Below are 57,671 nucleotides of genomic sequence, written 5' to 3' on the forward strand. Positions count from 1 at the left end.
TTATCTTTCTTCAACCGGCACATACGTCTGCATGCCAGGCCCGATGTATTCCGCGCGCGGGCGGATCAGGCGGTTGTCTGCGTACTGCTCAAGGATATGCGCCAGCCAGCCGGATGTGCGGGAAACCGCAAAGATCGGCGTGAACAGGTCATGTTCGATGTTCAGGCTGTGGTAGACCGAAGCCGAGTAGAAATCCACGTTCGGCGGAAGGTTTTTCTGGCCTGTGACGATGTCGTCGATTTTCACCGACATGTCGTACCATTTTTCTTCGCCGCGGATCTTCGTCAGTTTCTGGGACATTTCACGCAGATGCTTCGCACGCGGGTCGCCCTTGCGGTAGACGCGGTGGCCGAAGCCCATGATTTTCTCTTTGTTCGCCAATTTTTCGGTGATGACCTTCTCTACGTTGTCGACCGAGCCGATTTCCGTGAGCATCTTCATCACTTGTTCGTTGGCGCCGCCGTGAAGCGGGCCTTTCAATGCGCCGATGGCCGCTGTCACGCCGGAATAGACGTCAGACAGCGTCGCCACTGCGACACGCGCCGTGAACGTCGAAGCGTTCAATTCGTGGTCGGCGTGGAGCACAAGGGCTTTGTTGAAGGCTTCCTCTTCGATCGCTTCCGGCAATTCGCCGGACAGCATGTACAGGAAGTTGGCTGCGAAGCTCAGGTCCGTTTTCGGTGCGACCGGTTCCTGGCCGTTGCGGATGCGGCCGAAGGCCGTCACCAGCGTCGAAATCTTCGCCTGGATTTTGATGGCTTTGTTGTAATTCGCTTCCGGTTCCATCACTTCCGCCTGTTCGTCGAACAAGCCGAGCATGGACACCGCGGTGCGAAGAGCCGCCATCGGGTGGACGTTCTTGATGTCATATGTCTTGAAATGATCCAGCACAGCTTGTGGCACGGCCATGTTGTCCGCCAATTGCTGCTTCAGTTCCGCCAGTTCATCCGCTTTTGGCAGGCGCTGGTGCCAAAGCAGGTAGATCACTTCTTCAAAGCTTGCGTTAACGGCCAAGTCATCGATATCGTAGCCGACGTATGTAAGTGTGTCATCAATGATCGAGCTGATGGCGGATTGGGTTGCTACTACACCTTCTAAACCTTTTGACGATGTCATTTAAATCGCTCCTTCTTCAGTCTAATTCATCATTCCAAAAAAAAATGCAGAATGATGTCTCATCTGCGTGTATGAACTTCTGTTTTTATTTCCTTACTTAGCCATTATAATCAACTTTGTAGAATTTGTGAATGGAAACGCTTATAGAATTTAAATTTCCTTTGAAAAACGATAGAAAAACCCGGGATTATCCTACGATAACCCGGGTATTTTTCATCTTTTTATGGATCAATCGATAAATGAATGGCTTATACATCTTCTGGGTCGGGCTAAAAAGCATGGTGAACCCTACTGCATCAGAGATAAATCCAGGTGTCAGCAGCAAAACACCGCCCACCAGAATGAATGCCGCATTCAATAATTGATCTCCAGGAGCCTGAAAACTGTTCATACCTTCTTGAATGTCTTTTAATGCTTTTATGCCTTGTTTCTTGGCAAGAAAAGCCCCGATTAAACCGGTCAATACAATGATTGCCATCGTAACAAAGAATCCAAGCTTGCCTCCTGCCCAAATCAACAGGGCCAATTCAAGAGACGGTACAATAATTAACGCCAGAAAAATCCACTTCATCATTTTAACCGGCCTCCTTACTGTTTGTTATAACTTAAGAAAGTATAACTTCCAGTTCTTTCTTCATTGTCCAGACTTCTGATTATAGGACACTGGCATGGCCATGGTAAACAATGCCTGATTCCGCATCCATCGTAATATCGTAGCTGTTCTTGATCAGTGAAGTTGCTTCTTTGACACCGACGATGACCGGAATCCCAAGACTCAAGCCGACAACTGCGGCATGGCTTGTCAATCCGCCTTCTTCAGTGATGATTCCCGCGCATTTATTGATGGCTGGCATCATCTCACGGTCTGTGCCGATGGTGACGATGATCTTGCCCTCTACATCGACTGCCAATGCTTCTTCTGCATTTCTGACAACTACCGTTTCACCGAAAGCGACAGTTTTGCCGATTCCCTGGCCTTTTGCAAGGATGTCTCCGATTACGTGCACTTTCATCAGGTTGGTCGTACCCGCTTGGCCAACCGGGACGCCTGCAGTGATGACAACAAGGTCTCCGTGTTTCACATAGCCATGCTTCAAGCTTTCATCCACCGCTTTTTCAAGCAGCTCATCCGTCGACTCCACTGAAGTTCCGACGATTGGTTGAACGCCCCATACCAAAGATAGCTTCCGTGCTGGCCGATCTGAAGAGGTCACCGCAATTATCGGTGCTCCCGGACGATATTTGGAAATCATCTTGGCAGTTGTGCCGCTTTCAGTCGGAGCAATGATGGCTTGAACTTTTAAGTTCAAAGCTGTATAAGCAACAGCTTGGCCAATGGCTTCTGTCATATTCGATTCTTTTTCTTTTCTTCTGGTCGAGACGATCTGCTTGTAGTTCAAAGCAGCTTCCGTCGTTTCTGCGATGCGGTGCATCGTTTCAACCGATTCGATTGGATAGAGGCCGGCTGCCGTTTCACCGGAAAGCATGATCGCATCAGTTCCGTCAAAAATCGCGTTGGCGACGTCACTTGCTTCTGCACGTGTCGGACGCGGGTTGCGCTGCATGGAATCGAGCATCTGTGTAGCGGTAATGACCGGTTTTCCGGCGCTATTGCATTTATCGATCAATGATTTTTGAACCAACGGCACTTCTTCCGCTGGAATTTCCACACCCAAATCTCCACGTGCAACCATTAAGCCATCGGAAACCATGATGATTTCATCAATATTGTCGACGCCTTCCTGGTTTTCGATTTTCGGGATGATTTGGATATGCGAGCCGCCGTTCTTTTCAAGCAGGCCGCGGATTTCCATGACATCCGAACTTCTTCTGACAAAGGAAGCCGCTACAAAGTCGACGTTCTGCTCAATGCCGAATAAAATATCCTGTGCGTCTTTTTCAGTGATTCCCGGCAATTGAACCGAAACCCCTGGTACGTTGACGCCTTTTTTAGTTTTTAGTGTTCCAGCGTTTTCAACGATTGTATGGATAATGCCATTCTCTTTGTCCAGGCTCTCAACACGCAACTCAATCAATCCGTCATCCAACAGAATGATTGATCCCGTATCAACATCTTCGATCAATTGTTCATAAGTGATCGAGAACCGTTCAGCAGTTCCCAATACTTCAGTCATGGAAACTTCGATTTTCTGGCCAGTCACCAATTCAATCGAATCGTTCTCCATTTGATGGGTCCGGATTTCCGGCCCTTTCGTATCCAGCAGGATTCCGACAATCTTATCGGCTTTTTCAGCCGCTTCACGGATGCGTTTGATGCGCAAAGCGTGTTCTTCATGATTACCGTGTGAAAAGTTTAAACGGGCGACGTTCATCCCCGCTTCGATTAAACGTTCTAATAGTTCCGGTGATTCACTTGCCGGTCCAATTGTGCAGACAATTTTTGTTTTTCTCAATAGGCTCACTCCATTTACCGTTTTAAATTGATAGTTCTTTGGATAGGGTATATAAACTCATATCAGCATTGTGCTCAGCAGTGAATGCTTCTGTCATACCATAGTCTACCACCTGATGATTCTTCATGCCAATAGCTCGCCCTCCGACACCCTCAAGCAGAACTTCCACCGCTCGGGCACCAAATAAGCTGCCCAGAACACGGTCTCGCGCTGTCGGTGAACCGCCACGCTGGATATGGCCAAGTACTGAAACACGCGTTTCAATATCCGCTTTTTCTTTGATCAGGTCGGCAAGTTCGTTGCCGCCCATGACCCCTTCAGCCACGATGATGATACTATGGCGCTTTCCGCGGTTGCGGCCTTTTTGCAGACGGTCAATAATGTCATCGATATCATAGGTGTCTTCCGGAATCAGAATGGTTTCTGCTCCACCGGCAAGGCCAGCCCATAATGCCAGATCGCCAGCGTCCCGTCCCATCACTTCCACAATGAATGTCCGCTCATGGCTTGTCGCCGTATCGCGAATTTTATCGATCGCTTCGATGACTGTATTCAATGCCGTATCAAAACCGATGGTGTAATCAGTCCCCGGAATATCGTTGTCGATGGTTCCTGGAACGCCGACACATGGAAACCCTTTTTCCGTCAAAGCCATCGCTCCGCGGTAAGATCCGTCTCCACCGATGACCACCAGTCCTTCAAGACCTTCTCTTTTCATGTTTTCAATCGCCTTTAATTGGCCTTCGTTGGTGCGGAATTCTTCGCAGCGCGCAGAGTAAAGCTTCGTGCCTCCACGCTGGATGATGTCGCCGACATCGCCTGCTTCCAGCGTTTTGATATTGCCTTCGATCAATCCCTGATACCCGGAATAAACGCCAGCCACTTCTACGCCATGAAAAATCCCTTTACGGACAACTGCCCGGACAGCCGCGTTCATGCCCGGTGAATCCCCTCCGCTTGTCAATACTCCAATTTTCTTCATAATACCCCTCCTGCAGTCCATTTACTCTGTTTACCTTACCACGCCAAAGCGCTACTGTCAGTCCTGAATAGACCCTAACTATGTTAAGATTTTGTTGCACACACCAGGGTGGTTTCAATGATTCAGTCCACTCCATTATTTTTTGAAAACAAAAAGAACCGCCGAGGCGGTCCTCCTTCACTCACTGAATACACCGATTGATTTGAATTTCCGGTACCGCTGGTCGATCAGTTCCTGACCGGTCATGCCATTCAATTCCTCGAGAGAGCGTCTGATCGCTACTGAAATGATGGAAGCCTGTCTTTTTGGATCATGGTGGGCACCGCCGCGAACTTCTGGAATCATGTGTTCAATTATTTTCATCTCCAGCAAATCTGGAGCCGTGATCTTCATTGCTTCCGCCGCTGTTTGGGCAAGAGCCGAATCCTTCCATAGAATCGAAGCTGCTCCTTCAGGAGAGATGACAGAGAATGTCGAATTCTCCAGCATCAAGATCTGATTGCCGAGACCCAGCGCCAACGCGCCGCCGCTTCCGCCTTCTCCGATGACGATGGACAGGACAGGAACTTCCAGCCCAGCCATTTCCACGAGATTCCGCGCAATCGCTTCACTTTGGCCGCGCTCTTCGGCTGCTTTACCCGGGTAGGCACCTTTTGTATCAATGAGGCAAATGATCGGGCGCTTGAATTTCTCTGCCTGCTTCATGAGCCGCAATGCTTTTCTGTAACCTTCGGGATGCGGCATGCCGAAATTCCGTCTGACATTTTCTTTCGTATCCTTGCCACGCTGATGGCCAATGATCGTGACCGGCTGGCCATGGAAAGAGCCGATTCCGCTGACAATCGCGGCGTCATCCCCGTATAGGCGATCTCCGTGCAATTCAATGAAATCATTGAAAATCATCGGAATGTAATCGAGCGTTGTCGGCCGCTCCGGGTGGCGGGCTACTTGTACGCGATCCCAAGGCTTCATGTTCTCGTATATTTCTTCTTCAAGTTTGGAGAACCGGTCTTCCAACGACTTGATTTCGGAATTCAAATCCACTTCTGCAGTTGCTGTATATTCTTTCAGCTCTGAAATCTTTGTTCTCAGCTGGATGAGCGGTTCTTCAAAAGGCATCGATTTCTTTCCATTCTTCTTAGCCATTTGCAACAGCCCCTTTCGTATGGAGATGCACAATCGTCGCTAATGTCTTCTGCATGGAAGCACGATGGACGACTGCATCCAATTGGCCATGAGCCAACAGGAATTCCGCTGTCTGGAAGTCTTCCGGTAATTTCTCGCGGACCGTTTGTTCAATGACGCGTCGACCTGCGAAACCGATCAATGCTTTCGGTTCAGCGATATTGATGTCTCCTACTGATGCGAAACTTGCCGACACCCCACCTGTTGTCGGATGTGTCAGGACCGATACGAAAAGCAGGCCTTCATTGCTATGGCGCTTAAGGGCTACGCTGGTTTTCGCCATCTGCATCAAAGACAGGACACCTTCTTGCATACGTGCTCCGCCACTTGCTGTAAAAATGATGAACGGCAATTTGCGGTCAGTAGCCGCCTCAATTGCACGCGTAATCTTCTCCCCCACAACTGATCCCATTGACCCCATCCGGAAATGGGAATCCATCACAGCGAGAACGATATCCTGCCCCTGCAATTTACCGGATCCCGTCAAAACAGCTTCGTTCAAACCGGTTTTTTCGCTGTCTGCTTGAACTTTTTCCGTATAGCCAGGAAAACCGAGCGGATTCTCCGATTTTAAATGGTCATCCATCGACTCGAAGCTTCCCTCATCCAGCAGACTGTCTATGCGCTCATAAGCGGTCATCTTGAAATGATGATCACATTTCGGGCAAACTTTATTGTTTTTCTTCAACTCTTTTGTCAAAGTGATTTCCTTGCAGGAAGGACATTTGGTCATCAATCCCTCCGGAACATCTTTGGCAGATTTCGAAGGAATAGTTGCTTCTTTACTGTCTTTATTGCGTTTAAAAATATCACGAATCATTGCCATTGCGTATTCTCTCCTTTTGCAGCCATTCACTCCAAGCCTTGAACCCATGAATGGCTGTATCTGCGTCTTGTCGTTCAATTGCTGCCAATATATCGTTCATACTGCCAATTTCCTCGGATGAAACGGTCCCGTCGTATGGATTTCCGCTGTATTGCTTCAGCAAGAACCAGATTTTCAATGATAAACGGTTGCCGGACAATACCATCAGTTCCCGGACAAAGTCTTCCCGCAGAAAACTTTCATCTTCAAGACGAAGCCGCAAACTCTCCCAAACTTTCATTTGGCTGGCTGCTTCGTTTCGGCAGATTGCCTGGATGGCCGCGACCTCATGGAGCAGGCGCGTTTCCCAAACATCCTCATGTGACTGATTGTCCTGTAGAACGAAAGTTGACAGGACTTCAACTAATTTTTGGTTTCTGTGGTCAGACAGGAAAGTTCCTTCGCCTCTGCGGGTTTCAATCAACCCTAATAACTCCAAACTGCGCAGCGCTTCCCGTAAAGTCGAGCGGCCGACTTGCATGGTTTCAGCCAGTTCCCTTTCAGATGGAATCCGGTCACCCGGCTTGATTTTTTCCTGCCGAATCATATCACGAATGTCCCGTACTATATCCAAATATCGTTTCGATTGATTCATGACAGTTCCTCAGTTCCCATTTTTTTGAAAGTGGTCTGGCCACTCATATCCTATACCTTACAAAAAAAACAGTGCCACGTAAAGAAAAAACTGCTTTTCTTTTAGAAAAGCAGTCAGGTTTCGATATTTTTGCAGATAATAGCTGTTTTTTGGTTGCGATTTTCGACTACGCCCTGGATTTCAAGGATGGCATGCGGTTCCAGAAGAAGGTTGTATTTGGCATACTCCACCGGAAACAAAGTAATGGAAGCCGGACCTGTTTCATCCATCAACGTCAGAAAGGCCATCGCGTCCCCTTTCTTCGTCCGGATCCGTTTGATGTCTTCCACCATGCCCAGTACCCTCACAGATTCCCGGTCCTTTTTCGTCTTCAGCAGTTTCAGCTCAACGAAGGATTTTTGGCGCTCTTCTTTCTCGCGTTCAATCGGATGCTTGGACAAATAAAACCCAAAGACCTCTTTTTCGAAATCGAGCTTCAGACTTTCAGGCAGCTCTGCTGCTTTTGTGTATTTCGGTTTCATGAAGCTCGATCCCATATCATCAAACAATCCGGGATCTTCATTCGGCTTGACGAGCTCTGCATGCTTGATGGCGCTGTCCAGCGAAGCCAATAAAACTCCCCGGTCATAGCCGAAATCATCAAGCGCTCCTGCTTTGATCAGCGGTTCAAACGATTTCCGGTTAAAATGCAAAGCCGAAATCCTCTCGGCAATATTGAACAGGCTGGTGAACGGACCATCTTCCCGGGCACCCATCAAAGCTTTCACGGTCGTTCCCGGCACGCCTTTTACCGCGTTCAAGCCAATCCGGATCTGGCCATCTTCCACTGAAAACGAATGGCGGCTCCTTTGGACGGAAGGCGGCAGCAGCGGAATTTTCTTTTCTTTTATCTCCTGCAACAGCTGTTTGGTCTTTTCGGCATTGCCTGAGCTATTGGTCAATAGGCCTGTATAGAAGTAGACCGGATAATGGGTCTTCATATAGCTCAACTGATATGAAATGAGGCTGTAAGCGACAGCATGGCTTTTCGGAAAGCCGTAATCGGCAAAACGGACGATCAAATCATAGACTTCCGATGCCTCGGCTTCAGTAAATCCTTTGGCTTTGGCTCCGCGGGTGAAATGCGCCCGTTCTTCATCCAGAATTTCACGTTTCTTCTTGCTGACAGCACGGCGCAACAGATCGGCTTCCCCAAGCGAAAAACCGGCCATCTTCGCCGCAATGTGCATGATCTGCTCCTGGTAGACAATGACGCCATAAGTTTCACTTAAAATCGGCTCGAGAATCGGATGGACATATTTTACAGCTTCCTGTTTATGTTTCCGTCTTGCGTATAAAGGAATGAATTCCATCGGGCCTGGCCGGAACAGCGCGTTGACCGCGACAATGTCCCCAAAGGCTGTTGGTTTGATCTGCTGGAGCGCACGCCGCATGCCGTCGGACTCCAATTGAAAAACCCCGGTGGTATCACCCAAAGCCAACAACTTATAGGTGTCTGCATCCTGGAGCGGAATGCTGCGGTAGTCGACGCGTTTTTTAGTATCCCAATACACCAGACCGCGGATCTGCTCCAGGATCGTCAAATTACGCAACCCCAGAAAGTCCATCTTCAGCAGACCGATCGCTTCCAGTTCCTGCATGGGCCATTGCGTCAAATAAATGCCTTCATGGCCTTTTTCGATCGGTACATGGTCAACTAACGGCGACGGACTTAAAATCACGCCTGCTGCATGGGTGGAGGCATGGCGCGGCAGGCCCTCCAATTTCAAAGCTGTCTTGAACCAGGATTTGCGTTCTTCCCGCTCAATGATCCAATCGTTCAAAGCTGGAGACTCTTTTAAGGCAGAGCGCAGCGTCGTGCCTGGCCGGTTCGGAATCATTTTTGAAATGGCTTCAAGTTCTTCTGCTTCGAAGCCGAAAACACGGGCAGTATCCCGGGCAACTGCTTTGGCTGATAAGGTGCCGAATGTAATAATCTGCGCCGTTCGGACTGCACCGTATTTTTTCGCTACGTAGTCCACCACTTCATGACGTCTGTAATCGGCAAAATCAATGTCGATATCCGGCAGTGTAATCCGCTCCGGATTCAGGAACCGTTCAAACAGCAACCCATGTTCAATCGGATCTACATCCGTGATCTTCAATGAGTAGGCAACCAGCGAACTGGCAGAAGATCCACGGCCCGGACCTGTCAGAATATCCTGGTCTCTCGCATACTTCATGAAATCTGCAACAATCAGGAAATAATCGATAAAGCCCATCGTCCCGATCACCGACAGTTCATAATCCAGTCGTTCCTGGTAGCTTTGTGAATAGCCTGGAACCCGCTCTTCCAACCCTGATTTGCAGAGTTCTGAAATAAAAATTGCTTTATCGGTTTCTGCCGGCAACGGAAACACCGGAAGCAGTTGGCGGTCCATGGGAATCGTCACCTGGCAGCTCTTCAGCATTTGGGCCGTACGCTCCAGCCATTCCGGTTGATCGGCAAACCAGGTTTCGAACTCCTGGCGGCTTGGGACATATGCATGGGTGTGCTCAGGCTTTTTCCTTTCCGGATCATTCATCTTCAGGCCTTGGCCGATTGCGGATGCCACTTCATAGGCAAAGGCATCCTGCTGATGCAGATAACGGCTTTCATGCGATGCGATGATCGGCAGTTCTGCCTGATCACAGAGTTCGGCAAATGCCTGTTCCTGTTCAGATGAAATCCCACCAGGCCGCTCTAAACTTCCGAATGCTGCTGAACCAAACAACTCTTTTATGTATCGGAATACAGGACTGCGATCTGTCAGCAGCCATTCGGGTTTGTTTGGAACCACGCAAATCAAGCCGTTCCGATAGGCTTTCAGCCATTGTTCCGGTATCGCCTCTTTATCTCTTGTCGAAAGGGCGCTGGAAATCTTCAACAGATTCCCGTAGCCGCTATTCGACTGAGCATAGAAAACCACCGGATACTGCTGTTCTTCAAACTCGATAAATGCCGAAAGGCCGATCACCCCATGGATGCCGGCACGGCGGCACGCTTCCCAAAATGGGAGAATGCCATATAGTTTGGTGTTGACGATTGCGGCTGAAGCGGCTCCCTGCTCTTTCAAATACGGGAAAAGTTCGTCAAGGCGCACCGTGCTTTTCAGCAAATCAGCCGATGTGCTTATATGCGGATAAACCATTGACACTCTACTCCCTTCTTAGTTTGCAGCAGCACAGATTTCAGCGAGGCGCTCGATTACCCGGTCAGCTTCCTGCCAGGAATAAGCCGTTGCCCCGGAAGCCATCGGATGGCCACCGCCGCCGAATTCCTTCGCCAATGTATTGATGATTGGGCCTTTCGAACGCAGACGCACACGAATTTCCGTATCTTCTTCTATTAAAATGACCCAGGCTTTCATGCCTTTGACATTACCGAGTGAGCCCACAAGTAAAGAGGTATCGGTCGCCGTAACATCAAATTCCTTTAAAATGTCTTTGGTGATTTTGACGTGGGCAGCGCCATTTTCATCCATTTTGAAATTCTGGTACATGTATCCCTGCAAATGCAATAAGTTACGGTCCATTTCATACATGCCATTATGCAATGCATCGCGGTCGAAATCGTATTTGATGAGTTCGCCGGCAATCGCAAAGGTCTTTTGCGTTGTGCTTGGGAATAGGAAGCGACCGGTGTCACCGATAATTCCTGCATACAATAAACGCGCCGCTTTTGCAGATAAGGTCCATCCCTCGTTTTCCCGGCCATATGTATAGAGATCATAGATCAATTCAGAAGCGGAGCTGGCTGTCGTGTCGACGGATACAATATCACCGTAGACATCGTCATTGGGATGGTGGTCGATTTTGATGAGTTTAGCGCCTCTCTTATAACGCTGATCGTCGATTCGCTCGGTGTTTGCGGTATCGGTCACAATCACCAATGCCCCTTCAAAGTCCTGATCCGTTACGGTATCAGGAAAATCCAGAAAGTCCATCGTGTAATCATGTGCGCCGGCACCCAAAATACGCTTATCCGGATAATTCTGTTCCAATAGATATTTCAATCCCAACTGGGAACCATAAGCATCCGGGTCTGGCCGTACATGACGGTGAATAATGATGGTGCTGTATTGCTTAATTGTGTCGACGATTTGACTGTTCATTTCCGAGTTCCTCCATTTATAAGGAAATCCATTCGCAATTTTGCTCAGTTCTCAGTACAATGATAATGAGTTTTGGAATTCAGGAGGTCCTTATGTTAATATTCGTTGTTTTAATCATTGTATCATTTGTCATTTATTTTTATAACAAAACAAAGCAATTCCGGACACGCAGCGTCTTGCCAATCCGAAAGAAATGGTATGCCGCACGTGCGTCCATGGCTCTAGGAAGTTTTGTCACCTTTTTTGGAATCAACCAGCTGTTCGTTTTCCAATCAACAATTACGTACATCGTTTCAGCCATTTTCATCGTACTCGGCTTGGCGTTGGTATACTACAACTACAAAGCAGCAAGGCATTACCACGTATTCCTTGAAGAAGAAGCAGACTTGAACCCTTAAACGCCTTTCTTTGCACATAAGAATGCTCAAGCAGGAGCTGGACTCGTTTACCGAGTCCGGCTCCTGCCTTTTTAATGTTATCTATTGATTCCGCTTGATTTAGATTAACGATCCAATAGTTGGAAAGTCAGCATCGCCTTGCCAACGATTTCGTTTTCCAAGGAAACGTCCACTTCGACTTTTGCGGATTTTCGGCTTATGTCCAAAATATTGGGCCTGACGAACACCAGTGCATCCAATTGAACCGGTTTCAGGAAATAGATTGCAATATTTTCCAATACACTATCCTTCCGGTTTCTTGTTTTTAAGGCCGCTCCTGCCGCCTCTGTCAGAATCATTGTATATGCGCCATGGGAAATCGATCCATAGGCATTGGTCATTTGAGGCGTGACACGGAACTCCAGGATCAACTTATCGCTTGCCTGCTGGTGAAGCTGACTTTTGATGATATCGTCAATCGTTTCACCCTGTTGCGGCTGCCGTTGTGCGGTTTGTATCGCCTTCAGCACATCCTGCCTGCTGATGACCCCTTTCAGTTTGCCGTGATCATCCGCTACCGGCATTAAGTCGATGCCTTCCCAGATCATGCGGTGCCCCGCCGCCGCGACACTTGTCTGCATAGAGACGGTAATCGGATCTTTGGTCATCGCCTTTTCCACCAATTCAGTAGGCGGATGGCCAATCACATCCCGAGACGTGATGATGCCTACAAGTTTATTGGCTTGATCGACCACAGGGAATCCACCATGCGTCGTTTCTTCATTCAGGTCATGATAGCGGCTGATCGGATCTTTCAGATTCAAATGCGCCGTCACTTCCAATGGAATTAAAATATCTTCAATCAAAAGAATCTCTTTCTTGATCAACTGATCATAAATCGCCCGATTGATCATCGTCGCTACCGTAAAAGTATCGTAGCTCGTCGAAATGACCGGCAACTCAAATTCGTCCGCCAGTTTTTTGACCTGTTCGGACGCTTCAAATCCACCCGTCACCAACACAGCTGCTCCGGCACGAAGCGCGTACTCATGTGCTTTATAGCGGTTGCCGACAATCAGCAGATTGCCCGCCTCTGTATAGCGCATCATATCTTCCAGCTGCATGGCTCCGATAACGAATTTGTTGAGGGATTTATGCAACCCGGCTCTGCCGCCCAATACCTGACCATCGACGATATTGACGATTTCCGCGTAAGTCAGACGTTCGATATTCTCTTTTTTCTTACGTTCAATCCGGATCGTCCCGACACGTTCAATCGTCGACACCAAGCGTTTGGTTTCCGCTTCTTTAATCGCACGGTAAGCAGTACCTTCACTCACCTGCAGATCTTTCGCAATGCGCCGCACCGAAATTTTCTCGCCCACTGCCAAAGTCTCAATATAATCCAATATCTGTTCATGTTTAGTCGCCATGATTTCACCCATTCTTTCTACGTTCCTGTACATTCTAGTGTAGCATAATTACAAGAAATGTGGAGACGGGCGTTCTGGTCCGACAGGCGTAAGACGCTCTGGCGAAGCGGCGTTTCTTCAGCCGCACAGTCAGAGTGGCTTACGTCCCGAGGAACAGCCCGTCGCAACTGGACAATTAAAAATGTGGAGGTGGCCGTTCAGTTCCGACAGGCATAAGGCGAATCGGCGAAGTGGCGCTCTTTGCCGCACAGCCGAGTTGACTTATGTCCCGAGGAATTGGCCACCGCAACTGGACAATACGAAAAGTGGAGACGGGCGTTCTGGTCCGACAGGCGTAAGCCACTTTGGCGAAGCGGCGTTTTTTCAGTCGCACAGCCAGAGTGGCTTACGTCCCGAGGAACAGCCCGTCGCAACTGGACAACTAGAAATGTGGAGACGCACAATAAAACTCACTCTAGAAAACACAAAACCCGAAAAGCCTCGACTCTTCGGGTTTTCTGCCTATTATAATTCGATGCTGCCACCTGGCTGCAGGATGTTCACTTCTGCGCCTTTAATCATTGATTTGAAATGCTCAGGATCCTGCTTGATCGGCGGGAAGGTATTGTAATGGATCGGCACAACCACTTTCGGCTTCAATAATTCCACCGCGTAAGCCGCATCTTCCGGTCCCATTGTGAAAAAGTCGCCGATTGGCACAAATGCCACATCGATATCGTTGCGTTCCCCGATGATCTGCATGTCACCGAAGACTTCAGTGTCACCGGCATGGTAAATCGTTTTGCCTTCCGCTTTAAAGAGGATTCCTGCTGGCATGCCGCCATATACCACTTCGCCTTCTTCAGTCGTATAAGAAGAACTATGGAAAGCTTTTGTGAACTTCACTACACCAAAATCGAATTCATGGGCCCCGCCCAGATTCATACCGGTTGCATTCAATCCCTGGCTGCCCAAATAATTGGCAAGTTCGACCGGAGCCACTACTTGTGCATTATTGCTCTTTGCCAATTCAACCGTGTCACCGACATGGTCGTTATGGGCATGTGTCAATAGAATGGCAGTAGGCTTTTCATCGGCAACTTTTAAATCTGTCAATTCGTTGCCGTTGATGAACGGATCAATGAGAATCGTGTGTTCTCCAGTTTTGATTTTTACAATTGAATGTCCGTGATACGAGATGTGCATGAAATCCCTCCAATGATTTTTTTAACGATCGATGAAGAAAATGAATTATTCCTTCCTATCTCTATAATAGCAAGCTTGAAGAAATCACTGCAGGCAAGAGTTTGGCTGAATACCGTTAGAAATATGCTTCAGCTATGAAATGACGGTGTCAGCGCAATTTCCTTTATCCACTGGAAGTGATGAAGCTTACTAATTCAACTCACATAGCTGTTTTATACCCTGATTTTTGATATGCTACACATGTAGAGGAGGAATACATATGACCAAAATCAAGCAATTACAGAATTATTTGAAGGAACAATCGATTGATGCAGCGTTCATCACAGATCCCTTTAACGTCTTTTACGTGAGCGGTTTCCAGAGCAATCCGCATGAGCGCCTGTTGGGTGTCATGGTTTTCGCTGAAGCTGAGCCGTTCCTGATCTGTCCGAAAATGGAAATGCCGGATGCAAAGAATGCCGGATGGACCGGCGAAATCGTCGGCCATGAAGACACGCAAAATTCCATGGAGATCTTATACAACACTGCCCAGTCCCGCGGAATTGAATTGAGCACCATGGCAATCGAAAAAGCGCATATGACGGTGGACCGTTACGACGCCATCCTATCATTGTTCAGCTCACTGAAAATTGTCCAGTTGGATGATCAGCTGAATGCGATGCGCGTCATCAAGGACGATGCCGAATTGGAGATTTTGCGTGAAGCGGCGGCATTGGCTGATTACGCCATTGAAGTTGCGGCCAAAACAATCAAAGAAGGCATCACGGAAATTGAAGTGATGACGGAAATCGAATTGGCCTTGAAAAAACGCGGCGTCACCCATATGTCGTTCGATACGACCGTGTTGACAGGAGATAAAGCTGCCTCACCGCATGGCAAAACCGGGGACCGCAAATTGCAGAATGGCGATTTGGTTTTATTCGACCTCGGCGTTGTCCATAAGGGCTATTGCTCAGACATCACCCGCACATTGGCGCTCGGCGAACCCGGCGAAGAACAGAAAGCCGTCTACGATATCGTCTTACAGGCTGAAACGGCAGCACTCGAAGCAGTCAAGCCTGGCGTTACGGCAGCTGAACTCGATCAGATTTCACGCAAAGTCATTGCCGATGCAGGATATGGCGAGTACTTCACACACCGCCTGGGTCATGGTCTCGGTATTTCTGTGCATGAGTTCCCTTCAATCCATGGCGCCAATCCGATGAAGATGGAAAAAGGAATGGTCTTCACTTTGGAGCCCGGCATTTATGTTCCTGGAAAAGTCGGCGTCCGCATCGAGGATGACGTAGCAGTAACTGACAACGGCTATGAAGTTTTGACGAAGTTCCCGAAAGAACTTCAGATCATCAACAATTAATAGCAAAAGCGGCATCGGAAAAATCCGATGCCGCTTTTTTGTTTATCAGCCCAATATGTCGTCGACTGATTTGTATTCCAGTCCCTGGTCGACGGCCACTGCCTGATAGGTGACATGGCCGCTTAAGGTATTGACTCCTTTTTTCAAAGCTTCATTGGCAAGGACTGCCTGTGCAAATCCTTTATTGGCAATCTGCACGGCATAAGGCACAGTCACATTCGTCAAACCGATAGTGGATGTCCGCGGAACCGCTCCCGGCATATTCGCTACGGCGTAATGGACAACTCCATGCTTCACGTATGTCGGCTCATCATGCGTCGTGATGCGGTCGCTGGTTTCAAAAATCCCGCCTTGGTCAATCGCGATATCCACTACGACAGAGCCCGGCTTCATGGATTTGATCATGTCTTCCGTCACCAACTTCGGTGCTTTAGCTCCGGGAATTAAAACCGCTCCAATGACCAGATCCGCATTCTTTACAGATTCTGCTATATTCAAGGGATTGGACATCAACGTTTGGACATCCTGCCCGAACTGGTCATCCAATTGGCGCAGCCGATCCGGATTCAAATCCAGAATCGTCACATTGGCACCCATGCCAATTGCCACTTTTGCAGCATTGGTGCCCGCCACTCCAGCTCCGATAATGGTCACATTTCCGCGTCCGACCCCTGGAATTCCACCAAGCAGAACCCCTGCTCCACCGTGTATCTTCTCAAGGAATTGGGCTCCGATCTGTGTCGACATCCGACCGGCCACTTCGCTCATTGGCGTCAGGAGTGGCAAGGAACTATTAGGCAATTGCACAGTTTCGTATGCGATTCCTGTCACTTTCGCATCCAACAGCGCCTGCGTCAATTCCTTTTCAGGAGCTAAATGCAGATAGGTGAACAGGATCAGCCCTTCCCGGAAGTAACGATATTCATCTGCTTCGGGTTCTTTGACCTTCATGACCATTTCCTGCGCCCACGCCTCATCGGCGGACTCAACGATGACTGCTCCAGCAGCACTGAAATCTTCATCTGTAAATCCTGAACCCAGCCCGGCTCCCGATTGTATAAATACCTCATGTCCATAAAGCTTTAAGTTGACCACTCCAGCTGGAGTCATCGCTATTCGGTTTTCGTTGTTTTTCACTTCTGTCGGTATACCAATTCGCATCTCGAAACCCTCCATTTTGTGTTGGTTGGAATCATTTTCTGGGAATTGAAGTTTTCTGAAATTACTATCATTTTAACAGACTGGACCAGTTTCTGCCCTCATTTCATACTTTTCTCCTCTTCTCAGTCTAGTTTGACGGGAGAATAGTCGCCATTAATTAGACAAAAAATTCTTGAAATTAACTTCAATTCAGCAGGAACTTCAAAACTTATAGCGAATGGTTACAGTGAGAGACAAAAGGAGGAATTTAAGATGACATTAAAGTACAGTCAAATTCTTGTTGCAGTAGATGGATCAAAAGAAGCAGAATGGGCATTCAAAAAATCAGTCGGCATTGCCCAACGGAACAACGCAACATTAAACTTGGTAAATGTAATCGATACCCGTTCATTTGCAGCAATCGAAGCTTATGATCGCTCCATTGCTGACCGCGCTCAGAAATTCGCAGAAGATTTATTGGATGAATACAAAAAAGAAGCTTTAGCCGGCGGTGTTGAAAAAGTGAACATCGTAGTCGATTACGGTTCTCCAAAAACGATGATTTCAAGAGATTTAGCTCAAAAAGTGGAAGCTGACCTTATTATCTGTGGTGCTACTGGATTGAATGCTGTTGAACGTTTCTTGATCGGCAGTGTTTCCGAGCACATCGTCCGTTCCGCAAAATGTGATGTGTTGGTGGTACGTACTGAAGAAGCTCAGAACGATGCACCGAAAGAATATTATTCTGAAGACAAATCAGGCAAACCTGAAAATTTCTAAACCAACTAAACAAAAGCCCTTCACATTCGTGAAAGGCTTTTTTACATATCAGGAAGATTTTACTTTAATGACGATTTTTCCACGTGCATGATGGGATTCACTTAGTTCGTGGGCATCTTTCAACCCCTGTTCGGTAAAATCAAAAACATGGCCGATTGAAGGCTTAAATTCACCTGATACATAGAGATTAGCCAGCTTTTGCAATTGTTCACCGCTGGGCTCGAGCCAAAAATCACTGGCCGTCACGCCATGCTCTTCAGCCTTTTCAGCAGAAGGCTGACCGGCAATCGAAATCAATTTCCCGCCTTTTTTCAGGACTTTAAAACTTTTTTCCAGAATTTCTCCACCCATGGTATCCAATACCGCATCAAAATCCTCCAGCAATTCGCTGAATTCCTCTTCCCGGTAATTGATGACCCGGTTGGCTCCGAGAGATTTCACCAGTTCATCATTTTTATCGCTCGCCGTGGTTGCTACATAAGCTCCAATGCTGTTCGCAATCTGTATGGCCATACTGCCGACTCCACCTGCTCCGGCGTGAATCAACACTTTGTCGCCTTTTTTCAATTCTGCAAAGTCAACAAGGCATTGATAAGCAGTCAACCCAGTCAGTGGAATTGCTGCGCCTTCTTCGTAAGACATGCTCTCCGGCATATGGGCAAGCAGGTTTTCTTCAACCGGAACAAATTCAGCATACGTTCCTTGCCGTGTTGTAGCCGGTCTTGTAAAGACCCGGTCTCCTACACTGAAGTTCTTCACCTTGGCGCCGACTTCGGCAATGACCCCTGCTGCATCCCATCCTAAAATAATCGGGAATTCCCATGGCAGCATCTCTTTCAGGTAGCCTTCACGCAATTTCCAGTCGATCGGGTTTATGGAAGTCGCGTGGATTTCAACCAGCACCTGATTTTCATTGATGGTCGGCTTTTCCACTTCCCGTTCTTTCAATTGTTCACTGCCTCCGTAATTATCGATGACTATCGCTTTCATCTGACATCTCCCCTTCCGTTATTATCAAATATACCCTTATCTCCAAATAGTACTCATCAAAAAAACTGGAGATGTCTGGAGAATAAAACAATTTATTCCGTTTCCATTAAGATGGTATTCATTCCATCTTCAGGATCACAGCCTTCCAGCACATAAACCAGTTCCGTTTCAGAAGTTAATAGGATGATTGAATTGCATTGTCTGGTTATTACTTCTCCTGAACCGAATTCGTCTTCTCTGGAATCCTCCACTGATTCAATCTCATTGCCATTGTATGTCAGATCCTGATAGATCGGATCCCCTTCTGTTGTGTAGGTAATCACCCTAACCGCATCCTCTTCTCCACTTACCGTATTTTCATAGAACTGGTATAAGCGATCTCCATTTGTCACATCTCCATGTGTGTTTTCAATAATGTCCGCTTCATCAAAGGATTTCCGGTCGCATGCAACTCCCATCAACAGCAACATCGATACCAGTACTGCCAGGATTTTTTTCATCTCCACACCTCCCGTTGCAGATTAGACGCTTTTGTCGTAGAAAGATTACAGAATGCCCGTTGCTCGGTGCCCTGGTTCTTCAGTCTTGCGGAAGCCAAGTGCTCCCTTTACGGTCCAATATGTTATCATTAATGCTGTTCGCTAAAAGAGGTTCGCAAACTCCCTCTCTAAAAAACTAAGGAGTGTTTCAGATGAAAAATGAAAAAGCAGTTGTCGTCTTCAGTGGCGGCCAAGACAGTACCACTTGCCTGTTTTGGGCAATCAAGAACTTCAAGGAAGTTGCAACCGTAACGTTCGATTATGGCCAGCGCCATTTAGCTGAAATCGAATGTGCCCGGAAAATCGCTGACGAACTTGGCGTTTCCTTCAAAGTATTGGATATGACTTTGATCAATCAATTATCCGCTAACGCTTTAACGCGCGATGACATCGAAGTCACAGCAGAAGAAGGCGAATTGCCTTCCACGTTTGTGCCTGGCAGAAATCATCTGTTTCTGTCTTTTGCGGCCGTTTATGCAGATGCCATCGGTTCGCGGCATTTGATCACCGGTGTCAGCCAAACGGATTTCAGTGGCTATCCCGATTGCCGCGACACCTTTATCCGGTCATTGAATGTTACTTTGAACTTGGCGATGGATAAGCAATTCATCATCCACACGCCGTTGATGTGGCTGGACAAGTCCGATGTTTGGGAGCTTTCTGATACCTTGGATGCCCTCGATTTCGTCCAGGAAAAAACCTTGACTTGCTATAATGGCATTCCGAGTACTGGATGCGGTGAATGTCCCGCCTGCATCTTACGCAATGAAGGACTAGCCCGCTACCAAACGAAAAAAATGGCAGGTGCTGTTAAGTGATGCAGCAATTTTATCCACAAGCCAGCCATGATTACCAATTCGAGCTCAATAAAGACCTGCATTTTTCTGCAGCTCACTTTATTCCAAGCGAGGATGCCGGAAAATGCCGGATGATGCACGGCCACACCTACCATCTCAACATCACCATTGCCGGAAATGAGCTCGATGCGACCGGATTCCTGATTGATTTCAAATTAGTGAAAGAATTGATCCATAAGAAATACGACCATAGTGTCCTGAACGACCATCCGGAGTTCAGGACTAAATTTCCGACCACGGAGCTTCTTGCCCAACAGGTTTGGCTGTCGATCCAAGAAGTATTGAAAACGAGAAGCAATCAGCCAAATTGCCTGCAGGTCATCGTTCGCGAAACACCGACAAGCTATGTGGTCTACCGTCCGCGCAAGGGGGACTTATGATGAAAATTCCCGTAATGGAAATCTTCGGTCCCACTATTCAAGGAGAAGGCATGGTCATGGGCCAAAAAACCATGTTCGTGCGCACTGCCGGATGCGATTATTCCTGTTCCTGGTGTGATTCGAAATTCACCTGGGACGGGACAGGCACCAGCATCTCCAAACAGCCCGCAGAAATTGTCGAAGAATTGATCCAAATCGGCGGCGAGGCGTTTTCCCACGTCACCATCTCCGGCGGCAATCCGGCTCTCCATAAAGGCATCGGTGAATTGGTCGAGCTGTGCCACGAGCAGGGCTGGAAAGTTGCTGTTGAAACACAAGCGTCCATTTGGCAGGATTGGCTGATCGACATCGACGACATTACTTTATCGCCGAAGCCACCCAGCTCTGGCATGAAGACGGATTTCTCAAAGCTTGATTTCTATATGGAGAATCTGCAAAATGCCAATGTCAGCCTGAAAGTCGTTATTTTCGACCAGAATGATTTCGCCTATGCAGAAAGTCTCCATCAACGTTATCCAGCTGTCCCATTCTTCCTGCAGACCGGCAATGACGACACCGCCACTACGGATAACGCGCAATTAGTAACTGATTTGCTCCAGCGGTATGAGCAATTGATCGACTACCATGTGCGTTCGCCGATCATGAACGATGCGAAGGTTTTGCCGCAATTGCACACCCTCGTTTGGGGCAATAAACGCGGCGTTTAATTTAATAGTTGATTGCTTCTTCTTTCATCTGTTGAAAGAAGAACTATACATCCACGTTTCAAATTGAGCCAGTCAGGATAAATGGAAAGACCCCAGCCAAACTTTTCACTAAGTTTTGGTGGGGTCTTTTCATGCTACGCTTTTTTGACAAATTCAGACTTCAGTTTCATTGCGCCAAAGCCATCAATCTTGCAGTCGATGTTATGGTCGCCTTCAACCAGGCGGATGCTTTTCACTTTCGTACCGATCTTCAATGTCGAGGAACTGCCTTTGACTTTCAAATCTTTGCTGACAGTGACGGCATCTCCATCCTTCAATGGCGTGCCATTTGCATCTTTGACAAGCTGTTTTTCTTCAGTATTTTCCTTGTCAGCAATCAGGCTCCACTCGTGGGCACATTCCGGACACACCAGCAGACTGCCATCTTCATAAGTATATTCAGAATTGCACTCAGGACAATTCGGCAAAGTTTTCATTTGTTTTCCTCCAGCAGATCTTATGCTCTATTGAGCAATCGGCAGACCGGTCTTTTTTTCCAGTATACCAGAACCAGCTGTTGTCCGGCAGTCATTATTTGACGATCAGCACTGGGCAACGGACCTGATTGACGACTTTATGGCTGACACTGCCCAACACCATTTCAGATATTGGATTCAACCCTCTGCTGCCGATGACCACCAAATCAAAATTCCCGTCGTTCGCCACTTCAATGATGACCGGCGCCGGCCGCCCATGCATAACCTTTGTTTCGTAAAAGACTTTTTCGCGGTCTAAAGCTTCTCTGACAGGTTGGGTTTTTTTCTTCCGGGATAATTCAAACTCTATCGAGCCCCCGTCATGAAATTTTTCATTGCTGTCTTCATCGAAATCGGAAACGTAAAGAACGGTCACTTCCACGCCTTTTATCAAAGACGCCAGTTGTGCGGCTTGTTTGCCTGCCCGCATCGAATTCTCTGAACCGTCTACGGCCACTAAAATCTTTCGATACATATGATCCACTCCTTCGACTGTTTTTTCCGCTCCATGGCGAAAAGTCTTCCATACTTAATACTATTCGACTTTTCTGTCAATTACCCTTTATCTAAATAAGCCGGACTATTGATCTTTCCCTCCCGAAGTTCGATAGCCAAGTCTTTGCGGTGCAGCTAAGGGAAAAGGGATGTATAATAATTTTTTTCACACAAATAAAAACAGGTGATCATGAGCATCACCTGTTTTTGCTTTAAAATTTTATTTTACCTGCTTATAAGTCAAGGTTTTACCGGTAAATCCGAACAACACTGTCAGTATCGGCGACAGCAGGCAAAAGAATGCGAACGGCAGATAGTCGAGCGTCGAAACGCCGATGACTCCTGTAATGAAAATTCCGCAAACACTCCATGGGACAAGCGGATTGACCACGGTGCCGGCGTCTTCCATGACACGGCTCAAGTTTTTACCGGCCAGCCCCACTTTGTCATAAGGTTCTTTAAAGGCCTGCCCTGTCAGCAGAATCGACAGGTATTGCTCACCGATCAGAATATTGATACCGATTGCCGTCAAGGCAGAAGCAGCGATGACAGACGATACTTTTTTCAGCAAACTTTCCACTTTGGCCAACAAACACTGGACGATCCCCAGCGTAAACAGCAAACCGCCCATGCTGAGCGCCAGCAGCACTAAAGCTACGGTGAACATCATGCTTTCCATTCCGCCACGGGACAGGAGGGAATCGATTTCCGCTATGCCGGTGGTTGATGCGTATCCACTGAACAGAACTGTAAAAAGTTCAGAAGCTGTAGAAGTCTGATGAAAAAAAGAAATAAGGATTGCCGACGCCGAGCTCAAGGCCAGCGTCATCAAAGCCGGTATTTTCATAAGCGTCAAGAAGATCAGCACAACAAGCGGAATGATCGTATACCAATGAATCATCCCAGTGGCCAAGAGCCCTTCCTTAAAGATGGCTACGTCCTGGACACTGGCACCTTCAGTTTCAGGTGACAGAAAAGCAAACAAGATCAAGGTGATCACAAAAGCGGGAATCGTCGTCCACCCCATATTACGGATATGTTCGAACAGGTCCACTCCGACAATCGTCGAAGATAAATTTGTTGTATCCGACAACGGCGACATTTTATCTCCAAAGAAAGCACCGGAAACAATCGCACCTGCCGTGATGGCAAGCGATAGATCCATCGCTGTCGCCATGCCGATAAAGGCTACACCAATCGTTGCGACAGTCGTCAGGGAACTGCCGATGGACAAACCGATCAACGAGGTCACGATGAAGACGATCGCATAGAAGAAGGTCATGGAAATCAGTGTGAATCCTGTAAAGATCAACGTTGGAATGGTGCCGCTGATCATCCAGCTGCTGATCAGGATTCCGATGAAGAAAAACAGGAAAACAGCGCTCATACCTGCTCCTGCTCCTTCCACCAGTCCTTTTTCCAGCGTACGATACGAGACTTTTTTCGATAAGCCATAGCCGAACAGCAGCAGAATCGAAATCAGGATGGGGATATGCGGAACCGATTCATACTTGATGATGCTGACACTGATCATTAGAAAGATAATGCCAGTTAGAAAGATGGCTTCTGAAAACCTTGGCGTGATGACTGATTTGATATTGTGCATGACAATCTCTCCTTTTCTATCTATAAAAAAAAGAGAAAACCTCCCATCCCCATAAAGGGACGAAGGTTTTCTCCGCGTTACCACCCAATTTGATGCTTTGACTGAACAAAACATCCACTTCTTTACGTGACGATCAAACTGATGGTGTATTTCATCCAATTTGCTGCCTGAATTCACACCTGCCATCCAGTCTCTTGCTGCTGCGCACAAATTGCCTACTAAATCATCGATCGAATTATATATGAACTAAATAGCTGGAAAATCGTTTTTTAAAAACTCACTTGCCTAATCGTTTTTAAAAGTATATTGAAATAGATTCTACCAGTTCCCTCCCACAAGTCAATACTTTTCAAGAAAAATTTGATTTCACCATCTGGGATTTTGCTAACCGGTCATAAAGTGATTGTTTGTTTTTCGTCAAGATGAAATACAGCGACACCGGAAAAGTGACCAACAGGAATCCCGTCAGCTGAGCGATGGGCCGAGAAGCTTGAAACAATTCCTCAAGTGACGGAATCAAAAACAGCGAAACAATCATCACCAACAGCAGATACCCAAAAATCAGCAGATAATCAACAGCAAAAGCCTTAAGGCGAAGCCAGAATCCTGCATACATCAGAGCCCTCCTCACAGACAGTTCATGTCACCGTTTGGATCGTTATCCCGCTTTCCAATGAGCCGGCTTCGACAGTAAAGCAGGAACCTTCGTCTGGTCATCTCCTTTTGCGGAATTCACTTGCATTTGAGTTAAATAGATACTGCCTGTCAAATCGGCTCCAGACAAATCGGCTCCCCGCATATCCGCTCCGATGAAATCCGAGTTCCTCATATCTGCATTTTTAAAATCCGCTCCGATCAGGTAAGCGCCTCTGAATGTCGAGCCTTTCAGATTTCTCCTTTGAAATTTTGCCCCAATCAAATCCGCTCCCTGGTAATGCGGTCCTTTTTTGCGGTTATTCCTTTTGTTGAAGCGTCCGGACGCAAGCCGGACTTCTTCGCTGACCTGACTCAGCAAGTGATTGATATCCATGCGGTACTCAGGCAAATCCACAGCCACTAATTCTTCTGCTGATGCAAACGTCAGTTCATCAACCGCATCCCTGCTTTTAAGCAGCGCATTCTGCAATTCCAGGTTTTCACAGCGTTCTATCGCCTGTGTCAAATACAGCAGCATTTCCTGCAATTGCTGCATGACCGGCAAGAGCTGGAACATCTTTTGGGCTGACTCCGGATCACCTCTCCAACTGATGCCGCCGAATGTTTGCTGCGAAACTTTTTGTCCTGCTCCGAGGCAATCGAATACTGTACAACCGCTGTAGCCCGAGAGCCTTAAATTTCGATGGATACTGCAACGGAAATCCTCATTCAGGTTTCTGCAGGGAACTCCTCCCGCTTTGTCTACAGGAAAATCGGCAGAAGCTGAAAACGCCAGCGCCACACAGCAAAGACCAAAACAATTTGCACAATCGGCTTGAAAAATGGTCGAGTCATACGCACCTTTCTGATTTGCATGCATATCGTTCATTCTCCCTTTTAAGTTTTGAGTACTCAATTAACCCCATTATACAAATAGCCTAAAAAAATTCCACTCTTTTTTACGCAAAGAAAAAAGGCAGGGGATGAATCTCCCTGCCTTTTCGCCAACCACTTTGTATGGGCTGTAGTTCGTTATGTTCCCATTTTCCGGCGGTTATTGCTGACTTTCTTGGTTTGCTGGCTCTTCATCTTTTTAGTTGACAGTGAACCATTGCCCCCAGACTGTTTATCTGAAGCTTGATTTTTCTTGGCTTCCAATTGACGTTTTACAGCTTCCTGCAAACTGACTTTTTTCGGTGCTTCGTTTGACTCGGTCATTGCGCATTCCTCTTTTCATCAAAAAATAGTACCTATGGATGTTTTAGCTCAATTATAGCATAAATCAACCCGTCTATTCTTTGTTTTCTTTAAACCAACCCGTCACTTGAGAAAAGAACTTAGACATGGATTCCGGCTTCGACATATTCGGAACGCGCGCCAATAAGACTTCTTTCGGTGCTTTGAGGCCTTCCTGCTTTTTCTGCAGGACCAGGATCCCTTTTGCGTGAGCTGAGTTCTTGAACAGGCTTTCCGGCAATTCCATCACAGATTGGATATGGGCATGCTTTTTCAAAAAGCTGTGCAATTGGCTCGCCTGGGCAGATTCAAACAAAGCTTTCGGGACGATGAAAAACAGGTAACCGCCTTCAGCCGTATGCTTCAGCGATTGCTCGATAAACAGGTGATGGGCAAAAGACATGCCTTCATCTGACTTCAATTCGTAAGTGGCAGCTGTCTCCTCATCTGGATAGTAACCTACAGGCAAATCTGAAACCACCACGTCCACCGGATCGATCAATAAAGGCTGCAAGGCGTCCTGCAGATAAAAAGTGACGGGCTGTTCCACGAGATTGCCGGCATTTGAAGCCAGACGGATCAGCAGATCATCCAATTCCACCCCTGCACCTGTCAAACGGCCATCCAGATAATTCATGACCGTAAGCAACAGGTTGCCGGTTCCGACAGCCGGATCCAGAATGACGGCCTGCTCTTTTTTCACGAACAACTCCACCAGGTAGCCGACCAAAAGCCCAAGTGCGTCCGGTGTCATTTGGTGATGCGGTTGAATATGCTCTTTCATGCCTTTCAGTACAGCCAGCTGAAGCGCTTTTCGAATATCTTCCTTGCTGGCCTCTGCTTCCGGCTTGATGATGCCATCCAGCCAATTCTCAGTTGTCGTCAACAGACTTTCCAAATACGCGTTTTCCTGCTCTTTTTGGATTTTTGTCGTGTGGTTATCAATAAAATAAAAGGTCTTTTCCATTGCAGAATTCATACTTTCGCCGTCCTCAATAAGGAAACCCACTCAGGAGAGTGGGTTTCTTGTATTAGTTTGTTAATTCTCTTACTGCGTTCAATGCTTTTTCATAATCGGGATGGTCCGTACCTTCAGGAACATATTCGACGTAGGTGATTTTGTCGTTTTCATCAATGACAAAAATCGATCGGGCAAGCAGCCGGAGCTCTTGCATCGTCACACCGTAAGCTTCACCGAATGACAAATCCCGATGATCCGACAACGTGGTGATTGCATCGACTTTGTTGATTTCCGTCCAGCGCTTTTGCGCAAACGGCAAATCGGCTGAAACAGCCAACACCTCTACATTGTCGCCCAACGAAGCGGCTTCATCACTGAAACGCTTTGTTTGGTCCGAGCAGACGCCGGTGTCCAATGAAGGAACCACGCTGACCAACCGGATTTTCCCAGCTGTATCCTGCAATGTGACCGGTTTTAAGTCGTTGGATAAAACCGTAAATCCAGGAGCCTGATCTCCAACCTTCACTTCTTTATTGGGCAAGGTAACAGGGTTTTTCTTGAATGTAATTTGTACCAATCCAAACGCCTCCCTTTCATCATATCCCCATCATACTAAAACGCGCTGGTCTCATGCAACCCAGACCCATCCGGGGTTTTTTTCTGCAACAGCTTATTTTTTCTGAAAGATTCTTCGTGGACTACTGTTGTGTCCGCGATGTAATCATGGACGCCCTGTTTTAACGGAGTAAATCCGACAATCCAGTAGAGCGGCCAGATGGTCACTGAAATAAAGCGGCCGATCCACTCGCGGAACAGGAGCGTCATCCATGACAAATCATCAGTCTTCAAGGATACCACACGGATGCCCATTATCATCTTGCCGACAGTTTGTCTGAAGAATTTGGTCATCAGGACAAAGTAGCCATAGAAGATGAGGGCGGAAAGAATGGCATATGGTGTATACCAAGGAACACCGCTCGTCTCCAGTCCGACTAAAGCGAATACCGGTTTAACCAATATCGAAGTGAGAGCCGTAACAACCAACAGGTCGATCAAATAGGCCCAGAAACGCACCCAAAACCCTGCTGGTTTCCGTTCGTAAAAGAGAACTTCCTCGTAACTCGGTGTTTCAGGACGCTGTCTGTCGACTTTCACTTCTGCTGCTGTTTCATTCGTTTCGTGGTCAGTCATCATGGTCCCTCCTTATTTATCACCGTATAGATACATCATACGAGGAGAACTGTATTCAGTGAGCATTTTCGTGATCATCTGCGTTTCAATATCATTGCCGAAGAACGAATTCATTTTCATCGACAACAGGGAGCCCCATCCTTCTGAAGCACCATATTGGAACACTTCCGCATTGCCCAGGTCAAAATCAGTTTTTACTTGTTCAATGACATCTTCTTCAAAACCAAAATCATCTGCTAAGTTTACTTCTACTGCCTGGCGGCCATTCATGACACGCCCGTCAGCAACAGCTCTGACTTCATCCTCAGTCATACCTCTGCCTTCTTCGATCACATCAACGAATGATTCATACGAATCATCCAGCATTTCTTGTAGAAGTGCACGTTCATCCTCTGTCATGTCACGCGTTGCACTCATGATATCTTTGTACGGACCCGATTTGATGGTCACAAAATCCACACCATAACGTTCTGCCAGTTCACCATAGTTGACGCTCTGCATGATGACACCGATCGAACCGGTCAAGGTTTCTTCATTCACAAAAATCTTTTCTGCGGGTGCAGCAATGTAATAACCGCCCGATGCAGCTGTCGCTCCCATTGAAACGTAGAACGGTTTTTCCGTTTCTTCCTGGATTTCCGTGATCTTGTCGTAAATCTCCGCTGACTCAACAACTCCGCCGCCCGGGGAATTTACGGTAAGCACTACAGCTTTAACGGTGGGATCTTCCTTGACGTTTTCCAATTGTTCCATAAAGAAAGAGTGATTATAGCCCGCTGCTCCGAACAGAGGCGACGCCTCTCCCGTATCTTGAATGACGCCGTCAACATTCAAAACGGCTACACGGTTATCAAAATCTCCATCTTCTAGGACAACTTCCGAGATACTTGATTGCGTGGTCGCCATCAACTCATCGACACCTTCGCCAAATCCACTTTGAAGAAAAGCGAAGGCTGAGTTGATGACCAATGAGATTCCTAATACGGCTGCGGCCACTACTAAAGCGATCCATCGTTTCGTATTCATTTATGCAATTCCCTCCTTAGTTTCTACCTCTTACTATACGGGAAACACTGGCAAATGTTTCATTGGAAAAGGAAATTTAAACCGAAATTTTTCGATTTGCTTTTCGAATTCCGCGTGCCTCCATAAACTTAGAGGAAGTGAACAAAATCAAAGCGCTCCAAATCAACGAGAAGGAAATCATGTCAACAGCATCAAAAGCCTCTCCGTAAATCCAAACCCCGATCAGCAGCATCAAGGAAGGAGCGATGTATTGAAGGAATCCGATCATGTAAAGCGGGATCAACGGAGCACCGATGGCAAACAGCAATAAAGGCAGAGCTGTAACCAATCCACTGGCGATCAACAGGACATCCGTCGTCAGTCCCGTTTGCAAAAAGGCGACTCGATCGATCGACATCAAATAGACATAGTAGGCAATCGCAATCGGAAAAACGAACAGGGTTTCGATTGCCAACCCGCGCAGGGCATCCAATTTTATGGTTTTCTTGATCAAACCATAAAATGCAAAACTGAAAGCCATTCCGAGAGCCAGCCACGGCAAGGAACCAAATGAGAAAGTTAAGATCAAAACACCGGCTGCAGCCAGAAGAAAAGCGACTTTAATGGCCGGAGACAATTTTTCTTTCAGGAACAGGGCGCCCAATAACATGGAAATCAACGGGTTGATGTAATAGCCCAAACTGGTCTCGACAATCCGGTCATGGGAAACCGCATAAACGTATAGAAACCAATTGGCAGAAATCAGGAACGATGCCAGCATTAATAAGAAGAATTTTTTCTTGGATGTCCACAACATTTTCAGATCCAGCCAAAGTTGGCGACCGCCATTCAGCAAAAGAATAAAACCGAGTGTCATCAAGAACGACCAAATGATTCGACCTGCCAGGATTTCATCCGCCGGAACATGGTCGATCTGTTTCCAGAAAATCGGCATGAATCCCCATAATGTATAAGTTAAAATAATGACCAAAACACCTTTTTTAGAATCTGTCATCCTGCATCGCGCACCAATCTATTTATATTTTGTATTTCGAAATAATAGTCTCATTATAGGCTGGCTTTACGCAGAATGTAAATAAAGACAAACTCCCATCATTAAAGGAATTTGCCCCATGTAAAAAATGAAAGACTCCAAAAAAATAGCCGGTCCTTGAACCGCACCTTCCTTGTCAGTGAATCCTGGCAAAAAAAGATACAGTTCATTTTCCAGCTGTTGTTATTTCTTCACATTTTCCTGTTGGCGCAACTCGACACGACGGATTTTTCCGGATGCGGTTTTCGGCAATTCCGTGCGGAAATCGATGGATCGCGGATATTTATATGGGGCGGTCAACCCTTTCACATAATCCTGCAGTTCTTTCACCAACTCGTCTGAAGCTGTATGGTCCTCTACCAGCACCACAAAGGCTTTGACGATAGTGCCGCGGATTTCATCCGGTGCGCCGATGACAGCACATTCCTGGACAGCCGGATGCTTCACCAGCGCGTCCTCCACTTCGAACGGCCCGATTGTATAGCCGGACGAAATGATGATGTCATCTCCACGCCCTTCAAACCAGAAATAGCCATCATCGTCTTTCGACGCTTTATCGCCGGTCACGTAATAGTCTCCACGGAATTGCATGCTGGTGCGTTCCGGATCTTTGAAGTATTCTTTGAACAGGGCTGGCGTCTCCACATGGACGGCAATATCCCCGACTTCGCCGACAGGGCATGGCTCGCCAAAATCATCGATGATTTCCACACGGTTGCCAGGTGTCGGTTTTCCCATGGAGCCGATGCGGGATTCCATCCCCTTCATCACGCCGACCAGCAACGTGTTTTCAGTTTGGCCATAGCCGTCCCGTACTTCCAACCCGAAGTTCTCTTTAAAGACATTGATCACTTCTGCATTGAGCGGCTCTCCTGCAGACACGGCACTATGCAATGCGGACAAGTCGTATTTCGACAACTCTTTTTGCTTCGCCATCAAACGATACTCTGTCGGCGTACAGCACAGCACATTGATCTTGCGTGTTTCCAGAAGTTCCAAATAAACAGCCGGGTCGAATTTTCCGTTGTAGACAAAGCCGGTAGCCCCGCTTCCCAGAGTTGCCAGGAACGGACTCCAGATCCATTTTTGCCATCCTGGGCTTGCCGTCGCCCACACGATATCCCCTTCCTTCGCGCCAAGCCAATGTTCAGCGGATGTGCGAAGATGCGCATATGCCCAGCCATGGCTGTGGACTGCACCTTTCGGATTGCCGGTAGTTCCCGACGTATAGGAAAGAAACGCCATATCGTCTTTTTTAGTCGGTGCTGCTATGTATTCTGTAGACGCTGCTGCCATTTCATCCAAAAGGGAAATCCAGCTTTGGTCGGATTGGCCGATGACAAACTTGACCACATTATCCATTTCCTTTACGCCTTCAAATTGATCCATAAATGGTTCATAAGCGATGACTGCTTTTGCATCACTATGATTCAACCGGTAAGCAATATCTTTCGCCCGGAGCATCTCAGAGCTTGGTATTACTGCCAACCCGGCCTTCAATGCGCCGATATATGCAACATACGCCTCGATCAGACGCGGCACCATCACCAGCACCACATCGCCTTTCACCAGTCCCGCTTTTTCAAAGCTATTCGCTGCACGATTCGCCCGTTGCATCAACTCATCATATGTAACTTGTAGTTTTTCACCTTTGTCACTTTCCCAGAGGACGGCCAGCTTGCCGTCCCCTTTGGCGTAGCGCTCAATCTCTTCCACCAGGTTATACGAATCCGGCGCTATCAATTCTTCTCGTCCCACGATGATTTCCTCCCTGCAGATGGTGTAATTATTATACTCCTATCATTATACAGGAAGTTTTTAAGTATTCATATTATTTCATATAGTTGGACTATGAGGTGAGGTGAGGTGCGGCGGTTTATTTAGCCCGTCCATAGTTGCCACTGTTCAAAGCACAGGCGCGTGAAATTGCGGGTGATTCCGGGATGAGGTGCGGTCTTTGGTGTCTGAGGTGCGAAAAATAGGCCGCGAGGTGCGGTTTTACCCGTTTGAGGTGCGGAAAATGATTCGCGAGGTGCGGTTATCGCCGTTCGAGGTGCGGTCGCAATAAAATCAACAAAAAAAGAACCGCCTATGATAGATAGGCGGCTCAACACTTACAATAGATCTTCAAATTGATTTACTTTAACACGCGGAAACTTGATGACTTCCCGTTCAGCCACTGCTTCCTCGATTAATCCATCGAATGATACGAAATTTTCGTAGTACTCCACTTTTTCAAGCTTCGGTTTCGTTTTCGGATTAGCCGGCGTGAAGATGGTGCAGCAATCCTCGAACGGGCGGATGGAAATATCATAAGTTCCGATCTGCTGTGCTGTATCGATGATCTCCAGTTTATCCGTCGCAATCAACGGGCGCAGAACCGGCGTATTGGTTACAGCGTTGATGGCCTGCAGACTCTCCAATGTCTGGCTGGCAACCTGCCCCAGGCTCTCCCCCGTAATGATGGCACGGCAATTGGTCTCAGCCAATACCAGATCAGCGACGCGCATCATCATACGGCGCGTGGACGTCATGGTGATATTGTCCGGCACCTGCTTATGCACTTCCTGTTGAAGCCGGGTGAACGGAATGATGTGAAGATTGACGGACGATCCGAACTGCGAAAGTTTTTCAGCCAAATCGAATACCTTTTCTTTGGCACGCTCATTGGTGAACGGCGGACTGAAGAAATGGATCAGCTCAAGCCGGACGCCGCGTTTCAACATATGGTAGGCGGCAACCGGACTGTCCAAGCCGCCTGACAGCATCAATAAAGCTTTGCCTCCTGCGCCCACCGGCAAACCGCCTGCGCCTTGAATGACTTCCGCCATCATATAGACCGCTTCTTCACGCACTTCAACTTTCAAGTCGATTTCAGGATCCTTCATCTGGACTTTCAAGTCCGGAAAAATCCTAAGCACATGGGAACTGAGTTCTTTCATGATTTCCGGCTTTTCATGCGGAAACTCCTTGAATGGCCGTTTCACGGATACCTTAAAGCTTTTGTCGGTATCCGTGATTTTCGCAATCACCGCTTCCGCTGTTCGCTTCATGGCTTCCAGATCCAATTCACAAGCAGTCACCGGACTGAATGATTGAATGCCGAACACATGCGGCAGACGCTCAATGACTTGTGCCAGTTCCTGTTCATCGTCTGAAGTGATGAACATCCGATCGCGTTCTGCTTTGATGTGGAGGTTTTCTAAATCGGAAAAGGTCTGTCTGACATTGTCGCGCAGTCTTCCGATAAATGAACTCCGGTTTTTCCCTTTAGTTGATAATTCACCATAACGCACAAGAATTTGATTGGTTTTCATAACAGGTTAAACTCCTTTAATTATGCGGTATACCCGCTTAAATGCGCTCTGCAGCGCGTTGATATCTTCTTCGGTTGTAAACGCGCCAAAACTGATGCGCATGACGCCGTCTTTGAATTCACGCGGCAGGCCGATCGACTGAATCACATGGCTCGTATCCCGGCTTTTAGATGAACAGGCGCTTGAAGTGGAGACGATGATGGACTCTTTCTGCAGCCCCGATACAAGAATCTCCCCTTTAATCCCTTTAACCGCCACCGCCAAAATATGCGGAGCCGCTCCTTCAGGACTGACGATCTTCACGCCATCGAACTCCGAAAAAAACTGGCGCAAGGTTTTATTCCATTGCAGATGCAGCGGATTCGGCTTTGCCAGTCTTAAGGCTTTTGCCAAAGCGACTGCATGCGGAACGGAAACGGTCCCGCTGCGAATTCCCGACTCCTGCCCTCCGCCGTATTGGATGGCCTGCAATTCGACGCCGGAATATGCCAGTAGCCCGCTGCCTTTCAGTCCATGGACCTTGTGCCCCGATACGGACAATAGATCCGGCATGCTCGTTGAATCGAACGCCAACTTTCCGATGCTTTGGACAGCATCCACATGGAAGATGATCCGGCGTTTTTTCAGCAGACGGGCAATTTCAGAAATCGGATGAAGGGTCCCGATTTCGTTATTGATGTGCATCAGCGATACCAGAATCGTATCGCTTCGCAATGAATTCTTCAACTCATCCACATCGATTTCCCCGTAATGGCCAACAGGCAGACGCGTCACTTCAAAGCCTTGCTGTTCAAGAGCAGCCAGGCTGTACAAGACGGATGGATGCTCTGTTGCAGCCGTGACAATATGCTTGCCCCGGTGCTGGTAGCTTTTGGCTGTGCCGATCAATGCCAGATTATTTGCTTCTGTTCCACCGGAAGTGAAAACGATACGATCCATGTTCAATAATTCTTTTAGTTGGCTGCGCGCAGATTCCAGCAGGTCTTCTGCCTGATTGCCCATCACGTGCAAAGATGCCGGATTGGCGTAGAACTGCTCACTTGCTTTGACGAATGCATCGAGCACTTCTTTTTTTGGCTGTGTTGTTGCGCTGTTATCCAGATAAATCATTTTTCCACCTCCGAAAAGAAAACCACCAGCTCATATGCTGGTGGTTTTACATGTTGTTTTTAGATGCGCCACGCGTCTTCTTTGACCAGCACTTCGATGCGTTTCATCGAACCGGGTTCAAAGTTTTCGACTGCAGTAGCCGCTTCTTCCAATGCTTTGGTGTAACGAAGCTGGCGGAATGATTCTTCGGCTTCTTCCAGCTTGGCATCCAATTGCAGATTGGATTTACGGTAACGGTTGCCGTATTGGATGATGCGTTCGATCAACAATACATTTTCAACCATTTCGACCGCTTTTGCATGGACATCATCAATGCTTTTCTCAGCTTGCTCCATATAATTATGGACCAATTTAATATTCAATGGCACTTCACGCAAGGACTGAATCACGACAAAAAGTTGTTCTTCAGCTTCTTCGAGACGCACATCCATATCTTCGGGAATGCCTGGGATATTGGCTTTGTGCAGAATGCGATCCGTTTCCTGCAATTTGCGTTTCAGCTGTTCCACTTTAGCGCGTGCATTGTTCTCTTCGATACGGAGACTTTTCAATGCCGTCATGAAATCAATTTGCGTCGAATCGACAATCGACAGATCCTCACGTATATGAACCAATTCTTCCTGAAGGCTTGAATACGCCGATTGATCTTCTTCCAGACGTGAACGGAGCAGATCATACCGTTTCGCTAATTGCTCCATCTTCTCCATACAGGACTTCGGAATGGCCGCTTCGCTTTCGCTGATTTTATAGCTGTGCTGAACGTATCGGCATTCTTCTTCCATTTCCTTTGTATCGCGTGCCACAACTTCCAGATGGCGTTCTGTATCCACTCGATATTCGTCGACGTAATGTTTCGCTTCCACTTCTTTTTCAAGAAGTTCATAAAACGAATCGATCCGGTCCTTCATTTTTTCCACTGCAATTTTCGTTTGGGCAATTTCCAGTTGTGCGATGTTCTCTTTCAGCACTTCCAGCTCTTCTTCCATCTCATCCAATTGAAGCGTCAATTCCAAATGCCCAAGGTAATAGGACTGTTCTTCCATTTCGCTCTTGCCTTGACGCAATTCCGCGATATAAGAAGGGATTTTTGTTTGGACATCCGCCAATAACGGTGGAATGTCGTCAACCAACAGAAATGCTTCTTCGCCTTCAGTTGATAGGCTGATGACAATTTCACGGGCTTTCAAGTAATTGCCTTCGTTGGTCAACTTTTCATATTCATCGAATAATGGAATGAATGACTCGAGTTTCTTCTCGAGCGGTGCAGCTGCAGCACCGTATGAATGCTGGTGAGCCAGCAGATTTTTGCGTGCGCGGCGATACTTTTCCTGGATGAGGTCGATTTCGCTGCGGTTTTTTTCTTCGCTGCCGATCAATTCTTCCAGTTCCACCAAAATGCCATTCATCTGTTGATCGACATTGTCGATCTTGATTTCAGTTTCCTGTTCAAGCTTTGTCGCTTTATTGAATCTGAAGCGGTTGATCGCCTCTTCAGCATCATATAAGGAAGCATCAATTTTCGGAATATGCACATCCATGATTTCTGTCCATACGTTGCGCCAGCGTTCAAACATTTCTTCCGTCTGGCCGTTCATGTTCAATTGTTTCACTTTTGTCAGTTCTTCAAGTATCGGTTTATTTTGTATTTGCAGTTTTAACTGTTCCAAGCGCTCAATTTCAGCCAAATGTTTTTTGCGAAACATAAAGCCGATGATCATTATCGCTAATAGAATGATGACCGCAATGATGATATACTCCATCATAAGTCATATAGCCCCCTGTTCCAAAATCACATTACCAGTTATACGTAAATGTATTCATGATTCTTTTATTTTAACATGTATTCTACTCTTTTGTTTGCCAAATTAGAAGAAAAGCGATTATATTTTTTAATAGACGGAAAAGAGGATGTTTTAGATGAAACGAGACGGTCATATTCATACACATTTTTGTCCTCACGGGACAAAAGACTCAACCAAATCCTATATTGAAAAAGCGATAAAGTCCGGGTTTACAGATATTTCTTTTACTGAACATGCACCGCTGCCAGTTAATTTTACAGATCCTACGCCTGATCAGGACAGCAGTATAAGCATGGAACACCTAATGCCTTATGTGGAGGAAATTACCCAGCTGAAGAATGTTTATCAAAAGGATATCCGCATCCGTATAGGATTGGAAGTCGACTTTATCGCAGGATATGAAAAAGAAATCCGCTCCTTTTTGAACGATATCGGTCCGAGCCTTGACGATGCCATTTTATCCGTCCACTTTCTCCAAGTGGGCAAGCGTTATTTTTGCGCTGACTTCAGCAAGGAAGTGTTTGCGGAATTGGCGGCGGCAAGCGGTTCTGTAGAGGCTGCCTACCAGCTTTATTATGATACTGTGGAAGCATCCATCCAGGCAGATTTGGGGCCATTCAAACCCAAACGGATCGGCCACCCGACATTGATCCATAAATTCCAATTGGCACATGGGGAGAAGATCAACGACAGCGCACAGATTCGCCATATCCTGCAGTTAATGAAGAAAGCTGGCTGCGAGCTCGATGTCAACGGCGCCGGCTTCTCAAAACCCGATTGCCAGGAAGCCTACCCACCCCTCCCTTTTATCGAATATGCAAAATCACTCGGTATTCCCTTGGTCTTCGGATCAGACGCCCATAATGTCAATGGCTTGCATAAGCATCATGAGAAAATTTATACTTATTTAAGTTGAACCGGTTATCTATAGAATTGCATTTGCGTTACGCAACCGCCTCCGGATTTTCTTCCTAATATGAACAGGTGGTTTTGAATACTAAGATCACATCAAACTCAAAACGAAATGAGGCAATCATCCATGTTTACACAAACCGATTACAGCGGCAGCAGTTTAGAACAATACACGATGCTTTCAAAGCAATTGCAAGCTTTATTGGAAGGCGAAAACAACAGCATCGCCAATTTGAGCAACGCTTCTGCTTTGCTTAACCAATTTCTAGAACGCACCAACTGGGTTGGGTTTTATTTGATGGAAGATGGCGAGCTGGTACTGGGTCCTTTCCAGGGGCTTCCGGCATGCGTCCGTATTCCCTTCGGAAAAGGGGTATGCGGCACTGCGGTTTCCGACAAGAAGACGATACTGGTAGACGATGTCCAATCATTCCCCGGCCATATCGCCTGTGACGCTGCGTCCCGTTCGGAAATTGTCATTCCGTTGATGAAAGAAGACCAAGTGATCGGCGTCCTTGATATCGACAGCCCGGAACTGAGCCGCTTTACGGAAGAAGATCGGCAAGGTCTGGAACTTTTCGCTGAGGTTTTAGCGAAGCATCTTTAATAGCAAGACCCTGGACTCGGATACCTGAGTCCAGGGTCTTTTTTAGAGGCTAAAAGCTGTTTCCGTCCGTTTCTAAATTTCCTGGAGTTTTGGTTTTACTTTTTCAACTGCCTTCTCCAGATCTTCGATCAAGTCATCCGTGTGCTCCAATCCGACCGACAGCCGCAATAAAGAATCGCTGATGCCCATCGACAGTCTGTTTTCAGGTGGCACGACGGCATGCGTCATCGATGCCGGATGCTGGATCAGCGTCTCTGCATCACCCAGGCTGACTGCAATCTTAATGAGTGATAGCGCATTCAGGAAAGCTTGCGCTTCTTTTTTGCCGCCTTCGATTTCAAAAGAAATCAACCCGCCGCCTTGCCGCATCTGCCGTTTGGCAATTTCAACCTGCGGATGCTGATCGTCGAAAGGATAATAGATTTTCTTCACTATGTCCTGTTGTTTCAGAAAGTGCAATACGGCTTGGGCATTGGCGACATGCCGATCCATCCGCACATGCAGGGTTTTCATTCCTCTGAGCAATAGCCAGGCATCAAATGGTGACATGATGCCGCCGACATCTTTTTGGACCGTCATCCGGATATGCTGCATTTCATCTGCGTCACGCCCCACCAACACTCCTCCGACTACATCCCCATGGCCGTTCAAGTATTTGGTTGCGCTGTGCAAAACGAAATCCGCCCCCATCCGCAATGGATTCTGCAGGTAAGGCGAACTGAAGGTGTTGTCCACTACGACGCGGATGCCATGTCTTTTCGCTACTGCCATGACCGCTTGCAGATCCACCAGTTCCATCGTCGGATTGATCGGTGTTTCCACATAGATGCATACAGTTTCCGGTCGGATTGCCTGTTCCACTTCCTGCTCGGTTGTCATGGACACCAAATCATGCGTAATTCCATATTTTTCTTCCATGATTTCCAGCAAACCAAAAGTACAGCCATAAATCCCCCTCGAGCAAAGGACATGATCGCCCGCTTTGGTCAAATAAATCAGAGTGGCACTGACAGCAGCCATCCCTGAACCGAAAGCGAGTGCTCCCTCGCCCCCTTCGATTTCCGTCATCCGTTCCTCCAGTACGCGGACTGTCGGATTGCCGAGCCGCGAATAGATATTGCCTTCACAATTCCCTGCAAACCGGTCTTCCCCCTGCTCTGCATTTTCAAAAGAATACGTGGAGGTCTGATAAAGCGGTGTCACTAAACTGTCATGGTGCTTCGAGCTGTCATAGCCCTTATGGATAACCGCCGTCTCGATATTCATTTCTTTTTCTCTCATCAAAATCCACCCCTTAGCTGAAATAGAAAGCGCTTACATACTACCTTGATTTCATTCTACATGGAACGATTTAAAAAAGGAAGCCGGCACTTCCAACTATCTCCCGGCTTCCGGTTGACTTAAGGATCCAAAATCGGTTATACTATGCTTTGTGTAAAATAATCGCAGCAGTTGTATGTGCGTGTTCGTCCATTTTATTCCTCATGGTAGGTGTATCGCGTAACTCTTTGGCTGCTGAGCGAAGGTACAAGAATATAAAATGGCTTGCAGCATGAATGCATCTGGTTTTTATTTTACTCTAAAAACCAAAAACAGAGGAGGAGACTACTATGTCTCGTTATACAGGTCCATCATGGAAACTGTCACGCCGTTTGGGAATTTCCCTTACAGGTACAGGTAAAGAATTAGAAAAACGCCCTTACGCACCAGGTCAACACGGTGCTAACCAACGCAGAAAAGTTTCTGAATATGGTTTGCAACTACAAGAAAAACAAAAACTACGGTTCATGTACGGAGTCAACGAACGTCAGTTCAAAACTTTGTTCAACAAAGCCGGCAAAATGCCTGGTAAGCACGGTGAAAACTTCATGATCCTTCTTGAAGCTCGCCTTGATAACGTTGTTTATCGTTTAGGCCTTGCGCGCACTCGTCGCCAAGCTCGCCAAATCGTAAACCACGGTCACATCCTTGTTGATGGCAAACGCGTTGACATTCCGTCATTCAGCGTGAAACCAGGACAAACAATTGCTTTCCGTGAAAAATCAAGCAACCTTGATGTAGTAAACGAAGCAATCGAAGTAAACAACTTTGTTCCTGAATACGTAACTATCGATACTGATAGCAAAACAGGAACTTTCGTACGCCTTCCAGAGCGCAGCGAATTGTCTGCTGAAATCAACGAACAGTTGATCGTTGAGTACTACTCACGTTAATTGAAAAATTACGTAATGGTAGTGTTGAAAACCCTCGAAACCTTGTTAATTCAATGGTTTCGAGGGTTTTTTTTCCGGATTCTTTGTACGGGCCTCGTCCGGGAGGCATTTTTTTCTTTACTGCAAACAAACTCCGGTTTACTGCAAACAAATTCCTTATTCCGCAAGCAAACCAGCGTATTGCGCAAACAACAACACAAAACGCATAAAAAAATCCCCGGAGCCGCCGACCGCTCTGGGGATTTCCACTGTATTTAGACTAAATGGACTCTATTTTGTTTTAATGCTTGAGCAAGTGTGTTGTAGACTTCGATATCGATGAACTTAATGCCTAATTGCACCGCCGTTTGGGCGATGACTGGACTGATGCCTGACAATGCCACTTGCACTCCGATGATTTCCAGCCCTTTGATCAGTTGGAATACCTGCTGGGCCACCATCGTATCGATTAGTGGGACGCCGGATAAATCGATGAACAGCTTTTCCAGGTTGTGCTTGGAGCTTTGCGCCAGCGCTTTTTCGAACATGATTTCTGCGCGGTGCGGTGTGATTTCACCGATCAACGGCAGCATGCCGGTCTTTTTAGCCAGCAGAATGACAGGTGCACTCATTTCCACGATCATCTGCTGCTGGGAATTCATCCGTTTTTCTGCAGCTTTTGAATTCTTGTCGGTGAACTCAACGATGACTTTACCGATGGTTTGAACGACTGCTTTCGTCCATTCCACCAACCTTTCGTGGCTCACCTTATCTTTATGGCTTAAAGCATAGGCTCCAATTTCCTCGAGGTACTGCTGCTGTGTTCGGAAAAACTCCTCGATGACCTCTACAATCGGTGTATCCAAATGCGCTTCATCTTTTGCGATCGTTTCTATCCAATCCTGAAAATCTGCTACAAATTCATGGTTTTCCTTTTCGAACATGGCACAAAACCGCAGATGGAATTCGTGATTCTGTTTTTTCAGCAAAGCGACTTTCTCAGGATCGGTCGAACCGTAAACTCCGGCTTTGCTTTTGTCCAAAGAGCTATACCACTCCTCTGTCATTTCCCAGGTTCGGTTGCTTAAGTGTTCAAATAAGTCTTGATCTTTCAACATTTAACAGCTATTGCAATAAATCGACAGAAGAAACTGAGATGACTCAATCCTCCAGACTCTTCTGCCCCTCCGGCAATAGCTTCACCCCGCTCTCACTTAAAATTTCACTTCAGTTATTTATTTAATCAACATGAATTGCATTTTCTTCCACTCATTATGCCTACCCATCTGCCGGTGAGTTAAACACTCAAAATCACGGTCTCCTCCGCTTTAAAAACAGGATATGTATCGGCACCGGTTAATTCACCGTCTCCTTTATCATACTTTGTTTGTATAATTTCATCAATTGAGAAGAAATTTTTTCTTGAGACATGTTAAACTAATGAAAAATGGAGGTGGAGCCGGATGCGAATTATTTCAATTTGTCCGAGCAATACAGAATTACTGGCGTTTTTGGATGCTGAACACCTGCTGGTCGGCATCGATGATTTTTCTGACTGGCCAAAAGAAATCACGGCATTGCCGCGGTTGGGGCCTGACCTGTCAATCCGGATGGATGAACTCGAGGCATTGGAACCTGACCTGGTTTTGGCGTCCCTGAGTGTTCCAGGTATGGAAAAGAACGTCGACGAACTGGTTCGAAGAAAAATCCCCCACCTTGTACTCGATCCCCAAACACTAGAGGAAATCGGGCAGGATCTGTTGACGGTGGCTGATGCCTGTGGAATAGACGCCAATGCTGTACATGCTGAATACCTGCACGTTATTGAAGACATCAAATCACGGGGACAAAAAGCAGGGTCCCGCCCCTCCCTTTACTGGGAATGGTGGCCAAAGCCTGTCTTCACTCCCGGCAACATCAATTGGCTGACGGAGATCAGCAGCATGACCGGTGCCCGCAACCTATTCGATGGGACCGATTCCGCCAATATCCAAACAGATTGGGCTGATGTACGCGAACGCCAACCTGATTACATCCTGCTTGCCTGGGTCGGCGTCTTGAGCTCGAAAGTCAAACCGGAACTTGTCAAAAAACGTCCCGGATGGAATGAAATGAAGGCAATCGACCACATTCATGTCATGGAGGAAGAACTCTATTGCCGCCCTTCTCCAAGACTGATTGAAGGCGCTATCCGCCTGGGTAAATTAATTCATCCTGAGGAATTCCATGATATGGAACTGCCGCGCTTCATAAAAGAAAAGCAGATTTAAATTTATAAGTTGATTGACGGAGCCGGCCGCTAGAGTGACCGGTTCCCAATCGAAAAGGCCATCCAATCGAGGATGGCCTTTTTTTCTATCGCTTCACTTTACAATCCAGCTTGCCCGCGACGTCCACCGTCCAACGGATCATTATCCACCCGGCTCCGGTCGCCTCTTATCGTCGTCGTACTGTCATTGCCGATAAGCGGATCGCGCTCTCCTGTGAATGTATCGCGGTCATTGCGGTCGGGTATCGAACTTCTGTCATCCTCGACCAGCACCAGTATTTTTCCTTCATTAAAATGCGTTTCGTACCGTTCCGCTTCATCGTCCGGTATTCCCATGCCGATGAGAGCACCGGCAAGCCCGCCTACTCCAGCGCCTGCAGCAGCACCTGTCAAGCCAGCAGCTATCGGACCAGCTGCAACAATAGGTCCAATCCCAGGAATGGCCAAAGCACCGATACCTGCCAGCACTCCGCCGAGGCCGCCCAACACGCCGCCTGTCGCTGCACCTGCAGCAGCGCCTTCTCCTACCTGTGTTCCGGTTTCTTCCGCAACAGCTTCGGTTTCGCGCTTATCTTTACTCAAAACTGATATTTCCTCACTGTTGTGGCCTTCCCGCTGCAACTCTTCAATCGCACGGATGGCTTGGTCTTCTGTTTCATAAGATCCAACTACTCTTGACATTTCTAACGCCTCCCTGAAGTTTTAGTAAAGTCAATCGTCGTTCATTTCCCATGTTACCCGCTGACTTGCCGAATAAACCCCGATTCCACATTTTTCAGTTAACTAAAAAACAGGACACCCCAGAAAAAATCCGGCTGTCCTGTTTGAATGCTTCTTACTGGAATTGCACCATATGGTATTTCTTTTTGCCCCGACGGATAATGGCAAAGGCATCTTCCAACCGATCTTTTTCATCAACGACATATTCCAAATCCGTCACTTTTTCCCCATTTACAGAAATCGCTCCATTTGTAACGTCTTCACGCGCCTGTCTTTTCGATGAAGAAATTCCGGCTTCTACGATCAAGTCGACGATGGATTTGCTTTCTTTTGCCATTTCCACTGACGGAACATCCTTAAATGCCGCTTTCATCTCAGAAGACGACAATGCTTTCAAATCTCCACTGAAAAGAGCTTTTGTGATGCGCTGTGCATCAGCCAATGCGTCTTCCCCATGGATCAATTTGGTCATTTCTTCGGCCAGCGTTTTTTGCGCTTTCCGCAAATGCGCTTCCGTTTCCACTGTAACTTCCAATGCTTCAATTTCTTCACGGCTGATGAAGGTGAAGATCTTCAAGTATTTGATGACATCCGCATCTGCTGCGTTGATCCAGAACTGGTAAAACTCATAAGGTGTTGTTTTTTTCGGATCCAGCCAGACAGCACCGCCGGCTGATTTGCCGAATTTTGTGCCATCCGCTTTTGTGACAAGCGGAATGGTGATACCGAATGCTTTAGCTTCCTCATCATGCGTTTTGCGGATCATTTCAAGGCCGGAAGTGATATTGCCCCATTGATCGGACCCGCCGATCTGGATGCGGCAATTGTGCTCGTTGTACAAATGGTTAAAGTCGATTGCCTGGATCAGCGTGTAGGAGAACTCCGTGAAAGAAATTCCAGTTTCCAAGCGTGTGGCCACTGAATCTTTAGCCAGCATGTAATTGACCGAAATCAGTTTACCGTAATCGCGAAGGAATTCGATGACACTCATCTTGCCGACCCAATCGCGGTTGTTGACCATTTTCGCTCCGTTTTCCGATTGGAAGTCGAAAATCTGTTCCATTTGAACTTTGATGCCTTCAACATTGCGGTCGATCTGTTCTGTCGTCTGCAGTTGGCGCTCTTCGTTCCGTCCTGAAGGATCTCCAATCATGCCGGTCGCGCCGCCAACCAATAAAATCGGCTGATGGCCGTGAATCTGAAAGCGGCGCAGCGTCAACAATGGAACAATATGCCCGATGTGCATGCTGTCCGCAGTCGGGTCCACTCCACAGTATAAAGAAATCTTCTGGTCGTCGAGCAATTTCTCCATGCCTTCTTCGTCGGTTTGCTGGTATAAAAGCCCCCGCCATTGTAAATCCTGAATTAATTTGTTAGTCATTCCAATTCCTCCTTACTAGTTTGAAACGATGGGAGCGATAAACATCCACATAAAAAGCCCCTGCATGAAAAAATCATGCAGGGGCGCAATTGCGCGGTACCACCCAGCTTGGAGAATAGATTCTCCCTCTCATCATGTGCCGAACGGGGCACTTCCGTAAACTCCAGGCCTGTAATTCGATCCATGCATTTTGACCGGTTCACACCACCCACCGGCTCTCTAAACAAAATCACACGTTCTACTTCGGACTCTTCATCGTTTTAATATGAAATATACTAGTAGTTTACTTTATTATATGGCATTGTCAATAAGTTTAGGTACAGTTATGAGAATATGATATAATATAATGGATTTTAGGAGGGCGATAACGTGCGTGATAAAATGAAAAATTGGATAAGTAAAGCTGAGGAAACAACCGATAGATGGACCTCGACAAAGTGGTTCAAACGACTGAGCATCACATCAGGAGTCATCTGGAATCTTGCATTGATCCTGGCGATTGTGCTGGTGACAGGCGGAGTTTTCGCCGCATCAGTCGGGGCGGGCTATTTCGCTTCGCTGGTGGATGAAGAAAAGCTTCGGACTCCCGATGAAATGCGTGGGGAAATCTACAGCTATGAAGAAACCTCCGAAATGTTTTTCGATAATGAAGTGTATATCGGGAAAATCCAGACAGATCTGGAACGAAAAGAGACATCACTTGATAAAATCTCCGATGTAGCCGTTGATGCTGTCCTTGCGACCGAGGACGAATACTTCATGGAACACGAAGGAATTGTGCCGAAAGCCATTCTTCGCGGTTTGCTGCAAGATGTCTCGAATTCCGACAGCCAAACAGGCGGATCGACGCTGACGCAGCAATTGATCAAGAATCAGATTTTGACGAACGAAGTTTCCTATGAACGAAAAGCAAAAGAGATCCTGCTTGCCATGCGCCTTGAAAAATTCATGACAAAAGACGAAATCATGGAAGCGTATCTCAACATCATCCCTTACGGCAGAAACTATACCGGTGCTAACATCGCCGGGATTGAAACTGCGGCCAACGGCATTTTCAATGTGTCAGCAAGTGAATTGAACCTGCCGCAAGCAGCTTTCATCGCAGGAATTCCAAAAGCCCCTTTCCGCTACACCCCTTACACTTCAAGTGGTGAACCAAAAGAAGCTGAAGGATTACAACCCGGAATCGACCGGATGAAAACAGTGTTGTATCGGATGAAAGAAACCGAGTACATTACTGAAGAAGAATACAATGAAGCCCTTGCCTACGATATCGTAAAGGATTTTCGTCCACGAGAATCCCGTGCACGTGAGAACTACAAGTTTGTCACCGTAGAAGTCGAAAAACGGGCGGCTCGGATCATCATGGACATTCTTGCTGAAAAAGATGGTGTCGACCCGACAACGCTTGAAGAAAATGACAAGCTTTATGAAGAATACGCAATTCTAGCCGATCGGGCCGTCCGATCGAACGGTTACCGCATACACTCGACCATCAATAAAGAGCTATTCGATGCACACGAAGAAGCAAAAGACGCCTACACGCGCTACGGCACAACATTAACCGTACCATCAACCAACGAAGACGGCGAAGAGGAAATGAAAGAACTTCCCGTCCAGGTCGGAAGCATGATGCTCGAAAATAAAACTGGGCGCATTTTAAGTTTTGTAGGCGGCCGTGACCACGAAATAGAAGAATTGAACCATGCAACTCAAGCATACCGTTCAATCGGTTCTACCGTAAAACCTCTACTCGTTTACGGACCAGCCATTGAATATGGAAACATCGGTGCCGGAAGTCCAGTTGTCGATGTACAATTCACCTTAAATGATAACGGCACACCTTGGACTCCGGCCAACTTCATCGCCTCAAGTGAACAAGGCATCATGCCTGCACGCGATGCATTGGCACAGTCACAGAACTTGCCTGCCCTTCGCCTGTTCGGCCAAATCAGAGAAAAAATGCCGATCAATTATTTGATCAATGCCGGCTTCTCCCAAGTTGAAGAAAAAGAAAATTACTATCCTTCAACGGCCTTAGGCGGCGGAATCGAAGGCTCTGTTGAAGAACTTACCAGTGGATATGCTACCATCGCCAACGGCGGCAAAAGAATTGAACCGTATATGATCCAACGCATTGAAGATGCGGATGGCAATATCGTTTTTGAACACGAAACCGAAGAACAGGAAATCTATACACCCCAAACAGCCTACGTTCTGACAGACATGCTGCGGGATGTCTTCAAAACAGATAGAGGTACAGCCAACCGTGCCAATGACATGCTGAATTTCAGCGCTGATTTTGCCGGTAAAACAGGAACTACACAAGAAACAAGAGATGTTTGGCTAGTGGGATATAATCCGAACATCACAATGGGCCTATGGCTTGGATATGACCGTGAAAAGTATTCACTCGACAATTTCCAAAATGTCAATTTGCCTCCTTCCCTACGCGTTAATCAGTTATGGGCGAGCCTGATGAATTCGACATACCAAACTACACCGGATTTAATTGGAGCCAATGAAACATTCAAAGCTCCGAAAGGCGTCGTAACCCGGTCGTTCTGCAGCATTTCAGGTCTTGCTCCAGGCGGCGCCTGTTCAACCGCTGGTCTCGTGACATCTGATTTGTTCAATGCGGATGCCATGGTTCCGACAAAAGCGGATGACAGTTTAACAAGTGGTTCGTTTACCACAATCAATGGAAAACGTTACGCTGCTTTGTCCAGCACGCCAAGTGAATTCACTTCAGGCGGAGGAATTGCTGTTTCACAGAAATACATTGATCGCATGATGGCACCATTCGGTGGAGACGCCGGCAAATTGTTCCCGGGCAACTCCAGATTCTCTTCAGTTGTCTCAGGTGCAAGTTTCGAAGCTGACAGTGTCGCTCCTGGAAGTGTCGGAGCTTCCATCAGCGGAAATACAATTACTTGGACCAATTCCGGTTCAAATGACGTAGTCGGATACCGTGTTTACAAAAACGGTTCACGTGTCGCTTCCATCTCAGAGTCGAGCAGCAATTCATATACCGCTTCTGGTGCAGGAAGTTACACCGTAGTAGCAGTGGATATTACAGGCAAGCAGTCGGCTGCTTCAAACAGTGTCAACATCGCTGCACCGAAGCCAAAGCCTGTACCAAAACCTGAACCAACCCCGCCACCGGAAGAGAAAGAGCCGGAACCGGAAGTTGAAACACCTGCTGAAGAAGTTGAAACGCCTCCAGCAGAGGAAGAAGAAACTTCTCCCGAAGAAGAACCTGAAGAACCAAAAGAAGAAGAACCGGCTCCTGAAGAGCCAGAAGAACCAGAAGAGCCAGCTGAAGATGATGCGGCCTAACACATTAAGACCGACTCGCATAACCCGCGAGTCGGTCTTTTTCTCTACAAAAAAGAGCAGCAAGCGAAATTTCGCATGCTGCTCTTTTTGCTTTCAATCTTCCATTGTAGACAAGTCACCTGTCGGCAAGTCCAACTCCCAAGCCTTCAGCACCCGGCGCATAATCTTACCGCTGCGTGTTTTCGGTAGTTTATCCTTAAACTCGATTTCACGTGGTGCTGCATGCGCAGCCAAGCCTTTTTTGACGAATTGGCGGATATCCTCTGTCAATTCGTCAGAGGGTTCGTAGCCGTCAACCAAAGCGACAAAGGCTTTGATGATTTCTCCACGGACCGGATCCGGCTTGCCGATAACCCCAGCTTCTGCAATCGCCGGATGTTCCAGCAACTTGCTTTCCACTTCGAACGGTCCGACACGCTCACCTGACGTCATGATGACGTCATCCACACGTCCCTGGAACCAGAAATAACCTTCTTCGTCCATATAAGCTGAATCTCCTGACACATACCATTTATCCTTCAGGAAATAGGAATCGTATTTGGCAGGATTGTTCCAAATCTGGCGCATCATCGCTGGCCAGCCTTTTTCAATCGCCAAATTGCCCATTTGGTTAGGCGGCAATTCATTGCCCTGGTCATCCACGATCGCGACTTTGATGCCCGGTACCGGTTTACCCATAGATCCAGGCTTTATGTCCATCGCTGGATAATTACAGATTGTCTGTGCACCCGTTTCCGTCATCCACCAAGTATCATGGATGCGTCGATCGAATACCTGTGCTCCCCATCTGACCACTTCAGGATTCAATGGTTCACCTACTGACAACACATGGCGAAGTGTCGATAAATCATATTCTTCCACTAACGCGTCCCCCGCGCCCATGAGCATACGGAACGCCGTCGGTGCACTGTACCAGACAGTGACGCCATAATCCTCGATGGCTTGATACCAGCCGTCCGGGGAGAAGCGGCCTCCCAGAATAACAGTCGTTACCCCATTCAGCCATGGAGAGAACACGCCGTACGCTGTCCCTGTCACCCAGCCCGGATCCGCCGTACACCAGTAAATATCGGTTTCGTTGAAGTCCAATACCCATTTCCCGGTCTGGTATTGCTGCACCATGGCATACTGTGCATGCAGCACACCTTTTGGTTTACCGGTAGAACCCGAAGTATAGTGAAGGACCAAGCCATCCTCTTTATCCAACCATTCAAGTTCGAATTTATCTGAACGGGAACGCAGATGCTTCAACACATCGATCTGCCCTTCCTGTTCCGTGATATCATCTCCAACAAGGAAAATGGTTTCAAGATTCGGCAACCGGTCATAAGGCACCCGCTCCAGCAGATCTGGCGTCGTGATGATCGACTTAGCTTCACTGTCATCCAATCGGTCATAGATGGCGCCTTCCATGAATGCCTCAAACAACGGCCCTACAATAAGGCCCATTTTCAATGCCCCGAACATAAGGAAATACAATTCCGGAGAACGCGGCATGAAAATAAAGATCCGGTCTCCTTTTTGCAATGTCGAATTCTCCTTCAACAAATTGGCTGCACGGTTTGTCATACGTTTCATCTCATAGAATGTATACGACTCATTTCTGTTCTGATCTTTGTAATACAGCGCTACTTTATTTTTTCGATCGGAATCGGCATGGCGGTCAATCGCTTCATGAGCCATATTCACTTTTCCGCTTTCATACCAACTGAATTCTTTCTCGACTTCAGCCCAATCGAAGTTTGCAGCAATCTCTTCATAATTATGTAATTGATGCACCCCTGCTCTTGCTGGTAACGCTTCCACTTTCATCCTGATCACCCTTTCATTATCGATTACCTTATATTCTACAACATTGTCACAATTGAATGCGAATTATTTTAACTTTTTAGAAAATTATAGTTTATTTCGCCAGACTTTTTCCAAATCCACTTTTGTTCATGTATAATGTAGCTAATTGCATTCTACAGGCGGTGAAATGATGGAACATAAAAAAACGTATAATTCCATGGAACTGGAAACCAAACATGGTCTTCTGATCATTGAAGGGCCTCTTCCCGGAAAAGAATTGAGCAAACTTGATTTTCATGAAGACCTGGTCGCTTTCAGGCCACCGGCTCAACAGCATCAAGCTATTGTGGAAATTGCTGATTTGCCGGAAGGGCGGATTCTCATCGCGCGAGAAGAGAAGATGATTGTCGGTTATGTCACCTTCTTATATCCTGATCCTTTAGAACGCTGGTCAGAAGGCAAAATGGACAACCTGATCGAGCTAGGGGCGATTGAAGTCATCCCGAAATATAGGGGCAGCGGGGTTGGGAAATCATTATTGAAAATTTCGATGGAAGATGACGCTTTTGAAGACTTCATCGTCATTACGACCGAGTACTATTGGCATTGGGATTTAAAAGGGACCGGGTTGAATGTTTGGGAATACCGAAAGATCATGGAGAAAATGATGCAGGCTGGCGGCTTGGAATATTACGCCACCGATGATCCCGAAATCAGTTCCCATCCTGCCAATTGCTTAATGGCCAAAATCGGTAGCCGGGTCGATAATGAATCGATCCAAAAATTTGATCAGCTGCGGTTCATGAATCGCTATATGTATTGATTTAACTCAAAAGGGGTGTTCATATGTTAGTGGAAGAAATTATGAAAACCGATGTCTATACATTACGTTCCGATCAGACTGTACAGGACATCATGGACTTATTCAAAGACAAGCGGATCCGTCATGCTCCAGTTTTGAAGGATGGCAAAGTGGTCGGCATTGTGACCGACCGCGACCTCAAAGACGCTGTCCCTTCAAGATTTACGGTGTCTCCAAAAGGTGAACCTTACAAAAAGAAAGTCGAAGAAATCATGACACCCAATCCGGTGACAGCCCATCCCCTCGACTTCGTGGAAGAAGTGGCGATGATATTTTACGAGCACAAAATCGGCTGTATTCCGGTCGTCAGCAACCAGGAGCTTGTCGGCTTCCTGACAGAGACGGATCTTTTGTATACCTTCATTGAATTGACGGGCGCACACCAACCCGGATCCCAAATTGAAGTTCGGGTGAAGAACCGGTCCGGTATCCTTTATGAAGTTTCGAAAGTATTTCATGAACAGAATGTTAATGTGCTGAGTGTCCTCGTTTACCCCGACAGAGAAAACAAGAACAATAAGATCCTTGTTTTCCGAGTTCAAACGATGAATCCACTCGCCATTATCAGCGATCTGAAAAAAGAAGGATTCGATGTCTTATGGCCAAGCATGCCTCAAGTGAACGAATGAAACATGCAGTATTCATCTTTTCAGAAGATCAATTGGGGTATAAATTTTCTGAAACACATCCATTCAACCAGAAAAGACTGGTTTTAACGATTGATTTATTAAAAAAAATGAATGCGCTTCCAGATGATTTAATCGTTCCTGCGCGTATTGCGACTGATGAAGAATTATTATTGGCACACGACGAGCGGTATATCGATATCGTTAAAAAAGCAAGTATTGGTCAAGTAACTCCGGAAGCCGGTGAAGGCTACGGAATCGGTACGGATGATACACCCATTTTTGAAAACATGCACGAAGCCAGTGCCCGCTTAGTCGGCGGGACATTGACTGCCGTCGATTATGTCATGGAAGGCAAGGCACAACATGCTTTGAATTTAGGCGGTGGCCTTCATCATGGCTTCCGAGGAAAAGCTTCCGGATTTTGCATCTACAATGACAGCTCGGTGGCCATCAATTACCTGAAAAGCAAATACAATGCCCGTGTCTTGTATATTGATACAGATGCCCATCATGGAGACGGCGTTCAATGGAGCTTTTATGATGATCCCGATGTCTGCACTGTCTCCATCCATGAAACGGGCCGCTATTTGTTCCCCGGAACCGGCAACATCAATGAGCGTGGCAGTGGCCAAGGATATGGCACTTCTTTTAATTTTCCGATAGATGCCTTTACGGAAGATGAGTCTTTTCTTGAAATCTATCGTACTTCCATGAAGGAAATCATTGAATTCTTTAAGCCAGATGTCATTTTGACTCAGAACGGAGCAGACGCCCATTATTTGGACCCTCTGACCCATTTATACGGTACAATGAATATTTACAAGGAAATACCCAAGATCGCCCATGAACTCGCTCACGAGTATTGTGAGGGCCGCTGGATAGCTGTCGGAGGCGGCGGTTACGATATTTGGCGCGTTGTTCCCCGTGCCTGGTCATTAATCTGGATGGAGATGAACAATCTTCCCCTCCCTTCAGGCAAATTACCCGAATCGTGGATGGAGAAATGGCAACCGGAATCTCCAGTCAAGTTGATCGATACCTGGGAAGATCCGCCCAATATGTACAAAGCCATTCCGCGCAAAGCGGAAATTACGGATAAGAACCTTCAAATGCTGAACAAGGCTCTTTATATGATCCGCAATAACTAACCAGGGTTATCGACAAAGTAAAAGAGCCAGCGGGATTAATCCCGCTGGCTCTTTCAATTTCAGGCGATTGAACTTTAACCACCACCTACATAAGTCAGCTGAATGAAAAAGAAAACCTGCCTGGATAGGCTCTATCCGGACAGGTTTTCCTGGTTCTGATCCCATTTTTTCTTACAATGGAATCGGCTGTTAATCGTTTTTGGTCGATTGTCTTTCTTCGATCCGGTATGGAAGAATTACTTGTTTTTCTTCGATTTCTTCATTGTTCATATATTTGGTCAGTAAACGCATAGAAACAGCCCCAATATCATAAAGCGGGAAAGCTACTGATGTCAGCATCGGACGAGCCATACGGGCCAGCTTGGAATTCTCATAGCTGATGATTTCTGCATCCGCTGGAATTTTCTTCCCTTGCTCTTCCAATCCATGAATGACCCCAATAGACATTTCGTCGTTGCTGACAAAATAAGCAGTCGGTTCGAAAGGAGCCAATGTTTGGACGGCTTCAATCCCCTCATCATACGAATTATTGCATTCAATGACCAGATTCTCATCATAGTCGATGCCTGCTTCTGCCAAGGCTTCTATATAGGCTTTCAACTTGTACTCTTTATTGATCATCGAAGTCATCGGGCCTGAGATAAAGGCGATTTTCTTATGGCCATTGTCTGTAAATTTCTTAACTGCTTCAAAGGCAGCTCCGTAATAATCGATGTTCACTGAGGCAATCGCCGCAGATTCATCGATTGAACCAGCCAAGACGATTGGCGTCGGAGAACGTTTCATTTCGTAAAGAAGTTCAGTTGAAATTACATCACTCATAAAGACTATTCCATCCACCTGTTTTCCAAGCATAGTCTCCAACAACTGAAGTTCCTTATTTTCGTTCTGGTCTGAGTTGGACAAGATAATATTGTAGCGGTACATTGTAGCGATATCTTCAATTCCACGGGCTAGTTCAGCATATAGGCTATTGGAAATATCGGGTATGATGACGCCGACCGTCGTTGTCTTCTTACTTGCAAGTCCACGAGCGACAGCATTTGGACGATAGCCCAATTCTTCTATCACTTTCAGTACTTTCTTTCTTGTGGCAGGTTTAACGTTTTGATTGGCATTTACTACACGTGACACAGTAGCCATGGAAACGTTCGCTTCTCTTGCCACATCGTATATCGTAACGGTCATTGTGCGCCCTCCTTTTCCAGTCTTTCTCTAATCATACGACAAAATCTTCAATAATATCAACTAAAAAAAAGAAAAGCCGGAGTTAACCGGCTTTTCAGCTTCACACTTTCATTTCATATTGTTTCATGAACTTCATCAAAGCATCGTAGTATTCGTCAAACTGGCCTAAATCCATTTGCTGTTGAGCATCTGATAATGCTACTGCTGGATCTGGGTGAACTTCAGCCATCACGCCGTCCGCTCCGATTGCGATTGCAGCTTTAGCGGCTGGAAGCAATAAGTCACGGCGACCTGTCGAGTGAGTCACGTCAACAAATACTGGCAGGTGCGTTTCCTGTTTCAGGATTGGCACTGCTGAGATATCGAGTGTGTTGCGTGTCGCTTTTTCGTATGTGCGGATACCGCGTTCACATAAGATGATGTTTTCGTTTCCTGAAGCGATGATGTATTCAGCTGCGTTGATGAATTCTTCAATAGTCGCTGACATTCCGCGTTTCAAGAGAACCGGCTTATTGATCGAGCCGACCGCTTTCAATAGTTCGAAGTTCTGCATGTTGCGTGCGCCAACTTGGACAACATCCACGTAATCAAGTGCAGCTTCCAAATGTCCTGGAGTGACGATTTCTGAAACAACAGCTAAATTGTATTGATCAGCCGCTTTTTTCAGCATCTTCAATCCTTCTAAGCCAAGTCCCTGGAAATCGTAAGGCGATGTACGCGGCTTGTAAGCTCCACCACGAATCATCTTCAAGCCTTTTGCTCCGATGGCTTCAGCAACTTTCGATACTTGTTCCTGCGATTCTACTGCACATGGGCCAAAGATGAAAGAAGGTTCTCCAGCGCCCACTTGTTCGCCATTGATCGTAATAACCGTGTCTTCTGCTTTCTTTTTACGCGAAACCAACAATGCTTTGCGTGTATCTTCTTCTTGCATATTCAAGGCTGATTTGAAGATTTCCTTGAAAATATGATCAACGGTCTTCTGTTCTAACGGACCGTTATTATTATCTTTCAGCAAGTTCAGCATATGGCGTTCCCGCAATGGATCGTAACGGTCAACTCCTTGCTTCTCTTTCAATTTACCGATGTCTTGAATTACGGAAGCTCTCTCATTGATAAGAGACAGAATCTGCAGGTTGACTGCGTCCACTTTTTCTCTTAGTTGCTCTAACTCTAAATTACTCATTCTATAACTTCCCCTTTCGCGAATAACCTTTATCAGGTGACTCATATTAACATGATAGGACTATTATAAGCAAACTATTCGGTAAAGTCACGGAATTTATTTTAGCGATTCAACGCGCTAAAGTATTTTTGGCATGAAAAAGCCGAAGCATCAAGGCTTCGGCTCTTTTTTAAGCTATAAATTCCTGCATGGATTCTCTTTTGATATCATTATGGGAAGCGTGCCAATCCACTTTTTGACTAGTGAAATGGAACAATTGGGGCGATTCGTGCTTAACTCCCGTAATCTCTTCAATCGCTTGAGAGAATTCCCGATCTTCCTGTACGACTAGATAAAGGAAGATTTGGTTTGGGTGCAGTGAGCAATACTCGTTATACTCATTCCACGCCTTAGCGGATACCGGACATGTACTGCTGTGTTTAAATAGCCAGTAATGCTGATTATGCCCCACTGCCTGTTTCAGACTGTCCAGATTGTCTACATGCACTAAATTTTTCATCTAAACCGCTCCCAGATTAATTCTTTTTGTTTTGGTTGTTGCTTGATGAATTGTTTGTTGATTTATTGCTTGGATTCGACGATTTATTGCTGTTGTTGTTGCTGCTGGTCGTATTTGGACCTTTGCTCGTGTTTGCTGTGTTGCTGTTGGTACTGCTGCCTGTATTGCCGGCTACTGACGAACTTGAACCCGATTTCTTTTCTTCTTTCACCTCTTCAACTGCTTCTTTTAATGCATTGGCAGTGGAAGTGAAAGCATCAGAACCGTTGCTGTCTGATTTATTTGCTGTATTTTGCACAGTTGAATGGATGTCGATGGATTCTTCACCTTCTGACGAAGCCGTTCCGTCGTCCATAGGCGAACTTCCACCTTTTATATTTTTCACTTTATCGACTACTTTGGTCGACTGGTCTTTCAATTGTTGGGCAAAGCCACCTGAACCATCATCGCTTGAATCTGACTGCTGCGATGCTTTTTCTTTTAAAGTGGTCGCCTGAGTTTTAAGGTCAGCTTGGAATTCTTTCCCGGATTTAGGCGCCAGGAATAATGCTGCAGCAGCCCCGACGATTCCACCGACTAAAATACCAACTAGGAAACTTGAGCCCCCACCTGATTCTTCGTAATCGTACAGGTCGTCATAACGGTTGGAAGCTCCATAAGATTGAGGTACATAATCACTTTGCTGGTATTTTTGGCCGCTGTTCTGGCTGTACTGTCCACCCTGTGTATAGTAGTCCTTATTGTACTGTGAATCGTTGAAGTTGGATTGATTGTTAAAGTCTTTGTTTCTGCTCATTGATATTCCCTCCAATTAGTTAGTGGTAAAACAATTTTTAGTATTGTTCGTTATGAGGCAATTTTTTTTGTCCGGGTACTGGTGTATAAGTTGAGTTTGCGCGAGCTTCATAGATCTTGCGCTCATTCCATTTATCACGGATGCCCATGACCACATTACCCCATTGAACAACTTGAGCAATCTTGTCTTCATTCTGTTCAACCTGCACACCTACACGTGAAGTGATATGGCGGACAGTAGAGTTCAAATCAGTAACAGAGTTGCCGACGCCTTTTACCGCGTCAACTACACCATTCAATTTTTCTGATTTTACTTGAATGTCTTCAGCTAGTTCATTTGTCTTATGCAATAGATTCGTCGTTTCCAACGTTACCCCCTGCAATTGATTTTCAAGACCAGCTACGGTGCCTGAAACTTCTTTTAATGTGTTTTTCAGCGAATTTAATGTCATTGCCAACGCTACGCATAGAATTAAGAATCCAATAGCGGCTACGATCGCGGCAATGTAAAGCAAGATTTGCCAATCCATCCTGTTTCCTCCTTTAAGCGAATTATGTTATATCCTTTTTCTACCCTTGATGAGTTTGGATTAAACACGGTCTCTATTATTATTCGACAAAAACTATTGCATACCTGCATAAAAAAAACAGTTTAACCCGAAAGTTAAACCGTTTCTCCTGTATTTAATGTCGTTTCGAAAGCTTCCTGGAATTTGGTGACGTCTCCTGCTCCCATGAACAGATAAACGGCATTGCCGTGCGCTGCTAAGGAACCTACCTCATCCAATTGAAGCAACTGGCTATTTTCGATTTTTTCCGCTAGATCCTGGATTTTCAATGTACCTGCTTTTTCGCGTGCAGAACCGAAAATATCACAGAGATACACATGATCCGCTTCAAGCAGACAGTCGGCAAACTCCTGCAGGAATGTCTGGGTCCGCGTAAATGTATGCGGCTGGAAAATCGCGATGAGCTCCCGCTCCGGGTACTTCTGGCGCGCAGATTGCAAAGTCGCACGAATTTCCGTTGGATGATGCGCATAGTCGTCAATCAAAATCCGATCACCGATTGCGGTTTGTGTAAAGCGTCGCTTGACGCCTTCAAAATCCTCAAACTGCTGCTGGATGATATCAGCTGGTATGCTTTCATAATGGCACAGAGAAATGACCGCCAATGCATTCAGAATGGCATGGTCGCCAAACATCGGAATCGTGAAAGTATGGAAAAATTCGTTACGAATCACTACATCGAAAGTAGTCCCTTCCACAGTTTTCACGATGTTTCTCGCCTGGAAATCATTTTCTTCCCCAAATCCGTAGTAGACGACCGGAACGGGTGCCTGGATCTGTTGAAGAAATTCATCATCTCCGCAGGCAATGATGCATTTCTTTACTTGTTGGGCCATTTCCTCGAACGCTTTGAAAACATCATCAACACCCGTAAAATAATCAGGATGGTCATAGTCGATATTCGTCATGATAGCGTAATCAGGGTGATAGGCCAGGAAATGGCGGCGGTATTCACAGGCTTCTGCCACAAAGAAATGGGAGTCTGCCTGGCCTACGCCCGTTCCGTCTCCAATTAAATAAGAGACAGGTTTATATCCGCCCAATACGTGGGCCATCAAACCGGTTGTCGAAGTTTTGCCGTGTGCACCTGTGATGGCGACTGATACATATTGCTTCATCAGGTCACCAAGGAACTGATGGTACCGGATAATTGTCGCACCCAATTCACGTGCTTTGACCAATTCAGCATGATCATCACCAAAAGCATTGCCTGCAATGATTGTCATGTCTTTTTCAATATTATTTGCGTCGAACGGCAGAATGGTTATGCCTCTTTCACGAAGACGGTCTTCAGTAAAGAAGTGCTGCTCGATATCAGAACCTTGTACTTGTTCGCCCATATCATGCATGATTTGTGCAAGTGGACTCATACCGGAACCTTTGATTCCGGTAAAATGTAAAACTGTCATAAATGAACCTCCTGTGGGAGTTGAAAATTAGTCTACATAAATCGCATAGCGAATTCTATAGCTGATGTGGATAAACACAATACAAAATTATATCACAAATTTATCATTCGCTGAAATGAGCCAGTATTCTTTCTATTTCTTTAGTTGGCAAAGTATTTGCGGAAAGCAGATATACGGTTTAATGGAATACTTCTTCAATATCATTTTCAGTA

At 46.6% G+C, this 57,671-nt stretch carries 55 protein-coding genes, 1 riboswitch and 1 other annotated feature (1 of these 57 running past the window's edge); of the genes, 14 read left to right on the forward strand and 41 right to left on the reverse strand.

What is annotated here, in order from left to right:
- From citZ to ACRC6Q_RS17120, 9 genes are all read right to left on the reverse strand, one after another.
- Positions 1-1,116, reverse strand: a complete 1,116-nt coding sequence (gene citZ, locus ACRC6Q_RS17080; protein ID WP_431467122.1) for a citrate synthase — start codon at positions 1,114-1,116, stop codon at positions 1-3.
- A 187-nt stretch (positions 1,117-1,303) separates the two neighbouring features.
- Positions 1,304-1,690, reverse strand: a complete 387-nt coding sequence (locus tag ACRC6Q_RS17085) for an FxsA family protein (protein ID WP_223642329.1) — start codon at positions 1,688-1,690, stop codon at positions 1,304-1,306.
- Positions 1,691-1,769: 79 nt separating this feature from the next.
- Positions 1,770-3,530 carry a pyruvate kinase gene (gene pyk / locus ACRC6Q_RS17090; protein WP_223642327.1) on the reverse strand — a complete coding sequence of 587 codons (1,761 nt, stop codon included), beginning with the start codon at positions 3,528-3,530 and terminating at the stop codon, positions 1,770-1,772.
- A gap of 22 nt (positions 3,531-3,552) precedes the next feature.
- Entirely contained in the window at positions 3,553-4,512 is a 960-nt protein-coding gene (pfkA, locus tag ACRC6Q_RS17095) for a 6-phosphofructokinase (RefSeq protein ID WP_223642325.1), read from the reverse strand.
- 177 nt (positions 4,513-4,689) lie between these two features.
- The gene (gene accA / locus ACRC6Q_RS17100; RefSeq protein ID WP_431467123.1) at positions 4,690-5,658 is read right to left on the reverse strand and encodes an acetyl-CoA carboxylase carboxyl transferase subunit alpha; all 969 of its coding nucleotides are present in this window, start codon (positions 5,656-5,658) and stop codon (positions 4,690-4,692) included.
- Positions 5,651-6,523: an acetyl-CoA carboxylase, carboxyltransferase subunit beta gene (accD, locus tag ACRC6Q_RS17105; protein WP_223642314.1), complete on the reverse strand. Its 873-nt coding sequence runs from the start codon at positions 6,521-6,523 to the stop codon at positions 5,651-5,653. Before accD ends, accA begins: the two co-directional genes overlap by 8 nt.
- Positions 6,507-7,157, reverse strand: coding sequence for a FadR/GntR family transcriptional regulator (locus ACRC6Q_RS17110; RefSeq protein ID WP_223642312.1), 651 nt, complete (start codon positions 7,155-7,157; stop codon positions 6,507-6,509). The genes accD and ACRC6Q_RS17110 overlap by 17 nt, the downstream gene beginning before the upstream one ends.
- A gap of 113 nt (positions 7,158-7,270) precedes the next feature.
- The gene (gene dnaE / locus ACRC6Q_RS17115; protein ID WP_263298715.1) at positions 7,271-10,327 is read right to left on the reverse strand and encodes a DNA polymerase III subunit alpha; all 3,057 of its coding nucleotides are present in this window, start codon (positions 10,325-10,327) and stop codon (positions 7,271-7,273) included.
- An 18-nt stretch (positions 10,328-10,345) separates the two neighbouring features.
- On the reverse strand, positions 10,346-11,290 hold the full coding sequence (locus ACRC6Q_RS17120) for a DHH family phosphoesterase (RefSeq protein ID WP_431467124.1): 945 nt from the start codon (positions 11,288-11,290) through the stop codon (positions 10,346-10,348).
- Positions 11,291-11,382: 92 nt separating this feature from the next.
- On the opposite strand from ACRC6Q_RS17120, the gene ACRC6Q_RS17125 reads away from it, so the two are divergent.
- Complete coding sequence (locus ACRC6Q_RS17125; protein ID WP_223642293.1) at positions 11,383-11,688, forward strand: YtpI family protein; 306 nt, start codon at positions 11,383-11,385, stop codon at positions 11,686-11,688.
- 104 nt (positions 11,689-11,792) lie between these two features.
- Here the strand turns inward: ACRC6Q_RS17125 and ACRC6Q_RS17130 are convergent, their stop codons facing one another.
- Together ACRC6Q_RS17130 and ACRC6Q_RS17135 are read right to left on the reverse strand one after the other, a co-directional pair.
- Complete coding sequence (locus ACRC6Q_RS17130; protein WP_223642291.1) at positions 11,793-13,100, reverse strand: DRTGG domain-containing protein; 1,308 nt, start codon at positions 13,098-13,100, stop codon at positions 11,793-11,795.
- A gap of 504 nt (positions 13,101-13,604) precedes the next feature.
- Positions 13,605-14,285, reverse strand: coding sequence for a metal-dependent hydrolase (locus ACRC6Q_RS17135; protein ID WP_431467125.1), 681 nt, complete (start codon positions 14,283-14,285; stop codon positions 13,605-13,607).
- Between the two features lie 259 nt (positions 14,286-14,544).
- Between ACRC6Q_RS17135 and ACRC6Q_RS17140 the strand changes: the two genes are divergently transcribed.
- Positions 14,545-15,642 carry a M24 family metallopeptidase gene (locus tag ACRC6Q_RS17140; RefSeq protein WP_223642280.1) on the forward strand — a complete coding sequence of 366 codons (1,098 nt, stop codon included), beginning with the start codon at positions 14,545-14,547 and terminating at the stop codon, positions 15,640-15,642.
- A 45-nt stretch (positions 15,643-15,687) separates the two neighbouring features.
- On the opposite strand, the gene ald is transcribed toward ACRC6Q_RS17140, so the two are convergent.
- Positions 15,688-16,803 carry an alanine dehydrogenase gene (gene ald / locus ACRC6Q_RS17145; RefSeq protein ID WP_223642278.1) on the reverse strand — a complete coding sequence of 372 codons (1,116 nt, stop codon included), beginning with the start codon at positions 16,801-16,803 and terminating at the stop codon, positions 15,688-15,690.
- Positions 16,804-17,055: 252 nt separating this feature from the next.
- On the opposite strand from ald, the gene ACRC6Q_RS17150 reads away from it, so the two are divergent.
- Positions 17,056-17,562 carry a universal stress protein gene (locus ACRC6Q_RS17150; protein WP_223642269.1) on the forward strand — a complete coding sequence of 169 codons (507 nt, stop codon included), beginning with the start codon at positions 17,056-17,058 and terminating at the stop codon, positions 17,560-17,562.
- A gap of 48 nt (positions 17,563-17,610) precedes the next feature.
- On the opposite strand, the gene ACRC6Q_RS17155 is transcribed toward ACRC6Q_RS17150, so the two are convergent.
- Both ACRC6Q_RS17155 and ACRC6Q_RS17160 read right to left on the reverse strand, forming a co-directional pair.
- Positions 17,611-18,552: an NADP-dependent oxidoreductase gene (locus ACRC6Q_RS17155; protein WP_223642267.1), complete on the reverse strand. Its 942-nt coding sequence runs from the start codon at positions 18,550-18,552 to the stop codon at positions 17,611-17,613.
- 92 nt (positions 18,553-18,644) lie between these two features.
- The gene (locus ACRC6Q_RS17160) at positions 18,645-19,052 is read right to left on the reverse strand and encodes a DUF4362 domain-containing protein (RefSeq protein ID WP_431467126.1); all 408 of its coding nucleotides are present in this window, start codon (positions 19,050-19,052) and stop codon (positions 18,645-18,647) included.
- A gap of 141 nt (positions 19,053-19,193) precedes the next feature.
- Positions 19,194-19,237, forward strand: a riboswitch (PreQ1 riboswitch).
- 6 nt (positions 19,238-19,243) lie between these two features.
- On the opposite strand from ACRC6Q_RS17160, the gene queC reads away from it, so the two are divergent.
- The 3 genes from queC to queE are packed head-to-tail and all read left to right on the forward strand — an operon-like array spanning position 19,244 to position 21,035.
- The gene (queC, locus tag ACRC6Q_RS17165; RefSeq protein WP_431467127.1) at positions 19,244-19,909 is read left to right on the forward strand and encodes a 7-cyano-7-deazaguanine synthase QueC; all 666 of its coding nucleotides are present in this window, start codon (positions 19,244-19,246) and stop codon (positions 19,907-19,909) included.
- Positions 19,906-20,328 carry a 6-carboxytetrahydropterin synthase QueD gene (queD, locus tag ACRC6Q_RS17170; protein WP_223642261.1) on the forward strand — a complete coding sequence of 141 codons (423 nt, stop codon included), beginning with the start codon at positions 19,906-19,908 and terminating at the stop codon, positions 20,326-20,328. The genes queC and queD overlap by 4 nt, the downstream gene beginning before the upstream one ends.
- The gene (queE, locus tag ACRC6Q_RS17175) at positions 20,325-21,035 is read left to right on the forward strand and encodes a 7-carboxy-7-deazaguanine synthase QueE (RefSeq protein WP_431467128.1); all 711 of its coding nucleotides are present in this window, start codon (positions 20,325-20,327) and stop codon (positions 21,033-21,035) included. Before queD ends, queE begins: the two co-directional genes overlap by 4 nt.
- 134 nt (positions 21,036-21,169) lie before the next feature.
- On the opposite strand, the gene ACRC6Q_RS17180 is transcribed toward queE, so the two are convergent.
- From ACRC6Q_RS17180 to ezrA, 15 genes are all read right to left on the reverse strand, one after another.
- Positions 21,170-21,511 carry a zinc ribbon domain-containing protein YjdM gene (locus tag ACRC6Q_RS17180; RefSeq protein ID WP_223642251.1) on the reverse strand — a complete coding sequence of 114 codons (342 nt, stop codon included), beginning with the start codon at positions 21,509-21,511 and terminating at the stop codon, positions 21,170-21,172.
- 94 nt (positions 21,512-21,605) lie between these two features.
- Entirely contained in the window at positions 21,606-22,025 is a 420-nt protein-coding gene (locus ACRC6Q_RS17185; RefSeq protein ID WP_223642249.1) for a universal stress protein, read from the reverse strand.
- Positions 22,026-22,265: 240 nt separating this feature from the next.
- Positions 22,266-23,651 carry a Na+/H+ antiporter NhaC gene (gene nhaC / locus ACRC6Q_RS17190; protein ID WP_431467129.1) on the reverse strand — a complete coding sequence of 462 codons (1,386 nt, stop codon included), beginning with the start codon at positions 23,649-23,651 and terminating at the stop codon, positions 22,266-22,268.
- Positions 23,652-24,000: 349 nt separating this feature from the next.
- A complete protein-coding gene (locus tag ACRC6Q_RS17195; RefSeq protein ID WP_223642245.1) occupies positions 24,001-24,267 on the reverse strand; it encodes a hypothetical protein in 267 nt (88 codons plus the stop codon).
- A 42-nt stretch (positions 24,268-24,309) separates the two neighbouring features.
- Positions 24,310-25,167: a pentapeptide repeat-containing protein gene (locus ACRC6Q_RS17200; protein ID WP_223642243.1), complete on the reverse strand. Its 858-nt coding sequence runs from the start codon at positions 25,165-25,167 to the stop codon at positions 24,310-24,312.
- Between the two features lie 152 nt (positions 25,168-25,319).
- Positions 25,320-25,505 (reverse strand): hypothetical protein, encoded by a 186-nt coding sequence (locus ACRC6Q_RS17205; RefSeq protein ID WP_006830008.1) that lies wholly within the window; start codon positions 25,503-25,505, stop codon positions 25,320-25,322.
- A gap of 73 nt (positions 25,506-25,578) precedes the next feature.
- A complete protein-coding gene (locus ACRC6Q_RS17210; RefSeq protein ID WP_431467130.1) occupies positions 25,579-26,502 on the reverse strand; it encodes a class I SAM-dependent methyltransferase in 924 nt (307 codons plus the stop codon).
- A 52-nt stretch (positions 26,503-26,554) separates the two neighbouring features.
- Positions 26,555-27,061, reverse strand: a complete 507-nt coding sequence (gene tpx, locus ACRC6Q_RS17215; protein WP_431467131.1) for a thiol peroxidase — start codon at positions 27,059-27,061, stop codon at positions 26,555-26,557.
- A 35-nt stretch (positions 27,062-27,096) separates the two neighbouring features.
- The gene (locus ACRC6Q_RS17220; protein WP_431467132.1) at positions 27,097-27,675 is read right to left on the reverse strand and encodes an RDD family protein; all 579 of its coding nucleotides are present in this window, start codon (positions 27,673-27,675) and stop codon (positions 27,097-27,099) included.
- A gap of 12 nt (positions 27,676-27,687) precedes the next feature.
- Complete coding sequence (sppA, locus tag ACRC6Q_RS17225; protein WP_431467133.1) at positions 27,688-28,701, reverse strand: signal peptide peptidase SppA; 1,014 nt, start codon at positions 28,699-28,701, stop codon at positions 27,688-27,690.
- 76 nt (positions 28,702-28,777) lie between these two features.
- Entirely contained in the window at positions 28,778-29,695 is a 918-nt protein-coding gene (gene rarD, locus ACRC6Q_RS17230) for an EamA family transporter RarD (RefSeq protein WP_223642226.1), read from the reverse strand.
- A 222-nt stretch (positions 29,696-29,917) separates the two neighbouring features.
- Positions 29,918-31,492 carry an acyl-CoA synthetase MbcS gene (mbcS, locus tag ACRC6Q_RS17235; protein WP_223642224.1) on the reverse strand — a complete coding sequence of 525 codons (1,575 nt, stop codon included), beginning with the start codon at positions 31,490-31,492 and terminating at the stop codon, positions 29,918-29,920.
- A gap of 356 nt (positions 31,493-31,848) precedes the next feature.
- Positions 31,849-33,051 carry a tRNA uracil 4-sulfurtransferase ThiI gene (thiI, locus tag ACRC6Q_RS17240; RefSeq protein ID WP_431467134.1) on the reverse strand — a complete coding sequence of 401 codons (1,203 nt, stop codon included), beginning with the start codon at positions 33,049-33,051 and terminating at the stop codon, positions 31,849-31,851.
- A gap of 6 nt (positions 33,052-33,057) precedes the next feature.
- Positions 33,058-34,161: a cysteine desulfurase family protein gene (locus ACRC6Q_RS17245; protein WP_431467135.1), complete on the reverse strand. Its 1,104-nt coding sequence runs from the start codon at positions 34,159-34,161 to the stop codon at positions 33,058-33,060.
- 59 nt (positions 34,162-34,220) lie between these two features.
- Complete coding sequence (gene ezrA / locus ACRC6Q_RS17250; RefSeq protein WP_223642217.1) at positions 34,221-35,924, reverse strand: septation ring formation regulator EzrA; 1,704 nt, start codon at positions 35,922-35,924, stop codon at positions 34,221-34,223.
- 154 nt (positions 35,925-36,078) lie between these two features.
- Between ezrA and hisJ the strand changes: the two genes are divergently transcribed.
- Positions 36,079-36,879 carry a histidinol-phosphatase HisJ gene (hisJ, locus tag ACRC6Q_RS17255; protein ID WP_431467136.1) on the forward strand — a complete coding sequence of 267 codons (801 nt, stop codon included), beginning with the start codon at positions 36,079-36,081 and terminating at the stop codon, positions 36,877-36,879.
- Between the two features lie 123 nt (positions 36,880-37,002).
- On the forward strand, positions 37,003-37,482 hold the full coding sequence (locus ACRC6Q_RS17260) for a GAF domain-containing protein (RefSeq protein ID WP_431467137.1): 480 nt from the start codon (positions 37,003-37,005) through the stop codon (positions 37,480-37,482).
- Between the two features lie 72 nt (positions 37,483-37,554).
- On the opposite strand, the gene megL is transcribed toward ACRC6Q_RS17260, so the two are convergent.
- The gene (megL, locus tag ACRC6Q_RS17265) at positions 37,555-38,763 is read right to left on the reverse strand and encodes a methionine gamma-lyase (protein ID WP_431467138.1); all 1,209 of its coding nucleotides are present in this window, start codon (positions 38,761-38,763) and stop codon (positions 37,555-37,557) included.
- Between the two features lie 329 nt (positions 38,764-39,092).
- On the opposite strand from megL, the gene rpsD reads away from it, so the two are divergent.
- Entirely contained in the window at positions 39,093-39,695 is a 603-nt protein-coding gene (gene rpsD, locus ACRC6Q_RS17270; protein WP_008429073.1) for a 30S ribosomal protein S4, read from the forward strand.
- A 254-nt stretch (positions 39,696-39,949) separates the two neighbouring features.
- Here the strand turns inward: rpsD and ACRC6Q_RS17275 are convergent, their stop codons facing one another.
- The gene (locus ACRC6Q_RS17275) at positions 39,950-40,717 is read right to left on the reverse strand and encodes an STAS domain-containing protein (protein WP_223642203.1); all 768 of its coding nucleotides are present in this window, start codon (positions 40,715-40,717) and stop codon (positions 39,950-39,952) included.
- A 420-nt stretch (positions 40,718-41,137) separates the two neighbouring features.
- On the opposite strand from ACRC6Q_RS17275, the gene ACRC6Q_RS17280 reads away from it, so the two are divergent.
- Positions 41,138-41,944, forward strand: coding sequence for a cobalamin-binding protein (locus ACRC6Q_RS17280; RefSeq protein WP_223642201.1), 807 nt, complete (start codon positions 41,138-41,140; stop codon positions 41,942-41,944).
- Positions 41,945-42,042: 98 nt separating this feature from the next.
- Here the strand turns inward: ACRC6Q_RS17280 and ACRC6Q_RS17285 are convergent, their stop codons facing one another.
- Positions 42,043-42,624 (reverse strand): general stress protein, encoded by a 582-nt coding sequence (locus ACRC6Q_RS17285; protein ID WP_431467139.1) that lies wholly within the window; start codon positions 42,622-42,624, stop codon positions 42,043-42,045.
- Positions 42,625-42,778: 154 nt separating this feature from the next.
- Positions 42,779-44,044 carry a tyrosine--tRNA ligase gene (tyrS, locus tag ACRC6Q_RS17290; RefSeq protein WP_431467140.1) on the reverse strand — a complete coding sequence of 422 codons (1,266 nt, stop codon included), beginning with the start codon at positions 44,042-44,044 and terminating at the stop codon, positions 42,779-42,781.
- 76 nt (positions 44,045-44,120) lie between these two features.
- Positions 44,121-44,309 (reverse strand) — a binding site (T-box leader).
- A 104-nt stretch (positions 44,310-44,413) separates the two neighbouring features.
- On the opposite strand from tyrS, the gene ACRC6Q_RS17295 reads away from it, so the two are divergent.
- Positions 44,414-47,383 carry a transglycosylase domain-containing protein gene (locus tag ACRC6Q_RS17295; RefSeq protein WP_431467141.1) on the forward strand — a complete coding sequence of 990 codons (2,970 nt, stop codon included), beginning with the start codon at positions 44,414-44,416 and terminating at the stop codon, positions 47,381-47,383.
- Between the two features lie 93 nt (positions 47,384-47,476).
- Here ACRC6Q_RS17295 and acsA read toward each other — a convergent pair whose 3' ends face one another.
- Complete coding sequence (gene acsA / locus ACRC6Q_RS17300; RefSeq protein WP_223642193.1) at positions 47,477-49,195, reverse strand: acetate--CoA ligase; 1,719 nt, start codon at positions 49,193-49,195, stop codon at positions 47,477-47,479.
- Positions 49,196-49,364: 169 nt separating this feature from the next.
- On the opposite strand from acsA, the gene ACRC6Q_RS17305 reads away from it, so the two are divergent.
- Genes ACRC6Q_RS17305 through ACRC6Q_RS17315 form a run of 3 tightly spaced genes read left to right on the forward strand, consistent with a single transcriptional unit; the run spans position 49,365 to position 51,813 of the window.
- Positions 49,365-49,997 (forward strand): GNAT family N-acetyltransferase, encoded by a 633-nt coding sequence (locus ACRC6Q_RS17305; protein WP_223642191.1) that lies wholly within the window; start codon positions 49,365-49,367, stop codon positions 49,995-49,997.
- A gap of 23 nt (positions 49,998-50,020) precedes the next feature.
- Complete coding sequence (locus ACRC6Q_RS17310; protein ID WP_431467142.1) at positions 50,021-50,665, forward strand: acetoin utilization AcuB family protein; 645 nt, start codon at positions 50,021-50,023, stop codon at positions 50,663-50,665.
- A complete protein-coding gene (locus ACRC6Q_RS17315) occupies positions 50,662-51,813 on the forward strand; it encodes an acetoin utilization protein AcuC (protein ID WP_431467169.1) in 1,152 nt (383 codons plus the stop codon). The genes ACRC6Q_RS17310 and ACRC6Q_RS17315 overlap by 4 nt, the downstream gene beginning before the upstream one ends.
- A 189-nt stretch (positions 51,814-52,002) precedes the next feature.
- Here ACRC6Q_RS17315 and ccpA read toward each other — a convergent pair whose 3' ends face one another.
- The 7 genes from ccpA to ACRC6Q_RS17350 form a co-directional block, all read right to left on the reverse strand.
- Positions 52,003-53,001, reverse strand: a complete 999-nt coding sequence (gene ccpA, locus ACRC6Q_RS17320; protein ID WP_223642179.1) for a catabolite control protein A — start codon at positions 52,999-53,001, stop codon at positions 52,003-52,005.
- 100 nt (positions 53,002-53,101) lie between these two features.
- Positions 53,102-54,187 (reverse strand): bifunctional 3-deoxy-7-phosphoheptulonate synthase/chorismate mutase, encoded by a 1,086-nt coding sequence (locus ACRC6Q_RS17325; RefSeq protein ID WP_223642177.1) that lies wholly within the window; start codon positions 54,185-54,187, stop codon positions 53,102-53,104.
- A 169-nt stretch (positions 54,188-54,356) separates the two neighbouring features.
- Positions 54,357-54,686 carry a bacillithiol system redox-active protein YtxJ gene (ytxJ, locus tag ACRC6Q_RS17330; RefSeq protein ID WP_223642175.1) on the reverse strand — a complete coding sequence of 110 codons (330 nt, stop codon included), beginning with the start codon at positions 54,684-54,686 and terminating at the stop codon, positions 54,357-54,359.
- A gap of 16 nt (positions 54,687-54,702) precedes the next feature.
- Positions 54,703-55,482: a YtxH domain-containing protein gene (locus tag ACRC6Q_RS17335; RefSeq protein WP_223642173.1), complete on the reverse strand. Its 780-nt coding sequence runs from the start codon at positions 55,480-55,482 to the stop codon at positions 54,703-54,705.
- Between the two features lie 37 nt (positions 55,483-55,519).
- Positions 55,520-56,011: a DUF948 domain-containing protein gene (locus ACRC6Q_RS17340; RefSeq protein WP_223642171.1), complete on the reverse strand. Its 492-nt coding sequence runs from the start codon at positions 56,009-56,011 to the stop codon at positions 55,520-55,522.
- Positions 56,012-56,145: 134 nt separating this feature from the next.
- Entirely contained in the window at positions 56,146-57,459 is a 1,314-nt protein-coding gene (murC, locus tag ACRC6Q_RS17345; RefSeq protein ID WP_223642169.1) for a UDP-N-acetylmuramate--L-alanine ligase, read from the reverse strand.
- A gap of 178 nt (positions 57,460-57,637) precedes the next feature.
- Positions 57,638-57,671, reverse strand: partial view of a DNA translocase FtsK gene (locus tag ACRC6Q_RS17350; protein WP_431467143.1) — the final stretch only. The gene runs 2,561 nt beyond the window's last position; 34 of the gene's 2,595 nt are visible here — the last part of the coding sequence; its start codon lies beyond the right edge, outside the window; its stop codon occupies positions 57,638-57,640.

The sequence above is a fragment of the Planococcus sp. SE5232 genome, from assembly GCF_050686535.1.
Classification (GTDB): domain Bacteria; phylum Bacillota; class Bacilli; order Bacillales_A; family Planococcaceae; genus Planococcus.

What these genes read in the sequence shown, in the direction of transcription:
- citZ (WP_431467122.1), bottom strand. Translation starts at nt 1,116, where the DNA reads ATGACATCGTCAAAAGGTTTAGAAGGTGTAGTAGCAACCCAATCCGCC.
- ACRC6Q_RS17085 (WP_223642329.1), bottom strand. Translation starts at nt 1,690, where the DNA reads ATGATGAAGTGGATTTTTCTGGCGTTAATTATTGTACCGTCTCTTGAA.
- pfkA (WP_223642325.1), bottom strand. Translation starts at nt 4,512, where the DNA reads ATGAAGAAAATTGGAGTATTGACAAGCGGAGGGGATTCACCGGGCATG.
- accA (WP_431467123.1), bottom strand. Translation starts at nt 5,658, where the DNA reads ATGGCTAAGAAGAATGGAAAGAAATCGATGCCTTTTGAAGAACCGCTC.
- accD (WP_223642314.1), bottom strand. Translation starts at nt 6,523, where the DNA reads ATGGCAATGATTCGTGATATTTTTAAACGCAATAAAGACAGTAAAGAA.
- ACRC6Q_RS17110 (WP_223642312.1), bottom strand. Translation starts at nt 7,157, where the DNA reads ATGAATCAATCGAAACGATATTTGGATATAGTACGGGACATTCGTGAT.
- dnaE (WP_263298715.1), bottom strand. Translation starts at nt 10,327, where the DNA reads ATGGTTTATCCGCATATAAGCACATCGGCTGATTTGCTGAAAAGCACG.
- ACRC6Q_RS17120 (WP_431467124.1), bottom strand. Translation starts at nt 11,290, where the DNA reads ATGAACAGTCAAATCGTCGACACAATTAAGCAATACAGCACCATCATT.
- ACRC6Q_RS17125 (WP_223642293.1), top strand. Translation starts at nt 11,383, where the DNA reads ATGTTAATATTCGTTGTTTTAATCATTGTATCATTTGTCATTTATTTT.
- ACRC6Q_RS17130 (WP_223642291.1), bottom strand. Translation starts at nt 13,100, where the DNA reads ATGGCGACTAAACATGAACAGATATTGGATTATATTGAGACTTTGGCA.
- ACRC6Q_RS17135 (WP_431467125.1), bottom strand. Translation starts at nt 14,285, where the DNA reads ATGCACATCTCGTATCACGGACATTCAATTGTAAAAATCAAAACTGGA.
- ACRC6Q_RS17140 (WP_223642280.1), top strand. Translation starts at nt 14,545, where the DNA reads ATGACCAAAATCAAGCAATTACAGAATTATTTGAAGGAACAATCGATT.
- ald (WP_223642278.1), bottom strand. Translation starts at nt 16,803, where the DNA reads ATGCGAATTGGTATACCGACAGAAGTGAAAAACAACGAAAACCGAATA.
- ACRC6Q_RS17150 (WP_223642269.1), top strand. Translation starts at nt 17,056, where the DNA reads ATGACATTAAAGTACAGTCAAATTCTTGTTGCAGTAGATGGATCAAAA.
- ACRC6Q_RS17155 (WP_223642267.1), bottom strand. Translation starts at nt 18,552, where the DNA reads ATGAAAGCGATAGTCATCGATAATTACGGAGGCAGTGAACAATTGAAA.
- ACRC6Q_RS17160 (WP_431467126.1), bottom strand. Translation starts at nt 19,052, where the DNA reads ATGAAAAAAATCCTGGCAGTACTGGTATCGATGTTGCTGTTGATGGGA.
- queC (WP_431467127.1), top strand. Translation starts at nt 19,244, where the DNA reads ATGAAAAATGAAAAAGCAGTTGTCGTCTTCAGTGGCGGCCAAGACAGT.
- queE (WP_431467128.1), top strand. Translation starts at nt 20,325, where the DNA reads ATGATGAAAATTCCCGTAATGGAAATCTTCGGTCCCACTATTCAAGGA.
- ACRC6Q_RS17180 (WP_223642251.1), bottom strand. Translation starts at nt 21,511, where the DNA reads ATGAAAACTTTGCCGAATTGTCCTGAGTGCAATTCTGAATATACTTAT.
- ACRC6Q_RS17185 (WP_223642249.1), bottom strand. Translation starts at nt 22,025, where the DNA reads ATGTATCGAAAGATTTTAGTGGCCGTAGACGGTTCAGAGAATTCGATG.
- nhaC (WP_431467129.1), bottom strand. Translation starts at nt 23,651, where the DNA reads ATGCACAATATCAAATCAGTCATCACGCCAAGGTTTTCAGAAGCCATC.
- ACRC6Q_RS17195 (WP_223642245.1), bottom strand. Translation starts at nt 24,267, where the DNA reads ATGTATGCAGGATTCTGGCTTCGCCTTAAGGCTTTTGCTGTTGATTAT.
- ACRC6Q_RS17200 (WP_223642243.1), bottom strand. Translation starts at nt 25,167, where the DNA reads ATGCATGCAAATCAGAAAGGTGCGTATGACTCGACCATTTTTCAAGCC.
- ACRC6Q_RS17205 (WP_006830008.1), bottom strand. Translation starts at nt 25,505, where the DNA reads ATGACCGAGTCAAACGAAGCACCGAAAAAAGTCAGTTTGCAGGAAGCT.
- ACRC6Q_RS17210 (WP_431467130.1), bottom strand. Translation starts at nt 26,502, where the DNA reads ATGAATTCTGCAATGGAAAAGACCTTTTATTTTATTGATAACCACACG.
- ACRC6Q_RS17220 (WP_431467132.1), bottom strand. Translation starts at nt 27,675, where the DNA reads ATGACTGACCACGAAACGAATGAAACAGCAGCAGAAGTGAAAGTCGAC.
- sppA (WP_431467133.1), bottom strand. Translation starts at nt 28,701, where the DNA reads ATGAATACGAAACGATGGATCGCTTTAGTAGTGGCCGCAGCCGTATTA.
- rarD (WP_223642226.1), bottom strand. Translation starts at nt 29,695, where the DNA reads ATGACAGATTCTAAAAAAGGTGTTTTGGTCATTATTTTAACTTATACA.
- thiI (WP_431467134.1), bottom strand. Translation starts at nt 33,051, where the DNA reads ATGAAAACCAATCAAATTCTTGTGCGTTATGGTGAATTATCAACTAAA.
- ACRC6Q_RS17245 (WP_431467135.1), bottom strand. Translation starts at nt 34,161, where the DNA reads ATGATTTATCTGGATAACAGCGCAACAACACAGCCAAAAAAAGAAGTG.
- ezrA (WP_223642217.1), bottom strand. Translation starts at nt 35,924, where the DNA reads ATGATGGAGTATATCATCATTGCGGTCATCATTCTATTAGCGATAATG.
- hisJ (WP_431467136.1), top strand. Translation starts at nt 36,079, where the DNA reads ATGAAACGAGACGGTCATATTCATACACATTTTTGTCCTCACGGGACA.
- ACRC6Q_RS17260 (WP_431467137.1), top strand. Translation starts at nt 37,003, where the DNA reads ATGTTTACACAAACCGATTACAGCGGCAGCAGTTTAGAACAATACACG.
- megL (WP_431467138.1), bottom strand. Translation starts at nt 38,763, where the DNA reads ATGAGAGAAAAAGAAATGAATATCGAGACGGCGGTTATCCATAAGGGC.
- rpsD (WP_008429073.1), top strand. Translation starts at nt 39,093, where the DNA reads ATGTCTCGTTATACAGGTCCATCATGGAAACTGTCACGCCGTTTGGGA.
- ACRC6Q_RS17280 (WP_223642201.1), top strand. Translation starts at nt 41,138, where the DNA reads ATGCGAATTATTTCAATTTGTCCGAGCAATACAGAATTACTGGCGTTT.
- ACRC6Q_RS17285 (WP_431467139.1), bottom strand. Translation starts at nt 42,624, where the DNA reads ATGTCAAGAGTAGTTGGATCTTATGAAACAGAAGACCAAGCCATCCGT.
- tyrS (WP_431467140.1), bottom strand. Translation starts at nt 44,044, where the DNA reads ATGACTAACAAATTAATTCAGGATTTACAATGGCGGGGGCTTTTATAC.
- acsA (WP_223642193.1), bottom strand. Translation starts at nt 49,195, where the DNA reads ATGAAAGTGGAAGCGTTACCAGCAAGAGCAGGGGTGCATCAATTACAT.
- ACRC6Q_RS17305 (WP_223642191.1), top strand. Translation starts at nt 49,365, where the DNA reads ATGGAACATAAAAAAACGTATAATTCCATGGAACTGGAAACCAAACAT.
- ACRC6Q_RS17310 (WP_431467142.1), top strand. Translation starts at nt 50,021, where the DNA reads ATGTTAGTGGAAGAAATTATGAAAACCGATGTCTATACATTACGTTCC.
- ACRC6Q_RS17315 (WP_431467169.1), top strand. Translation starts at nt 50,662, where the DNA reads ATGAAACATGCAGTATTCATCTTTTCAGAAGATCAATTGGGGTATAAA.
- ccpA (WP_223642179.1), bottom strand. Translation starts at nt 53,001, where the DNA reads ATGACCGTTACGATATACGATGTGGCAAGAGAAGCGAACGTTTCCATG.
- ACRC6Q_RS17325 (WP_223642177.1), bottom strand. Translation starts at nt 54,187, where the DNA reads ATGAGTAATTTAGAGTTAGAGCAACTAAGAGAAAAAGTGGACGCAGTC.
- ytxJ (WP_223642175.1), bottom strand. Translation starts at nt 54,686, where the DNA reads ATGAAAAATTTAGTGCATGTAGACAATCTGGACAGTCTGAAACAGGCA.
- ACRC6Q_RS17335 (WP_223642173.1), bottom strand. Translation starts at nt 55,482, where the DNA reads ATGAGCAGAAACAAAGACTTTAACAATCAATCCAACTTCAACGATTCA.
- ACRC6Q_RS17340 (WP_223642171.1), bottom strand. Translation starts at nt 56,011, where the DNA reads ATGGATTGGCAAATCTTGCTTTACATTGCCGCGATCGTAGCCGCTATT.
- murC (WP_223642169.1), bottom strand. Translation starts at nt 57,459, where the DNA reads ATGACAGTTTTACATTTTACCGGAATCAAAGGTTCCGGTATGAGTCCA.